Source organism: Alkalihalobacillus bogoriensis ATCC BAA-922, from assembly GCF_000621445.1.
In the GTDB taxonomy this organism is placed as follows: Bacteria; Bacillota; Bacilli; order Bacillales; family Bacillaceae_F; genus Bacillus_AO; species Bacillus_AO bogoriense.
In genome coordinates this window covers 1-41,726 of the sequence record NZ_JHYI01000038.1, presented here as the reverse complement: position 1 = coordinate 41,726, position 41,726 = coordinate 1, and the positions used below count along the sequence as shown (strand labels likewise).

Genomic DNA, 41,726 nt, shown 5'->3' with positions numbered 1-41,726 from the left:
TACTCACCAACATATGTATGTGATCCTTACAAGCAGTTGCCTCTATAATTTCTACTCCTTTTCTTTCGCATAATGTTCTTAATATTTCTCCTATATCCTTTCGTAACTTACCATAAATAACCTGCCTCCTATACTTAGGAGCAAATACGATATGATACTTACAATTCCACTTTGTATGTGCTAAACTGTTAGTGTCTTTAGACATCATAAACTCCTCCATTTGCTATTATATTGGTTGGCGAACCAAATATATTTTAGCACCACGGAGGAGTTTTTTTAATACCTCGCTAGAAGCTTTTTGGAACCCTAGGCCTAGCCTAGGGTTTTCATTTAGAAAACAAATAGCCGGAACAAATCAACTCCAATTTGTCCCGGCTTGCTTCTTTTAGTTTTTTCCTTCTTCAATTTCTTCTAGTAATATCGACAATTCAGTCCATCGTTCAATTGTCTTCTCAAGTTCTTCTTCTACTTCTTTTTGCTCTTTCATCATATCTTGTATTTTTCCGTAATCACTACCTGCATCAATGATTAATCGCTCTAGTTGTTCTTTCTTTTCTTCTAGCTTTTCTATTTTTTCTTCAATTGTATTCCATTCTTGCTGGTCCTTATAGGATAGCTTTTTCCTTTTCGTTTTTGGTTGTTCTTTTTGTACTTTTTCTTTTTCAATTTGTCTTGCCAATAGCTTTTCTTCTTCTTTCATCTTTGCGATTTCACGATAATCCGAATAGCTTCCTTGATACCGAATTACCTCTCCTTCACCCTTGAAAACTAATAGGTGGTCTACAACTTTATCTAAAAAGTAACGATCATGGGAGACCGTTAACACCACTCCTGGAAACTGGTCTAAATAATCTTCCAATACGGTTAATGTTTCTGTATCTAAATCATTTGTCGGCTCGTCTAAAAAGAGTACATTCGGTTCCCCCATGAGAACTTTTAATAAATAAAGCCGTCTCCGCTCACCACCCGATAATCTGCGAATGTACGTCCATTGAGCTGCTCGAGAAAAAAGAAACCGTTCGAGCATTTGTTCTGCTGTGATCACATCCCCAGATGGCGTATATACGACCTCTGCCACTTCTTTAATATATTCAATCACTCGCAAGTCTTCATTTATTTCTTGGTCATCTTGCGTATAATAGCCAATTTTAACTGTTTCACCAATATCAACGGTACCTGAGTCTGGCTGTAATCGCCCTGCTAGTATGTTTAACAACGTCGTTTTCCCGCTACCATTAGGTCCAATAATCCCTAATCGTTCCCCACGGGTAATTAGATAATGCAACTGAGAAATCACACACTTGTGTTCAAAATGTTTCGATACATCATTAATTTCAATTACTTTTTTGCCAAGTCGCACTGAACCAATCGCAAAATCTAATGTTTCTGTATTCTCAAAACCTTTTTCTTCTTGTAGAGCTTCAAACCGTTGAATTCTTGCTTTTTGCTTTGTCGTTCGAGCTTTTGCCCCTTTTCTCATCCACGCTAGCTCACGTTTCAATAAACTTTGACGCTTCGATTCTTTTTGTTCAGCAATGAGTTCCCGTTCTGCCTTTTTCTCCAGGAAAGCTTCATAATTGCCAACATACGGATATAACTGCCCTTTGTCTAGCTCAAAAATATGATTTGTCACACGATTTAAAAAGTAACGGTCATGTGTGACGAGCACGAGAGCACCGCGATACTGAGCAAGGTGACTTTCTAGCCATTCAATTGTATGATTATCTAAATGGTTTGTCGGTTCATCTAATAATAAAACGTCAGCTGGTTGGATTAACGCTTTTGCTATCGCAATCCGTTTTTTTTGCCCACCAGACATATGAGCAATGGACCCCGTGAAATTTGTAATTCCAAGCTTCGTTAATATTGTCTTCGCTTCAGCTATCGCATCCCAAGCTTCACATTCATCCATCTTTTGTTGAGCCTGTAATAATTGTTTTTGTTTAAGCTCATTATCAGGTTCAATTTCTATTTCATGTAATGCGTTTTCGTATTGACGCATTGCCGTCATTTTTTGGGTCGGACCATAATAGATTTGTTCTAACACTGTTAATTGTTCATCTAATTCCGGCTGTTGTGACAAATATTCAAGAGTTAATTGGTTAGAACGAATACATTCTCCCTCTTCAGCGCCTTCTATCCCCGCCATTACTTTTAGTAATGTAGATTTTCCTGTTCCATTTATACCGATTAAACCAATGCGTTGATTTGGCTCAATGGTAAATGAAATGTGATCAAATAACGTTTTTTCCCCATATGTTTTATATAAATTTTCTACTGCAAAAATTGACATGTTGATTCCCTCATTTTTTCTTCATTTCTTCCATTCTATAAAAATGTAAAGAAAAGAGCCAGTCGATTCATTTCATTATTTAAATTTTAAAAAGAAAAAGCCGTCTCATTTAATTTGAGAAACGGCTTTTTCACATTATCCTAAGTATGCTTTAAGCATCCATGTATGCTGCTCTAATGACGTTTTAATTTGAATGAACATATCTCCAGTTGACTCATCGTTTACATCAGTACTTTTTTCAATAACCTCATTAGATTCTTCGATTAGCGTTTCAAAATCTGTCGCTAATGATGCAACCATGTCTCTTGCTCGCTCTGCTCCTGTTGCTTCTTCAATCGTAGATACCTCTAAATATTCTTTTAATGAAGCAAGCGGCTTTCCTTTAATCGTTAAAATCCGTTCTGCAATTGCATCAATATGAGTAGCAGCTTCTGTGTAATATTCTTCAAACTTTGCATGCAACGTAAAGAAGTCAGGTCCTGTTACATTCCAATGGTAATTATGAAGTTTTGTATACAACACATTCCAGTTTGCGAGTTGTCGATTTAATTTCTCTACTAATTGGTTTTCCATTAACAATCACTCCCCTATTTCCTTTTCTAACATTAGAATAACATAGATTATAATTAATATCAAATAATAATAATTACAATCAATTGATTTTATTGTTCTTAGTGTTATTTTAGCAAAGTTATATTAAAAGAAGATATTGAGATATTATGAATGTTTTTCCTGCCAATAGTAATATTTGTATATTTCTTAACACTTTTGGTAATCCTTCCTTTTATGTGTCCAATATGATTGAAATGCACAAGGAGGAATTATGGATAAAAGCTACTTACATGTATTAGTAAACAATATCCGTGGACTGACAAAAATTCTTGAAAACGACCTAGAAAAAGCTGCAGAAAACATTGGACTAACAGCATCTGAGCACCATATCTTATGTATTGTTTTTGTCGAAAAAGAAATTACAATGTCTGAGATCGCTGAAGTCGGTTTACTCGACATTTCAACGGTAATGCAAGTGATAAAACGTCTCATTAAAAAAGGGTTTGTTCAAACAGCTAAAAAAGAAACCGATCGTAGAATTACCTATGTAACTCTTACTGAAAAAGGAAAAACGTTGCATCGGCAATCGTTTTCAGATACATATTTACTTTTTAATTATATTGAAGCTAAATTAGAAAAAAGCAGCGAGCGAGACCATGAACAAACAACTTATTTTTTGGAATTTTTAAAGGAAGTTAATGAAGACTTTCACGGCTCTGACTATATACACTGGATTCACCGTTCCCAAAAAATCATTGATGTCGAATAAGGTATCCACGGCTTACTCGTTTTTCTCGTATTGGACATCTATTCCGCTTTACTACAGAAAAACACTATTATCTGAACGTTAACAGACATTGGATTGGTTATACTGCAAAAAAGAGGCGTTTCTCCTCCTATTTCCGGTCATATAACGGAACAGATGTCCGATAGCCTCTAAAAACCTTAACTATATCTAAAATAGAGGAACGAATGCCAATAGTATTTCTTGAACTAAAAAAGTGCCACAAAGGCACTTAAGACTTTCTCAATGCTCGTCTCTCAGCATATTCAAGACATAAAGTACAGACGTATACACGGACTCCCTTGTCATCTTTATACTTAGAAAAATTACGATTCTTTACTTTACAAAAGTAACACTGTTTCTTAGAAAAAACGTTTAACCACTTTAACATACGAATCCTCCACACACACTTTTATCACCTAATCTTTACCTAATTGAAATTTTTCTCACAGATTGAAGGATGTAAAAATTAATACAAGTCAGAATCGGGATAAAAAAAGGGAATGCTAAAATTCCTAAACTTTCAAATAACCCCAATGCTCGATAATGAAAAAACTGACTATCTAGCTTATAAAAGAAGATAGCTACACTAATAAGCAATAGTGAATTCACTAAAAATCCAATGAGTATCGCCAATCGCTTATTCTCTTTCCTTTTGAATATCCATATGCAAAGACATGTCGAAACGGCCAATGATAACACTACACTAATTAAAAGGGCTATTGTCATATAGGACATACTCCTTTATTCATTTTTTACAAATACATACGGTCTCACAGTGTACAAATTTCACTTTATCATATTCAACCATAGATTCCTTACACTGTAAATATATTGAAAGTTACACTTTTAATAAGAAAAGGTTGTAAAGATTTTACCTTTACAACCTTCTAATTTATTTACCTTGTTCTTGATTTCTCTTATAAAACTCATGAAACAACTTCATTAACGCCCGCTTTTCAATCCGTGAAACATAACTTCGTGAAATGTTTAATTCCTTTGCAATTTCTCGCTGTGTTCTTTCCTTTTTTAAATCAAGGCCAAACCGACCGACAATGACCTCCCGTTCTCGACCATCAAGGACATCAATATAATCATAAATTTGTTTTTTCTCCATTTTTAATTGGATTGTATCAACAATGTCATCTGACTCTTCTTGTAATACATCAATTAATGTAATTTCATTGCCTTCTTTATCTGTCCCGATTGGGTCATGCAGAGAAACATCTTTTTTCACTTTTTTTAGTGCTCTAAGATGCATCAATATTTCGTTTTCTATACACCTTGCTGCATAGGTGGCTAACTTCGTCCCTTTTCCAGCAGAATAACTTTCAATCGCTTTAATTAAACCAATGGTTCCGATTGAAATTAAATCTTCTGTATCTTCCCTTGTATTTTCAAATTTTTTTACAATATGTGCAACCAGACGGAGGTTGTGTTCAATTAATATGTTTCTCGCTTCTGGGTCACCTTCTTCCATAAGCTTTAAGTATTTTTGTTCCTCTTCTTTTTTTAATGGTTGTGGAAATGCGTTATTTTTCACATAAGATACGAACAAAAGAATTTCTTTTACGAAATACGTTAGAGCAGCAAATATACTGGACACAATCTCACCCCCAATTAGACTGTTATCTTATGTCTATGTTTTCTTGGGCTTGGACGTGTCTGTACACTGAAAAAAAATAAAATCGCCTTCGTTTTTTTAAAAAATCATCAAAAAAATTCCAATAAAAGGACTATATTCTTATATAACGAACGACTTTCTCTGTTTTTCTTTGTTTTTCTACTAAATACACATATATTCGCGGTTTGAAATACCTAAATAGTTCTTTATAATGAACATATAGTGTATATTATTTCTTCGTAAGGGGGATTTATTGTGAGTGAGAATATAAAAAGTCATGATAGTCATAATGATGAGTTGGATCAAGAATGGGTTGTTTTAATTAAATTGGCGCTTCAGCAAGGCCATTCACTAGAAGAAGTAAGACAATTTCTCAATGAACACACAACGAAGTGACATCCCCTCTTCTTTAGTCCTATATTAAAGAAGCAATTTATTATTTCTTTTCGTCATCCTTCTTTTTGATGACATTATGATTATTTTATTACTTACCTTAACATTAAACAGGACTTTAGAACCTAATTAAAAACTATGGTCCTACGAGAATTTTGACCCATCGTGTCGAACAAAAACGAAAGATTTAGTTTATCGAATAGATTAAGGAGTGCTTACAACTTAGTCATATAATCTTTGTCTTTTAATTCCCTATAATATAAGGTTCTTTTCCATTTTTCACCTTTTCATCCATTGAAAACGGACATATATGACTAAAAGTATGACTCTAGTAACTAATAGAGTGAGTGTTTTTTATATAGAATGAAAATGTACAAACGGACCGGATATTTTACATAAATTTATAATTTACCCCTTTTAACGGAAACTAAACATGTTTATCCTCTCAGTATTGCATTTTTACAATATGAAAAAGGTTATGTTCGTATTTACTAATTTTTGGAGGGAAGTTTATGATGGAAATGAAAACGTTTGAGGTATTAGACCAGGAATGGATTACATTAATTCATGAGGCAAAACAATTAGGATTAACGATCCGTGATATTAAAGAATATCTCTCTCTTCATTCGACCGAACAAAAATGATCGTTTAGTTCTATTTACAGAACGACCAGCGAACTGTTATAATAACTACATCATATTGTTCAAACAGAGAGGAACCGATAGAAATGATTGGAGAACAAGTAAAAAAATATCGTCAGGAAAAAGGCATGTCACTTTCAGAACTTGCTGAAACAGCTGGTGTTGCCAAATCCTATCTTAGTTCTATTGAACGAAACATTCAATCCAATCCATCGATTCAATTTCTTGAAAAAATTTCAAAAGTATTAGGCGTTTCTGTTGAAACACTTTTACATGGCAACAAAGATACTGACACAAACCAAGAAGACCTTGATACAGCATGGATTGAAATTGTAAAAGAAGCTATGGAATCTGGTGTAAGCAAAGAACAGTTTCGTGAGTATTTAGAATTTAATAAGTGGCGTAGTAAACAATCAAATAATTAATCCAATTATAACAAACACCCCAACATAAGTTGGGGTGTTTGTTATTCATTCGATATATTCATATATTGAATAAGTTGAATCAATTCAATATTTAGTGCCTTTGAGATTTTTTCTAAAACGGTTATGCTTGGGTTCTTTTGTACGCCTCTCTCAATATAACTAATGTAGGACTTTGAAACACCCGAGTTTTCAGCGAGCTCATTGAGAGACATTCCACGTTTTTTTCTTAAATCTCTTAAGTTCCCTCCATTCATATATAGATCTCCTTTTCTTTTAAAATATCTTCTTAAACCTATTTTGATCATACTTGTCTAGGCAGTTTTTTTTATATGATAAATCGTATAGATTAGGAAGTGTGCTATTTTTTCCGAGAATGTAATCAAATTGATAAACATATATATCTTGTTCAATTATATTAACAGACGTTAAAATATACCCATATAAATCCATTTCATTATCAAAAAAAGAAACACTTACTTTATAAACAACACTTTCTGATAATGGAAATTTCAAATCACTTTTAAATTTCAGAGAAGTGGATGATATTTCTTGTACAAAAATGGTTGCTGGTTTGGAATTCGTGATTTCTTCTTCAACTTGATAAATGGACAGTAATGCTTTAATTGGATATTCAAAGGAGATTTTACTACTCATCACTCTCCTCCTTTCGTTATAGTCAAACTATGTTCTTTAATAAGAACATTATATCCTCTCTGTTCTTTATAGTAAACGTGCAAAAGTCGGTTTTTTTCTTTATAAAGAACAACTTTTGTTCATTTTTCGCCTATTTTCTCCATTTTTCTAACTTTTTCTACCAGTTATTTCTTAAATAAGAACGTTCTATCCTTTTGTTTTTACTACTTTATTCAATTCTTGTTCAGTTTATATCTAGTGAATTTTTTTATTTTATTTGAGGTCTAATAAGAAAAACGCGGGAGTGTCTTTTCGTTTCAAGTGAAGTGCGGAGCGCAGCCTTCTCTCTTCTAGAATAAGCTTTTCAAAAGTTCACTGTTTTACGAAAATATTTATGCCTTCTTATATGCGAACAAAAAAAAGAGCTATCCTCTGGGGAAAGGATAGCTAAAGGGGAAGTGGAGAGAACAGTTGGAAGTCAAAGCATACCATTTTGAACTCTTCTTACAATTTCGTGAGCATCGTTACCAGATAGTAAGATTAAATCCTCTAATAACTGGTCTCGAATAGCGTCAAGATTTACAATTTTTTTTGCAATTTCTAACGCATCTTCTTTCACTTTGCTCACCTCCGTTCAAAATGATACTTTGTACTATGAGGTAAGTTTACAATAGAACTCTCAATATAACAGTAAGATTGAAAGATAATCTCTCATAAAAGTTATTTCTGATTTTTAGCAAATAATCCCAGCTTTTTTAAATGCACAATTGCCTGTTCTTTTTCTTCTGAATCAAGTCCACTCATGACACAGTGAATTTTTTCCCAGTGGGCAGGAAATATAGTTTCCATTAACTCTCTACCTTGTTTTGTTAGGTGTGCATATGTTATTCGTCGATCTTCCGGACAATTGATCCGTTGTAATAAGCCTTTATTTTGAAGTTTATCCACAACATAAGTGATACTTCCACTAGTGATTAGTATTTTTTCACCGATTTTTTGCAGTGGTTGCTCACCTTTATGAAACAGTAATTCAAGAACCCCAAACTCAGTTGAATTTAACCCGTAACTTCGAATATCCTTCTCAATATGAGTTATAATTGAATCATACGCTCTTGATAAAACAATAAATAGCTTTAACGATAATTCTTTATCTTCTTTCATATAAACCACCACCTCGATATGGTCGTGCGCTCTCTTGACCGTCTCTTAAATTTAAGATAATTCTTAAGAAAAAGCAAGCTGTGCTATAATTTTAAAGGACACTGTGCATTCTTGGTAAGCGTTCTATTGCCCTTCCGCTATTCGATCTTCCAAGGGGGACATGCCTCTTGTTGTCTTGACTTTCCGTTATTTCCCACAGGCCTTGAGGGTCCTGCGTCATTTTACTAAAGCTAATCAATATTCTAGAGCAACAACCACTACAAAATCAATTCTTTTAAAAAAACATAAAAGGAGGGACAAGACTTTGTTAGAGTATACTGGAGAACGGATCATTCCGAAAATGATGAAAATGACTAACGGAATGTTACTAGAACATGTAGCCCGCTATTATTTCTCAACTTATTATGCAAAAGGGCGAGTTTTAGATATCGCTTGTGGTGTAGGATATGGTGCACATATGCTTGCCACGACAACAACATGTACAGAAATCATTGGAGTTGACCTTTCAGATGAAACGATTCGATACGCAAACGCACACTATGCTCATCCGCTTATTTCGTTCCACCAAGGCGATGGTTTAAATCATCCCTTTCTTCTTTCACTCGGGACTTTTGATACGATTGTCAGTTTTGAAACGATTGAACATATCGCAAAAGATACAACGTTTGTTCAGCATTTACATTCCATTCTTTCTCCTGGTGGAACATTAATTATGTCTACTCCTTTTGGGCAAGGGAGAGGGATGCCAACTTTAGAACCTTTTCATGTTCATCAGTTAACAAAAACTGAATTTAAATCGATGTTTTGGAGTTTTTCAACAACAGAACTTTTTGTACAACGTGGTATGTGTATTGAACCTGAACGAAAAGGTGTACATTATCCAATTGGAGTTATCGTTTGTAAAAAATAAGAGTAGAATTCAAAGCTTCACTGCAATACGAAATTCTTTATTCTTTTTCTTATATGTTATAAAAGAGGATGCCTTTAAGCTTGGGAAAGCTCAAGACACCCTCGGGCATTAGCTGACTTCCTTTATGAAAAAAGGATAATCAAACTTGATGACATCAATCCATTTTTATGGGAAAAATCCATCTTTTTCATTAATCGTAAAGTAATAACGCATTTGTTTCAATGCTTCTTCCACCTGTGCATTGTTTTGTTCCCTTGCAATTTTCTCCATTTCATCATAACAACGATAAAGAATAAATTCTGGGTCATCTTCTTTCATTTCATGGTCATGAGCAGGTGTCGAAAAGACATTATTTGTTGCTATTTCGACTTGTTCCTCCCCTAAATTCTTCAAGTGCTTCTTTGCTGAATTTAGTTGGTTTTGTAGTTCATTTGGAATATGGTTCGCACCCATTTCAAATTGTTCAATCATCGATAGCAAGCGTTCCTTTTTATTCAAGGGTATCACCTTTCCTCAATTAAATTCCTTTACTTACTACTATTATGAACAAACAAATTGAACTTTATGATAGTAACGTTTCAAGGACCGGGATGGAAATTTCAATGATAACGCCTTTTCCTTTCTCTGTTGTTACATGATGTCTACCTTGGAGCTCCTCTACTCTTTCTTTCATCGCCTCTAAACCAAAACCAAATTTTATTTTATCAACACCAACACCGTTATCCTTTATTATGAGTACGATATGGTGGTTCACTTTTTCTAACGTAATGATAAAACGAGTGCTATTTCCATGGCGGATCCCATTAGTGAGTCCTTCTTGCAAGGCATGATACAACACTTTTTTAATTGGTAAAGCCAATTCAGGAAGAGACGGCGAAAAATGCGTTTCGATCTCAACACCCGCATTTAAACTCGTTTGCGTGACTAAGTCTTTCATCTCCTGGAGTAAATCAAAAGAGGATTCATCTTCTTTTAACATCTTAACTGATTTTCTTATATCTTGAAGTCCCTTACGAATCAGCTCTTGAGCCAAATTTAACTTTTCCATTGCTAACTCACTATCTTTAGCAAACAACCGTTTACTTGCCTCCATTTGTACGATTGTTGTTGTTAATGTATGCCCTACAACATCGTGAATTTCTCTGGCAATTCGGTTCCGTTCTTGCAGAACTGACTTTTCAGCAAGTGCTTCCGCCGTTTCCCTTTGAGACTGTTCTAGGAATCTTGTTCGCTTTTCCACCTTTTCCTCTAACTGTTCATTTAACTCTTGCATCGTCGAGTATAACCGAGCATTCTCAATGGAAATAGCGGCTTGAATTGTAAGCAGTTCTAAAATCGTAATATGTTCTTTCGTGAAAGCTGAGCTCGATAAATTGTTTTCTAAATATAAAATACCGATAATGTCACCTTTGTTCATAATAGGCATACATAACGCTGATTTTGGCCGTTTATTTGAAATGTATGAATCATAACTGAACCGCGTATCCTCACTTAAATTTTCATGGATAATCGGTTGTTTTAGTTTGGAAACATAATGAATCACAGACAGTGGTAATGTTTTCGACTGATTAAGTGGAATTGATTCGAGCACTTTAATATCAAAACCATCTCCGTTTCCACTTGCTTCCACATCAATATATAATTCTTCATTTTTCATTAATAAAAGCACACCATATTGAGCAGCGGCTGTTTGAAGTACAATTTCAATTAAGGATGTTAAAACATTCTCGATAACAATTTCTTTTGATAAAACATGTGATGCTTTAATTAAACTAATCGCATCAACTGAAGGAAGGGGTGCTGATATATATTGTGGTGTTGAAACTTGATAGCCATATTCTTGAATAATTTGGTTTGCTAAGGAAAGAGCCCCCCATTTTTGATAGTAAAGATAAGCATCTTTACTATATTTTAACGCAATACTTTCTTTACCCCGTTGTGAAAAAAACTTTCCTAATAAACTTGAAATAAGAGCTTGGTGATGGAAACACTGTTGCTGTTCAGCCAGTTCAAATGCCTGTTCTACTAACGAAATTCCTTTTTCACTTTCATTATTCCAGTGAAACCAAACTCCATCAAGAAGAAGAGAACGGTATTTAAAATTTTCTGGCGATTGTTTTGCCCATTTCTTTAATTTCTTTCGGTATTTTTTCACAGTCGTTGTATTGCTTTCATAATCAGACGATTTACAGAGGCAAATTGAAATACTGTAGTATAACCAAAAATCTGCAGCAACAGGACCATACACGTTATTGTGCTTCATTAAAAAGTCATGAACAAATTCTCCTTCAAGAACGACCCGTTCATAATCTTTGAGGAAAAATAAATAACAAATCATAATAAAACGAACATATAATGAGATACTTCCTTGTTCTTTATACTCTGTAATTAAATAATTATATAATTTATTTATGTCACTTTTCTGTTCTTCAGTTATTTTTTCACTCCGTAAAGCTTGAATGACTTTCTCAACGATTCGGAAATAATCGATAAACTCCTCCAAACGTAAGGCTTTCAAATTATCAACGTTTGCCAAATACGTTTGATACACTTCGTCAAGGTGAACACCACACATCAGTTGAATTTTTGTAATTTGAGCTAATCCTCCGCCTGCTACAACGAAATTTCCACCATCACGGTTTAACTTTACAGCCGTTTTTAAATACTTAATATTTTCGATTAAATTGTGTTCCCAATGATTTAAAAATCCTCCATATACAAAATATACAATCCCTTTAATAAACGGATTATTGTATTTTTGAGTTAATTCAAGTGCTTGTTTTCCAACGTGATATGCTTCTTGATACTGTCCTAGTCCTTCGCTTAAGAGAACCGCATATTCTGCAAAAGAGAGTGCTGAAGATGACGAACCTGGGTGTTTAATATGAAGCTGGAGCATTTTCAAAATATGAATGCCGTACAAATCACTATTAAATTGATATAGGGACATTCCTAGGTTTTGTAAGACCGAAAACAATAGTTCGTTTGTTTCATCAATCGCTGTTGCACTATAATTATTAGCAATATTCACTTTTTTCATTTTACGTTTGACTTTCAGTAATTCAATCGCAATTAATGCTTTGTTTGTTCGTTTCGGAAAATTGTAATCTAATAAAGCCAAGCCTTGATGGGCGGCTTCCACTGCTTTTTCAGAATACTTTAAGTGATTTACAAAGCGAATTTTTAACTGATACGCTTTTACTTTCTCTACTTTCGTTTTGCTTTTCTTCATGATGTTTTCTAACTCAGTTTCAGCTTCCGTTATACGAGAAACTAAATATAAACATTCAATTTTTGCATAAGTAAGTGCATAACATAATTGATGTTCTATCCAAGGGTCTTTTCCTAACCACTGAATTCCCTTTTGAAAATAATCAAGTGCGGAGTGGTAGGCAATAGCAGAAAATGCTTTTTCTCCAACTTTTAAATTGTAATAAGCGATTTCTTTCCGTTCTTTTTCATTTTGAATAATAGACAATCCAAAATTCAATTGTTGTACTGTATCATAGGAAACATCCTCATGTTTTTCCGTTAAAGCTAATTTTGCTTTCCCAATCTTCCAATGGAACTTCGATTTATCTTCCTTCGAGATTTGAGAATAGACTGCTTTCCATATTTCATCATGTGCAAACATATATTGTCGGTTTTCTTCTAGAATCGAAAGACTAAAAATTTCTTTCTCTATAATGAGTCCTTCTTTTAACGCAATACTTAAATATTCCATTAGTTCTTCATTTGAAAAAGGGGCTAGCTTTTCTATAAGTGCCGCTTCAAATATGTTTCCAATACAAGAGGCAATTTGTAAAACAAGTTTACTTCTTTCCGAATAGCCCCCTAATTTTTCAATGAGCAAGTCAATGACATTATCAGCGACGTGAAAAGCGGATAATTTTTCATTGTCCATTTTCCATAATCCTAAATAATGGTCAAAATAAATGATTCTTCGATCGTAAATTGCTCGTAACGTTCGGTGCAAAAATAAAGGGTTTCCTAAAGTTTTCACCATTAGTTCGTGAACTAATAAATCCATTTTTTCTTTAGGTAGAGTTAATAAACTGTTTAACCATTCTTCAATTTGTTCGCGGTCTAATGCTTCTAGCTTTATATTTTGATAGTAGATGTTCTTCTTCGCTAATACAGTTAAAAACTCTTGTAATATCGGACTATTTTCTAGTTCTTCTTCCCGGTATGTTCCAACGACTAAAAAATGAGAATATAACTGTAAAGTAAACACTTCTGTTAACAAACTTAACGTTGCTTTATCCATCCATTGCAAATCATCTAAGAAAAGGACAAGCGGCTCGTTTTCTTTTCGAATACATTGGAAAAAGTCATGAAAAACGATTCTAAACCGGTTTTCTGTTTCTATTGTTGGGAGTGGTTGGACAGGTTCTGTCGGCCCAATGATGAGGCGTAAATCAGGAAGGACATCAGCAATAAGGGCTGCATTTCCACCTAACGCTTTTGTAAATTTCCATTTAGCTTCCTCCATCGCAATAGGACCTGCAGCGATAATTTTATGAATATAATTCGTAAATCCCTCTATTAAAGGACCATATGGGATTTTTTCTTCTACACGTTGAAACTTACCGGAAATCATCACATGTTGACATGTTTCAGTAAAGCAAGCATCGACTAATGAAGTTTTCCCAACACCTGTAGGTCCCGAAATGAGTACGACTTCTGCATCTCCGTAAGAAATTCGCTCTAACGCTTCATTCATTAGCGCTTTCTCTTTTACTCTACCAACAAAATGTACTCGAGAAAAAGCTAAGTCTGTTGAACGATCCTGCTCACCAAGTTCAAAAAGCTCCATCGTTCCATTTTCAAGGAAAGCAATACATTTTTTTATATCTTCAAGTAAACCAAAAATGCTTTGATAACGATCGTCTGCACTTTTTGATAGAAGTTTTACGATAATCCTCGATAACGTTTTAGGAACCATCGATGACACTCTTACAGGTTCTAGAGGTTGTTTTCCAATATGGGCATGTACCCAATCGAGATAATCACTTCCTTGATACGGATTCGTTCCTGTTACCAATTCATATAACGTCACACCGAGCGAATAAAAATCGGTTCGATAATCGACACCCTTCCCCATTCTTCCTGTCTGTTCAGGCGACAAATAAGGAGCAGACTGTTCTAATAATCTTTTCGCTTTTGTTTGTGATAACGTATTTGAAAATAAGGTAGAAAACCGAAAGTCAGAAAGAATGACTTCTTTAGTCTCAGGTACGATAAAAATTGAAGTCGGGTTAATATGATGATGAACGACTCTTTGCTGGTGGATCGTTCCTAGAACTTTTACAATATTATAAATAACAAGAAGAAGTTCATCTACAGCGGGATCCGTTCTTTTCTTATACTCAGCTAACGTAAGAATAGGATAATCATCCGATACTAAATAAGGTTTTTTTATTAAACTATCCTCTGTACAATATGTAAATTTTAGCGTCGGTTGTTGAGATAACGTCAATCCCCAATCTGTTTCACGTTTAAATTCCTCTATTTGTTCAAACGTCGGGTGTTCCAGTAATGACGATTTAATAATGACTTTTTCATTTGTTGTTACAGATTTTGCTCTATATAAAACGATATCATGACCTTTATGGATGGTCTCAATATACTTATAACCTGAAATCACCTTTACCACTCCCACACCCATAAGATATATAGGGTCATATCTAATTCTTTAATTATAACGAATGACAAGTCATAACGTTTAGTGAAGGAAGTCATACGTTTGTCATGAATTAATGCCTAACTTATTTAAGTAAATGATGGCTTTCGCACGGTCTTTTACACCAAGTTTGCTATAAATCTCACTTATGTAGTTTTTTACTGTCCCTTCACTAATAAACAACTCTTCCGCGATTTTTTTGTTGCTTAATCCGTTTGCAATAAGAGAGGCTACTTCTCTTTCTCTTTCAGAAAAATGAACACCGTGTTTTTTTAACTTATCAACACTAATTTCTTGTTCCCACATGGAGTTGAAATTAGATAATCGTTCTGCTAATTTTCTTGCGACAATATTAGGAATCATCAATTGTCCGTTCGCCGCATCTCTAATCGATGCAATTAATTGGTCATAGTTCATATCCTTTAAAAGAAAGCCATCAACCCCATTGGCTAGTCCTTCTACGATATAATCATCTTCTGCAAACGTTGTTAAAATAAGAACACATATATGCGGAAAACGCTTTTTGATTTCTATTAAGCTTTCAATTCCATTCATTTTAGGCATTTGTATATCCATTAAAACTAGTGTTGGTTCATACTGGTCCACTTTTTCAATTGCATCTAATCCATCTTGCGCTGTCGCAACAACTTCCATATCTTCTTCTAAATCAATAATGGTCCGTAATCCTTCCCGCATCAATGTTTGATCATCCGCAATTAATACTCTTATCATATTCATTAGCTACCCCTCTTTCTTCTCATACACCTAACCCCTATAACTTTTGAATACTCTTGATACGATTTTATCACAACTTTTTACAGTATTGAGTTTTTTCTCTATTTTTCATATACTAAACATACTACCTAAATTCCGTCATTTTTTTTGTGATATTGGCAGGTATTAATACAACTTTTCTATAATAATTAACTTAAATAGTCTGTTTTTTGAGAAATCATTACCTAAAATAGGAGGTGAGTCATTGAAAGGGAATATTGATAGCCTTGATAGAGGAATTATCCAACTTCTTTCCCAAGACGGTAGAATGTCATTTACAGAAATCGCTAATCGTCTTGAGGTCACTGAAAAAACTGTCCGTTCTCGCTATAAAAACTTAGTGGAAACTGGCATAATAGATGTTGTTGGAATTGTAAATCCTATATCACTAGGACTGAAAGTAGCTGCCATTATTCAATTAGCAGCTGCATCAAATCAACTTACACATATTGTTGAACAAGTCAAACAATATAAAGAAGTCCGTTATGTTTCATTAATTACAGGTGAATACCAGGTGTTATTACAAGTGAATATGAAAACATACGACGAACTCACGGAGTTTATAAAAAGAATTAATGGAATACTTGGGATTACAAAATCCAATGTCATCATTCAACTTGAAATTAATAAAAATACTTTTGATTTATCCTAGGAGGGTATACATATGGCGAACAAACGTCCAATGACGATTGATGATTTATGTAACATTAAAGTAGTAAGTGAACCACAAATTTCCCCTTGTGGTACAAAACTGGCACAAATTCATCAAGTTATCGATGAAGAAAAAGAATATCAATCGCACTTATATATTCAATGCCTCCATAGCGGAAAACTTACACAATGGACGTTCGGGAAAGTTCGTGACCACTCTCCTCGTTGGTCACCTGATGGAAGTTCCATCGCTTTTATCTCAAACCGTTCAGGAAAACCTCAAGTTTGGCTTATCCAAACATCTGGTGGAGAAGCGCAACAAGTAACCTTTTGTAAAAACGGTGTTTCCAACCCACTATGGTCTCCAGATGGATCACAACTTGCTATCCAAACTTCATTAAAAATTGAGGAAAGCATTGAGGATAAAGAGGAAAAGAACCAAGAAAAGAAAAAAAGTGAACCATTGGTTATTAATCGTCTAAGCTATAAATCAGACGCTGCTGGGTTTGCAAATGAAACATACACACACATAGCAATCGTCCAAGTGAAAACAAAAGAAATCAAACAATTAACATATGGTCCTTTTGATCATCAAGCCTTTTCTTGGTCTCCAAATGGAGAACAATTAGCAATTACCGCCAATCGAACTGAAGATTCCGATTATCAAATCATTTCCGATATTTTTACCCTCACCGTTTCAACAGGTGAACTAACACTACTAACGAATGAAAAAGGTATATTCCAAAAGCCGACATGGTCCCCTGATGGAAAAACAATCGCTTGTTTTGGACATGAGCTTGAGTATTCTGGTGCAACAATTAACCAAATCTATTTAATTAATCTCGAAACAAAGCGAAAAGAATGCATTACAAAAACATGGGATGTTCACATTGGTGATGCAGCAATTTCAGATGCGAGGTCAGGACATCCAAATCCTGGTCCAGTTTGGTCAAAAGACGGAGACCGTATATTTTTTACTGCAAGTGAAAATGGAAATACAGGTCTTTACCAAATTGAATTAAACAATGAGATTACAGCGATTTATCATGAAGTTGGTCATGTATTCGGCTTCGATGTTCATGTCAAATCAAACCTTGCTGTATTGGCGATTAGTGACCCATCAAACCCTGGTGACTTATACTCCTTAACAATTGGAGAAAAAGGAAAGAAGCGCCTCACAAACGTTAATGAAGCTTTTTTACGTGAAGTAGATTTATCTTTGCCTGAACCAATAACGGCCCCTTCAAAAGATGGCTGGGATATTCATGGCTGGTTAATGAAGCCCATTGGATTTGAGGAAGGAAAAAAATATCCGATGATATTAGAAATCCACGGTGGGCCTCATGCGATGTATGCTAATTCATTTTTCCATGAGCTCCAAGTGCTCGCGGCACAAGGGTATGCTGTATTGTTTATGAACCCTCGCGGAAGTCACGGCTATGGCCAAAAATTCGTTGATGCTTGTCGTGGCGATTATGGTGGTATGGATTATGAAGATTTAATGGCCTCTGTTGATTATGTTCTTGAACAATATGATTTTATCGACGAGAGTCGCTTAGGTGTAACAGGAGGAAGTTACGGTGGATTTATGACGAACTGGATTGTCGGACATACAAACCGTTTCAAAGCGGCCGCTACATTACGCTCGATTTCCAACTGGACGAGTTTTTATGGAGTCAGTGATATCGGCTACTTCTTTACAAAATGGGAAATCGGTTCTTGTTTCTTAGAAGACCCTGAAAAACTATGGTACCACTCTCCTCTTCGTTATGTAAAACAAATTGAAACACCACTCCTTATTTTACATGGAGAAAATGATTATCGTTGTCCAATAGAACAGGCAGAACAGCTATACATTGCATTAAAGCATCAAAAGAAAGATACAATGTTTGTTCGATTCCCAGAATCAAACCATGAGCTCTCGCGAAGTGGTCCTCCTCATTTACGCCTTGAACGATTAGAACATCTTGTAAATTGGTTTAATAAGAAAATGTAATAATCAAGCTTTTGCCCAATTGGGCAAAAGCTTTTTCTTTTTTATCCGATTTTGTTATGATAAGAAAAACGCGGAGCGTCTTTTCTTTCAAGCGAAGTGCGGAGCTATTCTATAAGCTTTCAAACTACTGCTATACCAAAATTCTTTCTTATATGATAAAAAAACAACAAGGGGATGAGACTTTGATCGATAAACTTAAGCACCAATTCCAATCTCGTACCGCTACCATCTTAGGTAGCAAAGATGTCATGAAGTCTGCAGTGATGCTTCCCCTTTGTGAACGACATGGTGACGCTCACATTTTGTTTGAAGTGCGTGCATTTACATTACAAAGTCAGCCTGGTGAGATTTGTTTTCCAGGAGGTAAAGTAGACAAAGAAGACATTTCCTATGCCGATACCGCCAAAAGAGAACTATGTGAGGAGTTAGGTATACAAGTCCAAGAGATAGAAGTCATTGCACCATTAGATATCCTTGTCACCCCATTTCGGGGGATTATTTATCCATACTTAGGTGAAATCAATAAAAACGCCACTCTTTCACCTAATCCACAAGAAGTCGACTCTGTCTTTACTGTTCCACTTTCAACACTTTTAGAAATGGAGCCTGAAACATTTGAAACAAACATTCACTTTGAACCTGGTAAACAATTTCCTTTTAATAAAATTCCGAACCAATCAAAGTATAATAAGCGGACACATACCTTTACTGAGCTATTCTATTATTATGATGAGCATGTCATATGGGGTTTAACGGCTCGAATTCTCCATCATTTTCTACAAACGATAAAAGAAGCGGAAACAAAAGGATGATAACAAACAAAAAAACCGAAGGAATGAGAGGGTGGACATCTCATTCCCTTCGGAAACACTTCTTTACTTCCGTTGTTTTATCTCATCCCTCTTTAACGTTCTTCTTTTCCTAACAGCGACAATCTCCTTTCTCTCTGGAATTCGTATACGGTTTATTGCACCATAGTCACAACCCATCTTAACGTCCTTCACTGCTAGACCAAAATTTTTATGCTTTCTTATCTTACAAAAAAAAGTTCCAGTTCATTTCAACAAAATGAACTGGAACTCCTTTATTTTTCTTATTATTCTATTTCGCCATCATTATTTACAAGTTTTTGATAATATATTGCTTTTCGATGAAAGAAAATTGATGCCCCGAGCATAACAAAGACCGCAATAATAAAATGACTTGGTTCAATCGCTGTTCCATTGTTGTCATTTGGAATTAAAATGCCTATAAAAAGGAATATCCCTAATGATAAAAGAATATAGGCAAACCGACGATAATCTTCAACTTTGTCTTTTAATGTTTTTAATTGTTTTTCATCCAATTCTATCATCCTCCTATATCCATTTCCTATTGTAGCATGGCTATACTAGATTAGAAGTATGGAATCAGAGGGAGAAATGGAAAAGAAGGGTAAAGGCTACCCTAATTTTTCCACCATGGATAATACAAGCTTAGCCGAATGAACAGATGCTGTTTCTAAAAATTGTTCGTAGGATACTTTCGCATCAGACCCCGCAATATCAGAAAGAGAACGAATAATGACAAAAGGACAACTGAATTGGTGACAAACTTGCGCAATCGCCCCAGCTTCCATTTCTGCACATTGAGGTTGTTGAAACCTTTGCTTTAACGACTCAACAACCGCATGATCACTCATAAACGAATCTCCAGAAACAATTAACCCTTTAGCAGAATGAATACCGACTGTTTTTGAACTTTCCTCTGCTACTGCTACTAATTTTTCATCTGGTTGATAATAAGCTGGCATTTGCGGAACTTGACCAAATTCATAACCAAACACAGTTGCATCTACGTCGTTATAGCGAACCTCAGTAGAAATGACTAAGTCCCCTACTTTTAATTGTTCATTAAATCCACCTGCAGAGCCCGTATTAATAACAACATCTGGTTTATAAAGTTGAATGAGTAATGTCGTTCCTACTGCAGCATTCACTTTTCCAATACCAGATTTTAACAATACTACTTCTACACCTTCTATTTGTCCACTATGAAATTCACATCCAGCTATCGTGTTGTCTTCTCGATTGTCAATTTTACTTTTTAATAATTCAACTTCTTCTTGCATTGCTCCAATGATACCAATTTTCACAAGACCAACCCTTCCTACCATTCTTATTCTTTATAGGTTGTCAATACCAACTTATAGTATACATTGTTATCGTTTTGTTTTCACTTCTTTTCTTTTTCTGGTATGTTAAGGAAGAAAGGAGAGATTATCATTGCTTAACCTTGAAAGAATTGAAGATAAGATTGAACTTTTTGAAGCTGAATCGATAGCTAAACTGGAACAACAAATAAATGAACAAATCGAAAACAATAAAGTATTGTTGCTTCACGTCCATTCGATTCACCACCACGTCCATATTCATCCCAAAACAGGTTCAACGTTGTACAGTGCTGTAGTTCATTTCAAAGCAAAATGACCGCATCATTTGCGGTCATTTTCTCAATTATTGGCGCGGGTTGCTGTCAAGTTGTTCAACAGACACCGGTTGCCAGCCTTCATTTGTCACCCATTCAAGGCGAACTTCATAAGGTGTATTTTTATTTTCAAACGTACTTACAATTCCAACAGCACTTTGAAGATTGCCACCATTTCCTAGCCACCAAATTTCCATTTCATCGTCTGATAACCCAGTAGCATACTGCAGGGCCTGTGTCATTTCATTCCAGTTCACGCTGCCCTTTGAAAAATCCGCTTCAAATTGACCATTATCTTGTTGTGCTGTTCCTATCGGTTCCCAATCTCCATCGGTCCGTTCTTCTGTTTCTTCAGTGTCCTCATCTTCACTAGCTTCTTCGTCTACAGTAAGGTCTTGGTCATTCCTATCATCGTGCACTTGATTTTCCGTTTCATTTCCTTCTCCTTCACTTTCTTCATAGTCTGCTATCACATCTTGGTTTCGTTCACCCTTAAAGAAGAGTTGATATGAAAATACTATAATAAGGAGAAGAAGAATCGTAATGGAAACGTTAAGAATCCGATTTTTTCGTTTTAGCTTCTGTCTTTGCAAAGAACGAGTTTGAAATTCCATTGTGTGTATTACCTCCTGTTTTCTCTATTATACTATCAGAAAAACTCCTAAATCTACATTTTCCCACCTAAGTCTTCTGACTTATTCGATCGGTATGATTCGTAAAGGTTCGACTCCATGACGATAAAATGTTAATTGCAGGTCAGGAGGTAATTCACTTTCTCGTAATTCCATTTCATTATGTACTCGAATGTCATACGTGAGTATTAGTGTTGAGCCAAAATCATTCACACTTTCCACAGCATCCGTTTGTCGCATCTCTTCATCCCCAATATATAAAGTAATTGGATTAAAATGATTGAAGCCTTTATAAAAACTCCAGCTTGGCGCCTCAAGTTCAATCGTAATTTCAATGACACGCTCTTGCTTCCATTTTAATTCAGTCGATACGACGGATATTGACTCAACGTATTCTTCGACAGAATGAATTTGTTGGCTCGCTGGAACTAGAGAGAAGAAATAAACAAAGAAAAGACAAATCACACCAAAAAGTAAAAATAACAACGTAGCCTTTATGACTCTTTTCATCTCATAAATATGTTCATAACAAAATCTCGAGATTATAAAAGAACCGCAATAAAACAACAGAGAGGCAATAAATAAAAATACACATAAGCGTTCAGGATAAATCTGAGTTTCATGGTTCATATACACAGTAGAAAAGAGAAACGAAACGAGAAGAAACACCGTACTAATACGAATCGACCACGATGCTACAGTTGGTCCATAAGAAAAATAAAAAAACAAATAAAGAGCATGGGCTACAAATATCACACTTAAAATGACAAGTGACATAAAAAAGATTTCACTTGAAACAAAAAATCCCCCTGTTGTCCACCTTCCTATTCCATAACTAAGGAACAAAATACTAGATAATATACTTATGAGCAAAAAAGATGTGATATAACGGGACAATACAATTTTCGTAAATGAAAAAGGCAGTTGCCTAACTCTATGCTGAACACCATTCCACGCTTCGGTTCGGCAAACTTGTGAAAGCATTCCATAACTAAAAAATAACACAAATCCAAATATAAAAAAAATAAGCGTATCTGCTCTAAACTCATTCGCATTTCGAGCTGAAGAAAATAAAAATATCGCAAATAATACTAGCAATGGAATCATAATAATAGCAATTGGTCGTAATGAACGAAAGTCTCGTTTGATTAACGGTGTCATTCCTTCACCTCCGAAGGTGTTTCAACAACAAATTCTAAAAGTTCATCTAGTGTTGGCGAGCGACATTCAGCCTGTGGAAGAAAGTCCTGTTCTGTTGCACAAACAACACCAACCGTACCTGCTTTTGTTCTTTTACATCCTTCTACTTTAGCGTTCAAATGCTGTTCTCTTGTAGAAAAATAGCGGTATCGTTCTATCAGTTCTTCTTTTTGACCCGCTAATGCAACTTGGCCATCTTTCATATAAATAATATAATCAGCAATTTGTTCAAAATCGGTCGTAATATGAGATGAAAAAAGAACCGTTCGAGATTCGTCTAACATAAAATCTTGGACAACAGCTAACATTTCCTTTCGGGAAATTGGATCTAACCCTGCCGTAGGCTCATCTAAAAGAAGTACAGTCGGATGAAAACAAACACCGAGTAAGAAATTTAATTTAATTTCCATTCCTTTTGATAAATCATCTACTTTTTTTTGTAATGGTAATTGAAATCGTTCAATAAGTTTTTTTTCCAATTGCGTATCCCAGTTTTCGTGACAATTAGAAATAAATTCAATCGCTTCCTGGCATGAAAAGCTACCATACATATTGACATGTTCTGATACATAACTTACTTTTCCGTTCAATTCAATCCGGTCCGTTTGATAAGAAAGCCCTTCAATTCGTTGAGTACCTGCATCAAACGGACGTTCATTGACAATTCCGCGGAGGAAAGTTGTTTTTCCTGCACCATTTCTACCAATAATGGCTGTGATAAACCCTTTATGTATATTTACATTGATTGGGCCAAGTTGAAATATAGGGTAATTAATGATCCCACCGCTAACACAAATCGAATATGTCATTTCTTATCTTCCCCTTTCGTCTTTATCGTAGCCTGGATCATTGTGTTCATCTCATCCATTGAAAATCCGAGCCGCTGTCCTTTCAGAAAAAGTTCATCAACTTCTTTTTGAAACTCTTCTTCTGAATTGTGGCGAAGTTCTTCTTTTGGTCGACTCGTAACAAAACAGCCTTTTCCTTGTTTTGTATAGATATATCCTTCTCTTTCAAGTTCAGCATACGCACGTCTTACAGTAATCACACTTGTGTTGCTTTCCTTTGCGAGCATTCGAATGGAAGGCAATTCTTGTTCTTCCACAAGCTCTCCTTGTATGATTTGTTGTTTGACTTGTTGAATGATTTGTTCATACAAAGGTTCCATTCGTTGATTTGATAAGTTAATCCACAACCGCTCCACCTCTACTGTGTATATCGAATATATACAGTGTAACGTAAAAAATAATGGACGGCAAGAAAAAGCAACATTGGGAATTCATCCACCAATGTTGCTCGATTTAGCAATTATCCTTTTATTCCTTCTAACCAGTCTTGGTAGCAATTTGGGCAAAGCGGTTTTTCCACTTGTTCGTCTGCTTGTAAAAATGCGACCATGTGGAATTTATCCTCAATTTCATAATTACAGTAGAAACATTCATTCTCCACCCATAATGACCTCCTTCTCGTTCTTTCCTTACTATCATGCGCACTAGACAACATTTTTACCGTAAGCAATAATGGAAGGACAGGAGAATTAAGGTTTTAAAATGACTTTAATACAATTATCATGTTTTTCATCAAAAATATCATATCCATATTCAGCTTTGTCTAAAGGCAAACGATGCGTAATAATATCAGTTGGGTCAAACACCTCATTTTTAATTTGCTGATATAATTCAGGAAGAAAATGGATGACTGGGGCTTGTCCCATTTTTAATGTAATATTACGTGCAAAAAAATCACCTAAAGGAAACGCATTATAACGTGTACCATAAACACCAACTATACTTACAATTCCACCTTTTCTTACAGCTTGACTTGCTAATTGTATTGCTCCCATTGAGCCGCCTTGGAGCTTTAAAGCCGTTTCGACCATTTCAACCGCGGTTTTCTTACCATCCATGCCAACACAATCGATGACAGCATCTGCCCCTCCACCTGTTATTTCTTTAATATGAGTGCCAAGAGCGTCATATTTCGAAAAATCAAAAACTTCAACATTGTTTGTACGTTTCGCATGCTCTAATCGATATTGTACATAATCAACAGCAATCACACGTTTTGCCCCTTGTAACCAAGCAAATTTTTGCGCTAATAACCCTACAGGTCCACATCCTAATATGACAACCGTATCCCCAGCCTTTACTTCAGCTTGCTTCACACCCCAATACGCTGTTGGGATAATATCAGATAGAAAAAGTAGCTTTTCATCTTCTAATTCACAATTGTCAGGCACTTTAAATGGCGTGAAGTTGCCATACGGTACTCGTAAAAGTTCGGCTTGACCACCAGGATACCCACCAAATGTACCTGAATAGCCAAAATACGCTCCTGCTTCCCCATTTGGGTTAGAATTATCACATTGGCTCTCTAAATCATGTTGACAGAAAAAACATTCGCCACAAGCGATATTAAACGGGACAATGACACGGTCCCCTTTTTTTAACTTTGTCACATCCGGACCAACCTCTTCTACAATGCCCATCGGCTCGTGACCTATAATATAATCTTCTGGAAAGTTCGGAACCATGCCATGAACTAAATGTAAGTCAGAACCACAAATTGCCGTACTTGTGATTTTTACTAAGACGTCATCTCTTTTTTCTAATTTGGCATTTGGGACTTCTTTTACTTTTACATCTTTAATACCTTGATAGGTGACAGCTTTCATCCTCTAACCTCTTTTCGTTTGTTTACGAATAGAATTTACGAAAACAGAAGTTTTTATGAAAGGCCTCGTATACTTTAATTTCACGTTTCCGATTTTGTTTGTTTTAAACAAAAAATAACCTAACAGCCTGTACGACCATTAGGTTACTCTCCTTATTTCACTTCTAAAATTTCAACTTCCATTTCGCCGCCTGGTGTGTTGACGACTACTTTTTCACCAATAGAACGACCTAAAAGGCTTTGTGCCATTGGAGAGTCATTTGATATTTTTCCTTCAAACGGGTCTGATTCCGCACTACCGACGATAGTATATTCTTCTTCATCGCCATCTGGTAACTCAACAAAACGAACTGTTTTCCCCTAGGGATACTACATTTGTGTTATTGCCGTCATCTTCTATAATAACCGCATTACGGAGAATATTTTCTACTTGAGAAATACGTCCTTCAACAAATGCTTGCTCTTCTTTTGCAGAATCATATTCAGAGTTCTCCGATAAGTCACCAAAACTTCTAGCGATTTTAATTCGCTCGACAACTTCTTTTCGGCGCTCTGATTTTAAATATTCTAATTCATCCTCTAACTTTTTCTTCCCTTCTAGGGTCATATAATGCTTTTTCTCTTCTGCCATGACTTTCACTCCTCTTTCCTGCTTATCAATAAAACTATACATAAAGCCGCATATATGTAAGAAGAAAGCAAGGTTAGATAACCTCGCTTTCCTTTATGCTATTATAAACAAAATGCTGCTTTCTGTCATGAAAAAAATACGGACAACAATAATAGTGTATCAATTTTTAGGGTCAGATGGCAATAAACGTTTTCCATCAATTATCGACCTTATTTTTGTTACCATTAAATCGATAGCGACTTGATTTTGTCCACCTTCTGGAACAATGATATCAGCATAACGTTTCGTTGGTTCAATAAACTGAAGATGCATCGGTCGGACGACGGTTGTATATTGATGAATGACGTCTGCTAACGTTCGTCCTCTTTCTTCGGTATCCCTAACAATTCTTCTCATAATTCGGATATCAGCATCTGTATCAACGAATAATTTAATATCCATTAAATTACGTAGACGTTGGTCTTCTAATATAAGAATTCCTTCTAAAATAATGACATCCTTTGGTTCGATCATCACGGTTTCATGTGAACGTGTATGCTCTTTATAGTTGTAAACAGGCATTTCAACCGAATACCCATCACTTAACGCTGTTACATGGTCGATTAATAAATCAGAATCAAAAGCAAGGGGATGATCGTAATTTGTTTGTAACCGTTGTTCAAATGTAAGGTGACTCTGGTCTTTATAATAGGCATCTTGCTCGATTAAAACGATAGATTGACCTTGAATTTGGTTGAAAATTTCTTTGGCAACCGTCGTTTTGCCAGAGCCTGTCCCCCCTGCCACTCCAATAATAATTGGTTTCTCTCGCATTATTTAACCTCTTTACGCATCATGTTATTCGGATATACCGGATAGTCTACTTTAAACTTTATAATTTGAAGCGGATGTCGAGCAGCATCGAGTGTATTTCCATCTTCATCCCAAATTTGCCCAACAACTTGAATAAAGTTATTTATTTCAGGACCAAAAAATTCAACTTCGTCACCTGGTTTAAAGTGGTTACGCTGTTGCAAAGTGACCATTTTTAGTTCCTCATCATAGTCTAGGACAAGTCCAGCAAAATCATACCCTGTTCTTTTCGGATGATTGCCATACATTTGCTCTTCATACGATGGCGTCGCTTCGAAAAATTGCGGTGCAAAGTCACGATTCGCACACTTTTCAAGCTCCTCGACCCATTCTCTTTTTATTTTAAAATTGTCAGGGTCTTCACAATAGGCATCAATCACTTTTCGATAAACAGACGTAACTGTAGCGACATAGTGAATTGATTTCATTCGTCCTTCTACTTTTAAGCTATCAATTCCAGCTTCAATTAATTTCGGAATCGATTGAAGTAAATTTAAATCTTTTGGACTCATCGTGTATTTTGCATCATTTTCGTTAAATAACGCGACTTCTTGAGGTTGTCCATCATTTTCTTGTTCTTCATATAAATCATATTCCCACCTGCAAGATTGACAACAACCACCACGATTGGAGTCCCGGGCCGTCATATGATTACTTAGTACACAGCGACCTGAATAGGAAATACACATCGCGCCATGAACAAATGTTTCGATTTCAATATCTACATGCTTTTTCATTTCTAACATTTCTTCTAAGCCAACTTCTCTGGCTAGAACAACACGATGTAACCCTTCTTCCTTCCAGTATTTAACAGCCAACCAATTGGACAATGATTGTTGTGTACTTAAGTGAACTTCTACTTTCGGTGCAACGCGCCGACAGGTTTCAATAATGAGCGGGTCTGCTACAATAATCCCAGTCACTCCCACTTCTTGTAAGCCACTTAAATATTCTTCAAGCCCATCCATATTTTCGTTATGAGCATAAATATTAGTTGTGACATACACTTTCGCTCTGAACTGATTTGCAAATTCAACTCCTTCACGCATTTGTTCCTTTGAGAAGTTATCTGCATTTGAGCGCAATCCAAACTCTTGTCCACCAATATATACCGCGTCTGCACCGTATTGGATCGCAATTTTTAGTTTTTCTAAGCTACCTGCTGGAGCGAGAAGCTCAGGTTTTTTGACAATAATTCGTTTCCCATCTTTTGTTTTCTCTGATATGGCTTGCATAATTACACCTCCTTTAATAAACGGTTTCTTTAAAGAAGAATCCGGTATCAATATCACGATTCGGCGGTTGAATCGCTTTAATTTTTTCTAAATAAACTTCTTTTTTCTCTTCATACTGTTCTTCATCAGAAAAGTACAAATCAATCGCTTCATTGTACATTTTTACAATTTGAACAATATACTCTGTCGATTTAAATAATCCTTCTATTTTAAAGCTATCTATACCCGCATCAAGCATTTCCTCTAACTCATCAATAATACAGATGTCATTCGGACTCATAATATGTGTCCCATTTTCATCCTCAAAAATTGGATATTTCGCATTCCGCTCTTCATCAAATAAAAACATTTGTCTCTGTTTATCTGTTTTTTCAACTTCAAGGTTTTTACCTTGATATTGAAAATAATTGCCGATTAATGTTCGTTTTGATTGAAACATACAAGTCATCCCATGGACTTGCACTTCCACTTCCACTTCTGCGTTTTCTTTCGTTTCAATAATGGCATCCATATTAATTTCACGAGCAAGAACAACACGTTTTGCTCCTTTTCTTCCCCAATAATTCGCTGTGTACCAATTCGTTGCAGTCGTTTCCGTATTCCAATGTAACTTCATATTTGGTGCCACTTCTCTTGCTGCCATGAGCACAGCTGGGTCTCCAAATACAACAGCATCCACATTCGTTTCTTTTAAAAATGTTAAATATCCAGAAAGTTCATCTATTTTTTCATTATGAAATAAAGCATTCATTGCAACATACACTTTTACACCATGACGATGGGCTATTGCAGTCGCTTTTTTCACATCTTCACGATGAAACTCTCCTGCTAATCTAAGACCATATCGTTGCTCACCAATAAGAATGGCCGTTGCTCCTGCTTTAATGATCGGTTCAATCGAATCAACAGCATTTGGTGTAACTAATAGTTCTGGTTTTCTCATCTTGTCACCTACTTTCTCCTCTTTTTATACTTATCGCAATTCCGTCTCCTATCGGAAGGATCGTTGTATCATATTGCGGATGCTGGATGAGCCATTCATTATAATGAGAAAGTTTCGTTGCAATCCCTTTTTGTCTTTTTTGCTCTGTTTTTTCTAGATTAGCAACAAACCCTTTAAAAAGTACATTATCAGAAATGATGACACCTCTTTCTGTTAGAAGCGGTGTATATAATTCAAAAAAACGTTGATACTGGCCTTTTGCAGCATCAATAAATAATACATCATATTTAAGGTGTTTTTCAAGTTTTTCAACAATTTCAAGTGCATCACCTTCTAAAATGGAAATACGTGCCTCTAAATCCGCTCGTTGAATAAATTGTTTTGCAACTTGAATACGGTTTTGGTCCCTTTCAATCGTAACAATGTCACATTGTGGCACAGCCTCTGCCATTCGGATAGCGGAATACCCGATCGCTGTTCCAATTTCAATAATCCGTTTCGGTTGAGCCAGCTTTACTATTTGCAACATCGACTCGATGCCAATGAGCTCCATAATCGGTACTCGGTGTTCTTTAGCATATTGTTCCATTTCAATAAGCAAAGCATTACGAGTAGGAAGTAGTGTTTCTAAATAAGTTTGTACGTCATTTGAAATCATCATGCAATCTCCTTGTTTTCTTATATATCAGAAGAAAAGGGAATGTGAGACTAGCCACATCCCCTTCCCTATTAGTCTTCCTCTGTTTCGCCTTCAATCATTTCTTCTAGCTCTTTTTCGGCTTGTTCTGCTGCTTCAATCCACTCATCGCGATATTGCTGGTGGACTTGATTATGTTCAGCATATGTTTTCGTGTAAATGACTTCACCATTGTACCGTGCATAGAAGAATAAATAGTCCGTGTCATCTGGCATAAAGGCAGCTTTAATTGAGGCCTCGCCTGGATTTGCAATCGGTCCAATTGGAATTCCTGTGTACTTATACGTATTGTATGGCGAATCTACTTCTAGATGGGCATAACTCGTCATATATTGATGTTCCCCAATGGCATAAGCAACTGTTGGATCGACTTGAAGCATCATATTTTGCTCAAGTCGGTTGTATAATACTCCAGAAATCGTGTAACGATCTTTATCTTCTCTTGCTTCCCTTTCAATTATCGAAGCAAGTGTCAAAAGTTCATGGATCGAATATTCATTTTCTGGGTAGCTTTGAACAAGCGGCATAACAATGCTATCTGTTTGTTTTATCATCGTTTCAATAATCGTTTGAATTGAAACATCCTCTTCAAGGAAATCATACCGCGCTGGGAACAAATACCCTTCTAGTGGATGACGTATTCCTTCTTCCAATATGTCTTCTGTTAACACATCGAATTGACCAATTAGTTGTTGGATATAATCACGATCAGAAATAATCTCTTTTATCTCTTCCACATCGTGATCTGTTTCCCTAGCAATGATTTGAATGACATTTTCTAACCATAATCCTTCCGGTACCGTAAAGACTAACTCTGGTTCTTGTAGTACTTTTCCTTCTTTTAATTCAGTTACAATCTCCTCTAATGTCATAGCAGGCGATAATTCATATTGTCCAGCCTGAAAACCTGATTCACTTTTATATCGAACATAATAGCGAAAAAATGTCCCGCTTTTAATAATACCTTCTTCTTCTAAAATTCGTCCAATTTGTGTACTTGATGAGCCTATCGGTATTTCTACTTGAATCAACTCTTCACTTTCTTCATCGAAAGATCCAATTGCTGAATTCACATAATAATATGCTGATGTTGCGGCTACCGCACCAACGATTAAAAACAACGTTAGGCAAACAAACACAATTTTACGAACTATCCTTGCTTGCGCGACCCTCTCCGCGTATATTCTATCTCGTTCATTCTCTTTATTTTCACTCATGGGCCTCCCCCTTCCATCTTGTCCATTATACTATAAATCGATAGTCATTTCGTAGAATTTTACAATAAATTCTCAGTTATTAGCGAATAATTGGTTTTTTTGTAAGTAGCGGGGGTTATTGTAGTTGTCATCTCAATTGTATGAAGGACACTTTCGCTTCGTTTTCTCCTTATTTTGTCCTTCATTACCTTTATGAAGGACACTTTCGCTTCGTTTTCTCCTCGTTTTGTCCTTCATCGCCTTTATGAAGGACACTTTCGCTTCGTTTTCTCCTCGTTTTGTCCTTCATCGCCTTTATGAAGGACACTTTCGCTTCGTTTTCTCCTTATTTTGTCCTTCATTGCTAGTATTAATGAATATGGCGATATCACCATGTAACATTTTACACATTAACTCCATGCGACAAAAAAAGCATAAAAAAAAGAGCCCAATTCATTTGAATTGAGCCCTTTTCCTCTTTATTCGTCGTCTGCCATTTCGTTTTCAGTAAACGTATTAAGCATTTCTTCTACCATTTCCCATTCCTCGTCTGTTTCGATTGGGTATAAAGCTATATCGCTGTCTTCTTCATCTTTTTCTTCATAACGGAAAGCGACAACTTCAGTTCCTTCTTCGTCGTCATCCTCTTCACTTTCCCCAACAGGAACTAGTAAAATATATGATTTACCTGTTTCATCAACAGAAAAGGTAAATAACTCTTCAAATAAATGCTCGTCTCCATTTTCATCTGGAATAATAATATGATCTTTTTCTTCTTGTCCCATCTTTAGCACCTCTTATTTTTAATATTTCTGATTATCTAAGTACCCTTGCAAAATTAATACTGCAGCCATTTTATCAATGACTTTTTTCCTTTTTTTCCGGCTAACATCTGCTGATATAAGCATCTTTTCTGCTGCCATTGTTGTTAGACGTTCATCCCATAAAATGATAGGGCAAGATAAGAACGTTTTTAATTTCTCAGCAAATTGTTGACAAGCCTCTCCGCTCGGTCCAATCGTCCCATTCATGTTTTTCGGTAACCCGACAACAATTTTTGAAATCGAGTATTCTTCTGCGATAGACACAAGTTTATCGAAGTCCTCTTGCTCATTTTCAGGGTTCCGCATTAGTGTATCCAAACCTTGCGCAGTCCATCCAAGCTCATCACTCATTGCAATTCCTATCGTTTTTGTCCCTACATCTAATCCCAAAATTCTCATTACTTCTCCTTTTGGTGCTGTGACAAATAAGATTTTACCAATTCTTCGATTAGCTCATCTCGTTCTAATTTACGTATTAATGATCTAGCATCATTATGACGTGGAATATAAGCTGGATCCCCAGATAATAAGTAACCTACAATTTGGTTGATTGGATTATACCCTTTTTCTTCAAGAGCTTGATATACAGAAAACAGTACTTCTTGGACATCAACATCGACTGTGTCATCTTGAAAACTAAATTTCATAGTATTATCCATTGAGCCCATCACAAACACCTCTTTCTAAAACTGCCCTATTAACCATGTTGTTCCCAATACATGGTACTTACCCTCATTGTACACTATAAATGGTTAATTAGGAAATTGATTCTACATATTGTCGAACAAAATTCAGTGCGTCATCCAACTTCTCAGGGTTTTTCCCACCTGCTTGGGCCATGTCTGGACGACCACCTCCTCCACCACCACAACGTGTTGCCACTTCTTTCACAAGTTTTCCTGCGTGATACCCTTTATCGATTAAGTCTTTTGAAACAGTCGCAACAATATTAACTTTATCACCATTTGTAGCACCAAGAACAATAATACCTGTCTCAACTTTTGATTTCAATGTATCTACAATGGAACGAAGGTTATCCATATCATTTGCTGCTACTTTTTTAGCAAGTATCGAAACTTCATTTACAGTTTCGAAATCATTAATTAAATTCCCTGCCTCCATATTACCCAATTTAGAAGCTAGAGATTCATTCTCACGCTGTAATTCTTTAATTTGTTGTTGTAAAGCGGTCACACGACTCGGAACGTCTTTCACATTTTTTGCTTTTACACTTTGTGCAACTTCTTGAAGCAGTTCAAGCTGACTACTTATATAATCATAGGCTCCTTTTCCTGTTACAGCTTCGATTCGGCGAATTCCAGCTCCGATCCCTGATTCTGAAATAATTTTAAATAATCCAATTTCAGCTGTGTTTGTAACATGACATCCGCCACATAATTCTAAGCTGTATTCTCCAACTTGAACGACACGGACAACTTCACCATATTTTTCACCAAAGAGGGCCATTGCTCCCATCGCTTTCGCTTCTTCTAAGTTTTTGTTCATAATATCGACCGAAATTCTGTCCCAAATTTTTTCATTCACAATGGTTTCAATCGTTTCAATTTCTTCCTCTGTAATTTGACCAAAATGAGAAAAGTCAAAACGCAAACGTTCTTCTGAAACTAATGAACCAGCTTGATTAACATGTTCCCCTAACGTATCTTTTAATGCTTGGTGAAGCAAATGTGTCGCTGTATGGTTTTTCACAATGCCATGACGATTTGTTTCTTCAACCGTCGCCGTTACTGTCATCCCGGTTCTCAAAGTACCTTGTACGATTTTGACATAATGAAGGTTTTGTCCATTCGGTGCTTTTTGGACATCCGTTACTTTAGCAATGACTCCATCAGCCTGCAATTGACCTGTATCAGCGATTTGCCCACCACTTTCAGCATAAAACGGTGTTTTGTTTAAAATAACCGTTACTTCATCATCAACACCTGCATACTCGGTTCGCTCTTTCTCTTTAATCATTAGTTCAATCACAGATTCAGTTTGGAGCTGTTCGTAGCCAACAAATTGGCTTTCTACTTTTATCTCCCCTAATAGTTGATCTTGAACTTGCATAGAACCTGTATCTTGTCTTGCTGCTCTAGCTCGGTCACGTTGTTGCTCCATTTCTTGTTCAAACTCTTCACGGTTAATCGTAAACCCTTTTTCTTCGACATATTCCTCCGTTAAATCGACCGGAAAGCCGTACGTATCATAAAGACGGAACACATCTTTTCCTGAGATAACGTTTGATTTAGTTTCTGAAATAATTTTAGCTAATATGTTTAATCCCTCATGTAATGTTTCATGGAAACGTTCTTCCTCATTTTTTATTACCTTTTGAATGAACTCTGTTTTCTCTTTCACTTCTGGATAGAAATCAACCATAATATCGCCGACAACAGGAACAAGTTCATGCATAAACGGGCGATCGATATGAATTAACTTCGCATAACGGACAGCTCGTCGTAATAATCTTCGCAACACATAGCCCCGACCTTCATTAGATGGTAAGGCCCCGTCTCCAATCGCAAAGGCTACTGTACGGATATGGTCGGCAATCACTTTAAAAGCAACATCTGTCTCAACATTTGCACCGTATGAAACCGATGTTAATTGTTCCGTTGCTTTAATGGTAGGCATAAACAAATCAGTATCATAGTTCGTTGGTACATCTTGAATAACAGATACCATACGTTCTAATCCCATACCTGTATCAATGTTTTTCTTTGGAAGCGGTGTGTATGTACCATCTGGATTATGATTAAATTGCGAAAAGACTAAATTCCACACTTCTAAATAACGCTCATTTTCTCCTCCAGGATAAAGCTCTGGATCATTTTTATCATTGCCATACTGCTCTCCACGATCATAAAAAATTTCTGTATTAGGACCACTTGGACCTTCTCCAATATCCCAGAAATTCCCTTCCAATCGGATAATTCGCTCTTCTGGAATCCCAATTTTTTGATTCCAAATGTCATATGCTTCACTATCTTCGGGATGAACGGTCACGGAAAGCTTTTCAGGGTCAAAGCCAATCCATTTTTCACTCGTTAAAAACTCCCAAGCCCAAATAATCGATTCTTCTTTAAAATAATCACCGATGGAAAAGTTGCCCAACATTTCAAAAAACGTATGGTGACGTGCTGTTTTTCCGACATTTTCAATATCATTTGTTCGAATTGATTTTTGAGCATTTGTAATGCGTGGATTTTGCGGAATCACACGGCCATCAAAATACTTTTTTAACGTAGCAACCCCACTATTAATCCAAAGTAATGTTGGATCATCGATAGGAACTAAAGATGCACTTGGTTCAATATCATGGCCCTTTTCTTTAAAAAAGTCTAAAAACATTTGCCTCACTTGTGCAGACGATAAATACTTCATTCGATTTCCTCCTTTAATGTTACACATCGTATCCTCATTTTTACCATTTTACACTTACGAAAGAACACAAAAAAACTCTTGTCCCACACATACAGGGACGAGAGTTATCACGCGGTACCACCCTGGTTACAAATGTCGTAAAACATTTATCACCTTAATTGCCATAACGCGGCGTAACGGCAGGGTTTTCCTGCACTTCGGAATAGCTTTTCCGTTACCCTTCGTATGACACTTCTTTCAGCCAAGGAAGTGTCTCTCTTTCATACGGGCTGTAACATACTTTGTTCCATCAACGTGTTCCCTATCATTCTTTTGTCAATCTTATTATAAAAATGCACAGAACTCTTGTCAACGTCTTAGTCATGGAAAGGCTCACTAATATTTGTTCGCAAATGCAAGATAATGACTTTGACGATAGCCAAAGTCGGTACAGCTAATACGAGTCCAAGAATACCACCAATTTCAATTCCAACAATAAGAGCGAACATAATGAGAACCGGATGTAAATGAAGGGTTTTCCCTACAATTACAGGCGATAAAATATTCCCCTCTATTTGTTGTAGAACAAAAATAACTAACACAGTAAACAAAAGCATTTGCCAAGATTGTAATGCAGCGACAATCACAGCAGGAACAGCACCCATAAAAGCACCAAAGTAAGGAATGATGTCCATCATCCCGATAAACATTCCTAACAAAACAGGGTATGGCATACCAATTAACCAAAGCCCAATTGTCGCAAGAATACCAACACATAATGAAACAAGGATTTGTCCACGAATATAATTTCCAAAGGATTGGTCAATATCACGAACAAGTGCCACTCCTTCTTTTCTCCATTGTTTTGGAGTTAAATACCAAGCAACTTTCTCAATTAGTTTAAAGTCCTTTAATAAATAAAAGACAAGGAAAGGAATAATAATAAAGTAAATGAACGAATTAACAAGTCCTTTTAAAACCTCTATGCCACGTTCAACAAGGTCTTCCATTGTTCCTTCAAGCCCTTGAAGCCATTCTTCTAACTGTACTTGAACACCTTCTGGTAATACAGCAATATGTCTTGTAAATAAATCAATCCACCGTTGTAAGCTTTCAATATAATAGGGAAGCTGTTCAATAAACATCCGAAATTGCTCAATGATGTACGGTGTACCCCTTATAATCGCATACGTTATACCACCAAAAAACAAAAAATAAATAATAAGAACAGCAATTGGACGAGGTATCCCCATCCCATGGAAATTTTCAATAATCGGATGTAATAAATACGTAATTAGTGCTGCAATTAAAAAAGGAATCGCAACCCGAACAAGCAATTGTAATATTGGGAGCCAGACGGGGGATAATTTCATGATTAAAAATAAACATAATAGTAAAATAAAAATTGCTGAAAAACGAATTAACCATTGCATACTTGTTGTTTTTTCCATCATAAGCCCTCCATAACGATATTTTGCTCATCAATCCAAATTTTATGAATGGAGAGGCCTATAATGGTCGTCGGTAAAGGGGACGAATCGTTGACAGACAAGGCGTGTTGAATGAATAAAGAAAAACGCGGAGCGTCTTTTCTTTCAAGCGAAGTGCGCAGCCCTGCCCGCTTTTGAAAGTGAACCCCAAGTGCTCTTTTTGGGGTGAACGCGCAGGTACGGAGCCTTCGCTCTTCTAGAATAAGCTTTCAAAGCTTCACTGCTACACCAAAATTTTTATATTTTCTTATCTTACAAAAAAAGTTGTTCTAAGAAAAGAATCCTTTCTTAGAACAACAAGAATTATGATTATGCAACAGCTTTTGTTAATCTTCTTGTTAAACGTTTCACTGTCGATTTTTCAGGCATCATCGCTTGGAAATTCATGTTTCGGATTGGTTCGATTATATCTGTCATTCGGTTGCGGTTTTTCTTGTTTCTCATTGTATAAGCCGCTACACCTAAACCAACAGCTAATAACATTCCGCGCATATCAAACACCCCTTATCAGCTACATTTCGACTCGCATATCGACATCTTCAAATAAATCATCCAATGAGCTGAGGGAACCATCTTCTTCGACTTGATGGAGTGAAAGCTTACCTTTCGTAATCGTCATCTCAACAAAGCAATTCCAACAATAGTATTGGTTTGTACCAATTTTTCCAATGTCTTTGCAATTACAGTTTGGGCATTGCATCGTAGGGCCTCCTTTATTCGAGGTTTATCATTAATATATCTTTGCCATATAATAAAGGCTTTGATGTCTTGACGACTTTTTTGCCTTCTTTTATATCAGCAAGTAAACCTTCCGTAACTTCATACCCTACGATGTTGCCCATTTCTTCCATAAAGTATACATCTTCTACCAATCCTAATTTCTCTCCCTCTGTAGTAAGGAGTGGCATTCCGGCAAGCCGCTTTTTGCCTTGCTTTAATGTATATTCATGGATATGGTCTGCTCGTGTAAGATGACTTTTCCCTTTTATGATAATCCCATCTGGCCCAAACCCTGTAATTGCATCAAGTGGAACAAATTGGTCTTTATGCAGCCATGCTTTAATATCTAAGACAAAGCCAATTACTTGTCCTTGCTTATTGATAAACAGATCTTCGATTTTGCCAAGCTCTTCTCCATTATTTTCGTCGAATACAGATTTCCCACAAATCGTTTGAAATGTCCGCAAAGAGCATCGCCACCTTTTGTCGAACATTTATAGGATGTGATTCTATTGCCTTGTTCATGCTAGTTTGCTTTTTCCATAACTGTTTGTTTTAGTTTATCCACTAACATCGAATGACGTTCTCCATCTCCTTGTTGTTTTGCCGCCATTTCCCAAGCTTCAATTTCACCACATAAAATAAGAAATTGCTTTGCTCTTGTTACCCCTGTATAAATCAGATTTCTCCTTAGCATTCGATGGTACCCTTTTACAACAGGCATAATGACAATCGGAAATTCACTTCCTTGCGCCTTATGAATCGATGTACAATACGCATGGGTAAGTTGAATTAAATCTTTTCTCGTATATAAAATCTCAATCCCATCAAAGGAGACGAGAACTTGGTCCTGCTTTTCCGTATTTTCTTTCGCATAAAAAATCGCAACAATTTCACCCCGGTCACCATTATACACTTGCTCTTCAGGGTTATTCACTAGCTGCAATACAATATCACCAGTTCGATAAATAAGATCTCCAAACTGAATTTCACGTCTGCCCTCTTTTTTTGGGTTAAATAATTGTTGCAGCTTTCGATTTAGTTCTTCAATTCCAGCAACTCCCCGATACATCGGAGCTAACACTTGGATTTCTTTGGCACTATAGCCTTTTTTCATTGCATTTGAACACACTTTTTCAATGACTTGGTGAACTTGAGGGATACTACATGGAAAAAAACTTCGATCTTTTTGTTGGACATGAAAATTATCAGGGATTTTTCCGCTTTTTATTTCATGTGCTAAATCAATAATGGACGATCCCTCTGCTTGACGGTAAATTTCTGTTAAAGCAACAATAGGAATGACATTTGCATCAATGAAGTCCCGTAATACTTGTCCAGGACCAACAGAAGGGAGCTGATCTTGGTCTCCAACAAGAACAACTTGCATCGTATCAGGAATCGATTTAAACAATTGATTGGCTAACCAAATATCAACCATCGAAACTTCATCAACGATAAGTAGTCGGCCTTCTAGCGGACTTTCCTCATCCCGTTCAAATCCACCATGACCACCTTTCCATCCTAACAGGCGATGAATCGTAAGCGCCGGCAATCCGGTTGCTTCCCCCATACGTTTTGCCGCTCTTCCTGTAGGGGCAACAAGCAAAATCGGAAAAGGCTCGTCCTTTTTATAATCTTTCGGTTCAAGTGAATAACCATGGATCTTCGCAAATACTTCAACGATCCCTTTTATGACAGTTGTTTTCCCTGTCCCGGGTCCACCTGTTAAAATCATCGCTGGAGACGTAATCGCCATTTTGATCGCTTCTCTTTGTGTCGGTGCGTATTCCATTTTTTCTTGTTCTTCAAGTTCCCCTAACGCCTTAAAAAACTCTGATTCAGGATATTCATTATCTTTTTCGGTGCTTAGTAATCGTTTTACGTTTGTGACGATCCCTTTTTCAGCAAAGTATAACGAAGATAAGTAGACACGTTCTTCTTCCATCACTATTTTATCTTCTTCATGTAACACAAGTAATTGAGTGGAAACCTCTTCCTCTTTAATCACGACAGTCTCAGACGATAACATGGCGCTTACTTCTTTACATAAATTATATTTGTATAAAAACACATGACCTTCCTGCATGCATAACTCATGAAGAAAATAGACACAACCTGCTTTGATTCGATCAGGGTGATTTCCCGTTAAACCAATTGCTTCCCCTAATAAATCAGCTCGTTTAAATCCAATCCCTTCCACATCATGGATAAGCTTATATGGACTCGAGCGAATAATCGTAAGCGCCTCTTCTTTATAGGTTTGAAATATTTTCATCGTCAATTCTAAACCAAAGCCAAACTGCGATAATTCAGTAATTAATTGTTCAACCCCTTGAAACTCAACAAGTTGATTATATAACACAGCCGCCTTATCTGCTGGCAATTTAGGGACGTCCTGCAATACATTACGATCAGCTAAAATTTTCGATAACGCTTTTTCTCCAAGTGCTTCCACTACACTTTCAGCTGTTTTTTTTCCGATTCCAGGAAAGCGATCACTTGATAAAAATTGAATAACACCAGCCGCGGTTCTTGGAACATCCCGAGAAAAAGCATTCACTTTAAACTGAAGCCCAAACCTTGGATGTTCTGCAAAATCTCCACTAAAAATATACACTCCATTAGGCTCCACCGTTGGTAATATTCCAACGACTGGAACCGTTTTTTCTTTCAGCTTTTCGGAGGACTGCAAAACAAACACTTGAGCAACCGTATAATAATTATCTGGGTTATGAAAAATAATATGGCTTACTTCACCTTTTATATAAGATGTCTCTTCCTCTTGCATAGGAACTTGTTGTGACATAACACTTCGCCGCCCCTTATTGTTTTAAACGTTCCATCATTTGTTTTTTTCCATGCCCTGCAAGTACATGGTCGGGTTGAATTTGAACCGCTTTATTAAATAACTGCAATGCTTTATCAAATTCTTCTTTATAAGCATACGCAACACCGAGGTTAAAATAAGCATCTGCATGTGTATCATCTTTATCAATCACCTGTTCAAACTGACGCATCGCTTCGTCGATTTGATCTAGTTGGGCAAGGCATAACCCGTATTGAAAGATGGCTGTCATATCGTCTTTATTGAGTTCAACTGCTCGTTGTAAATGAGCAAGTGCATAGGCAAAATGGTTTTGATGGTATAATGACATCCCAAGCATAAAATGTGTATCCGCAGTATCTAAATGATGCTCTAGTGCAAGCTTAAACATTTTAGCTGCTTCATTATACTTTTCCGATTTATAAAATCCATTCCCTGCCCCATAATAAGCTGTTGCGGTCTTATCATCTAATTCAATCGCTTTATCGAAAAACACCATCGCTTTTTCTATATCGTTGACGATCACTAATAAATTTCCAAAGTTTACATAACCAATCGGATCTAGAGGGTTTTCTTCAATCGCGTCATGTAACCATTTAGAAGCATCCTCATAACTTCCTTGTTCCATCGCTTGGATACCAAGCTGGAGATTTGATTCCATTTCTCTCTTCCTTTCACGCTTATCTTGTTAAATTAAGTATATCAAACCTTATTATAAAAATCGTTACTAACATAAGAAAAACCCGGAGCGTCTTTTCTTTCAAGCGAAGTGCGGAACCCTGCCCGCTTTTAACAGTGAATCCCAAGTGCTCTTCTTGGGGTGAAACGCGCAGGTGCGCAGCCTTCGCTCTTCGAGAATAAGCTTTCAGAGCTTCACTGTTATACTAAAATTTATAAACTTTCTTATATCTTAACAAAAAACAAGTTTTCTCATGGATTTATCTTTCCGCACTTCACATAACGGACATACGTTCCGCTATTTCATCAAAAACAAGCATTTCTCCACTTTATCGGACATATGTTCCGTTATGTAACTAAAACAGCAATGATAATCATCGTTTCTGCTCATATAACGGAACGTATGTCCTTTAGGATGTAACAAACGCTATTTTTTCTTAAAATAACCATCCATGATGTACCCATCACCCCCATGAATGAAAATTAATTTTGGACTAGAAATCGTTACGCAAACTTTGTATTCTATTGTTGAACAGATCAAAAGACGGTTCCGTATTGGTAACACGTTTCCGAAAAATAACCCGTCTTACTGCAGGCTCGAGCACCGCCCATTGTCATATGATGACGTGTATAAGCATTCCTTTTGCCTCACCTGCACGGTCTGTTTATTACGTTAATACAAAGGAAGGGATTACGTTGGACGCTATTCGAAAAACTTGTGCAGGTCTGGATGTTCACCAGGCATCAATCGTTGCTTGTATTTTAACGGGAGAGCT

At 36.2% G+C, this 41,726-nt stretch carries 44 protein-coding genes, 2 pseudogenes and 1 other annotated feature; of the genes and pseudogenes, 10 read left to right on the top strand and 36 right to left on the bottom strand.

Annotated features, from left to right (window positions below):
- The 3 genes from tnpA to T323_RS0114250 form a co-directional block, all read right to left on the bottom strand.
- A partial coding sequence (gene tnpA, locus T323_RS0114260; protein ID WP_026673898.1) for an IS200/IS605 family transposase occupies positions 1 to 205 on the bottom strand: 205 nt, incomplete at its 3' end.
- A 180-nt stretch (positions 206 to 385) separates the two neighbouring features.
- Positions 386 to 2,293, bottom strand: a complete 1,908-nt coding sequence (locus T323_RS0114255; protein ID WP_026673897.1) for an ABC-F family ATP-binding cassette domain-containing protein — start codon at positions 2,291 to 2,293, stop codon at positions 386 to 388.
- Positions 2,294 to 2,428: 135 nt separating this feature from the next.
- Positions 2,429 to 2,866: a Dps family protein gene (locus T323_RS0114250; RefSeq protein ID WP_026673896.1), complete on the bottom strand. Its 438-nt coding sequence runs from the start codon at positions 2,864 to 2,866 to the stop codon at positions 2,429 to 2,431.
- Positions 2,867 to 3,116: 250 nt separating this feature from the next.
- On the opposite strand from T323_RS0114250, the gene T323_RS28035 reads away from it, so the two are divergent.
- Entirely contained in the window at positions 3,117 to 3,614 is a 498-nt protein-coding gene (locus T323_RS28035) for a MarR family winged helix-turn-helix transcriptional regulator (protein WP_051556541.1), read from the top strand.
- Positions 3,615 to 4,055: 441 nt separating this feature from the next.
- On the opposite strand, the gene T323_RS0114240 is transcribed toward T323_RS28035, so the two are convergent.
- Positions 4,056 to 4,358 (bottom strand): hypothetical protein, encoded by a 303-nt coding sequence (locus T323_RS0114240; RefSeq protein ID WP_026673895.1) that lies wholly within the window; start codon positions 4,356 to 4,358, stop codon positions 4,056 to 4,058.
- A gap of 166 nt (positions 4,359 to 4,524) precedes the next feature.
- Positions 4,525 to 5,235, bottom strand: a complete 711-nt coding sequence (gene sigK, locus T323_RS0114235; protein WP_026673894.1) for an RNA polymerase sporulation sigma factor SigK — start codon at positions 5,233 to 5,235, stop codon at positions 4,525 to 4,527.
- A 273-nt stretch (positions 5,236 to 5,508) separates the two neighbouring features.
- Between sigK and T323_RS28450 the strand changes: the two genes are divergently transcribed.
- From T323_RS28450 to T323_RS0114220, 3 genes are all read left to right on the top strand, one after another.
- Positions 5,509 to 5,649 carry an anti-repressor SinI family protein gene (locus T323_RS28450; protein ID WP_245613731.1) on the top strand — a complete coding sequence of 47 codons (141 nt, stop codon included), beginning with the start codon at positions 5,509 to 5,511 and terminating at the stop codon, positions 5,647 to 5,649.
- A gap of 509 nt (positions 5,650 to 6,158) precedes the next feature.
- Entirely contained in the window at positions 6,159 to 6,290 is a 132-nt protein-coding gene (locus tag T323_RS28445) for an anti-repressor SinI family protein (protein WP_084309285.1), read from the top strand.
- An 83-nt stretch (positions 6,291 to 6,373) separates the two neighbouring features.
- Entirely contained in the window at positions 6,374 to 6,712 is a 339-nt protein-coding gene (locus T323_RS0114220; protein ID WP_026673893.1) for a helix-turn-helix domain-containing protein, read from the top strand.
- 41 nt (positions 6,713 to 6,753) lie between these two features.
- Here T323_RS0114220 and T323_RS26775 read toward each other — a convergent pair whose 3' ends face one another.
- The 4 genes from T323_RS26775 to T323_RS0114200 all read right to left on the bottom strand — a co-directional run bounded on the left by T323_RS26775 (position 6,754) and on the right by T323_RS0114200 (position 8,506).
- Positions 6,754 to 6,966 carry a helix-turn-helix domain-containing protein gene (locus tag T323_RS26775; RefSeq protein WP_035178791.1) on the bottom strand — a complete coding sequence of 71 codons (213 nt, stop codon included), beginning with the start codon at positions 6,964 to 6,966 and terminating at the stop codon, positions 6,754 to 6,756.
- Positions 6,967 to 6,985: 19 nt separating this feature from the next.
- Positions 6,986 to 7,366, bottom strand: coding sequence for a hypothetical protein (locus T323_RS0114210; RefSeq protein ID WP_026673892.1), 381 nt, complete (start codon positions 7,364 to 7,366; stop codon positions 6,986 to 6,988).
- A 457-nt stretch (positions 7,367 to 7,823) separates the two neighbouring features.
- On the bottom strand, positions 7,824 to 7,964 hold the full coding sequence (ykzB, locus tag T323_RS29200) for a protein YkzB (protein ID WP_169737905.1): 141 nt from the start codon (positions 7,962 to 7,964) through the stop codon (positions 7,824 to 7,826).
- Positions 7,965 to 8,065: 101 nt separating this feature from the next.
- Positions 8,066 to 8,506, bottom strand: coding sequence for a MarR family winged helix-turn-helix transcriptional regulator (locus tag T323_RS0114200; RefSeq protein WP_035178788.1), 441 nt, complete (start codon positions 8,504 to 8,506; stop codon positions 8,066 to 8,068).
- Between the two features lie 304 nt (positions 8,507 to 8,810).
- Between T323_RS0114200 and T323_RS0114195 the strand changes: the two genes are divergently transcribed.
- Positions 8,811 to 9,416, top strand: coding sequence for a class I SAM-dependent methyltransferase (locus T323_RS0114195; protein WP_026673890.1), 606 nt, complete (start codon positions 8,811 to 8,813; stop codon positions 9,414 to 9,416).
- Between the two features lie 165 nt (positions 9,417 to 9,581).
- Here the strand turns inward: T323_RS0114195 and T323_RS0114190 are convergent, their stop codons facing one another.
- The 3 genes from T323_RS0114190 to T323_RS0114180 all read right to left on the bottom strand — a co-directional run bounded on the left by T323_RS0114190 (position 9,582) and on the right by T323_RS0114180 (position 15,837).
- Complete coding sequence (locus T323_RS0114190; protein ID WP_026673889.1) at positions 9,582 to 9,914, bottom strand: hypothetical protein; 333 nt, start codon at positions 9,912 to 9,914, stop codon at positions 9,582 to 9,584.
- Between the two features lie 64 nt (positions 9,915 to 9,978).
- Positions 9,979 to 15,063, bottom strand: coding sequence for an AAA family ATPase (locus T323_RS0114185; protein ID WP_026673888.1), 5,085 nt, complete (start codon positions 15,061 to 15,063; stop codon positions 9,979 to 9,981).
- Between the two features lie 102 nt (positions 15,064 to 15,165).
- A complete protein-coding gene (locus T323_RS0114180) occupies positions 15,166 to 15,837 on the bottom strand; it encodes a response regulator transcription factor (RefSeq protein ID WP_026673887.1) in 672 nt (223 codons plus the stop codon).
- A gap of 241 nt (positions 15,838 to 16,078) precedes the next feature.
- On the opposite strand from T323_RS0114180, the gene T323_RS0114175 reads away from it, so the two are divergent.
- The 3 genes from T323_RS0114175 (at position 16,079) to T323_RS0114165 (ending at position 19,332) form a co-directional block, all read left to right on the top strand.
- Complete coding sequence (locus T323_RS0114175) at positions 16,079 to 16,525, top strand: Lrp/AsnC family transcriptional regulator (RefSeq protein WP_026673886.1); 447 nt, start codon at positions 16,079 to 16,081, stop codon at positions 16,523 to 16,525.
- 12 nt (positions 16,526 to 16,537) lie between these two features.
- Positions 16,538 to 18,520 carry a S9 family peptidase gene (locus T323_RS0114170; RefSeq protein WP_026673885.1) on the top strand — a complete coding sequence of 661 codons (1,983 nt, stop codon included), beginning with the start codon at positions 16,538 to 16,540 and terminating at the stop codon, positions 18,518 to 18,520.
- Between the two features lie 182 nt (positions 18,521 to 18,702).
- Complete coding sequence (locus tag T323_RS0114165; protein ID WP_051556540.1) at positions 18,703 to 19,332, top strand: NUDIX hydrolase; 630 nt, start codon at positions 18,703 to 18,705, stop codon at positions 19,330 to 19,332.
- 284 nt (positions 19,333 to 19,616) lie between these two features.
- Here the strand turns inward: T323_RS0114165 and T323_RS0114160 are convergent, their stop codons facing one another.
- Together T323_RS0114160 and mtnN are read right to left on the bottom strand one after the other, a co-directional pair.
- Complete coding sequence (locus T323_RS0114160) at positions 19,617 to 19,865, bottom strand: YrhC family protein (RefSeq protein WP_026673883.1); 249 nt, start codon at positions 19,863 to 19,865, stop codon at positions 19,617 to 19,619.
- 96 nt (positions 19,866 to 19,961) lie between these two features.
- A complete protein-coding gene (mtnN, locus tag T323_RS0114155; protein ID WP_026673882.1) occupies positions 19,962 to 20,654 on the bottom strand; it encodes a 5'-methylthioadenosine/S-adenosylhomocysteine nucleosidase in 693 nt (230 codons plus the stop codon).
- Positions 20,655 to 20,784: 130 nt separating this feature from the next.
- On the opposite strand from mtnN, the gene T323_RS0114150 reads away from it, so the two are divergent.
- On the top strand, positions 20,785 to 20,988 hold the full coding sequence (locus T323_RS0114150) for a DUF2536 family protein (RefSeq protein WP_026673881.1): 204 nt from the start codon (positions 20,785 to 20,787) through the stop codon (positions 20,986 to 20,988).
- Between the two features lie 27 nt (positions 20,989 to 21,015).
- Here the strand turns inward: T323_RS0114150 and T323_RS0114145 are convergent, their stop codons facing one another.
- The 22 genes and pseudogenes from T323_RS0114145 to T323_RS0114040 form a co-directional block, all read right to left on the bottom strand.
- Positions 21,016 to 21,600 (bottom strand): YrrS family protein, encoded by a 585-nt coding sequence (locus T323_RS0114145; protein ID WP_035178780.1) that lies wholly within the window; start codon positions 21,598 to 21,600, stop codon positions 21,016 to 21,018.
- Between the two features lie 81 nt (positions 21,601 to 21,681).
- Positions 21,682 to 22,779 (bottom strand): ABC-2 transporter permease, encoded by a 1,098-nt coding sequence (locus tag T323_RS0114140; protein ID WP_026673879.1) that lies wholly within the window; start codon positions 22,777 to 22,779, stop codon positions 21,682 to 21,684.
- Entirely contained in the window at positions 22,776 to 23,627 is an 852-nt protein-coding gene (locus tag T323_RS26770; protein WP_051556539.1) for an ATP-binding cassette domain-containing protein, read from the bottom strand. The genes T323_RS0114140 and T323_RS26770 overlap by 4 nt, the downstream gene beginning before the upstream one ends.
- Entirely contained in the window at positions 23,624 to 24,013 is a 390-nt protein-coding gene (locus T323_RS0114130) for a GntR family transcriptional regulator (RefSeq protein WP_026673878.1), read from the bottom strand. The genes T323_RS26770 and T323_RS0114130 overlap by 4 nt, the downstream gene beginning before the upstream one ends.
- Positions 24,014 to 24,126: 113 nt before the next feature.
- On the bottom strand, positions 24,127 to 24,267 hold the full coding sequence (locus T323_RS29195) for a hypothetical protein (protein ID WP_169737906.1): 141 nt from the start codon (positions 24,265 to 24,267) through the stop codon (positions 24,127 to 24,129).
- 88 nt (positions 24,268 to 24,355) lie between these two features.
- Positions 24,356 to 25,492, bottom strand: coding sequence for a zinc-dependent alcohol dehydrogenase (locus T323_RS0114120; protein ID WP_026673877.1), 1,137 nt, complete (start codon positions 25,490 to 25,492; stop codon positions 24,356 to 24,358).
- 152 nt (positions 25,493 to 25,644) lie between these two features.
- Positions 25,645 to 26,122: pseudogene (gene greA, locus T323_RS26765) on the bottom strand (transcription elongation factor GreA).
- Between the two features lie 159 nt (positions 26,123 to 26,281).
- Positions 26,282 to 26,935 carry a uridine kinase gene (gene udk, locus T323_RS0114110; RefSeq protein WP_026673876.1) on the bottom strand — a complete coding sequence of 218 codons (654 nt, stop codon included), beginning with the start codon at positions 26,933 to 26,935 and terminating at the stop codon, positions 26,282 to 26,284.
- Entirely contained in the window at positions 26,935 to 28,209 is a 1,275-nt protein-coding gene (locus T323_RS0114105; RefSeq protein WP_026673875.1) for a peptidase U32 family protein, read from the bottom strand. Before T323_RS0114105 ends, udk begins: the two co-directional genes overlap by 1 nt.
- Positions 28,210 to 28,222: 13 nt before the next feature.
- On the bottom strand, positions 28,223 to 29,152 hold the full coding sequence (locus T323_RS0114100; protein ID WP_026673874.1) for a peptidase U32 family protein: 930 nt from the start codon (positions 29,150 to 29,152) through the stop codon (positions 28,223 to 28,225).
- A 4-nt stretch (positions 29,153 to 29,156) separates the two neighbouring features.
- Entirely contained in the window at positions 29,157 to 29,810 is a 654-nt protein-coding gene (locus T323_RS0114095) for an O-methyltransferase (RefSeq protein ID WP_026673873.1), read from the bottom strand.
- 71 nt (positions 29,811 to 29,881) lie between these two features.
- Complete coding sequence (mltG, locus tag T323_RS0114090) at positions 29,882 to 31,066, bottom strand: endolytic transglycosylase MltG (protein ID WP_026673872.1); 1,185 nt, start codon at positions 31,064 to 31,066, stop codon at positions 29,882 to 29,884.
- A gap of 458 nt (positions 31,067 to 31,524) precedes the next feature.
- Positions 31,525 to 31,830, bottom strand: a complete 306-nt coding sequence (locus T323_RS0114085) for a DUF1292 domain-containing protein (RefSeq protein ID WP_026673871.1) — start codon at positions 31,828 to 31,830, stop codon at positions 31,525 to 31,527.
- A gap of 18 nt (positions 31,831 to 31,848) precedes the next feature.
- The gene (gene ruvX, locus T323_RS0114080) at positions 31,849 to 32,268 is read right to left on the bottom strand and encodes a Holliday junction resolvase RuvX (protein WP_026673870.1); all 420 of its coding nucleotides are present in this window, start codon (positions 32,266 to 32,268) and stop codon (positions 31,849 to 31,851) included.
- The gene (locus T323_RS0114075; protein WP_026673869.1) at positions 32,268 to 32,537 is read right to left on the bottom strand and encodes an IreB family regulatory phosphoprotein; all 270 of its coding nucleotides are present in this window, start codon (positions 32,535 to 32,537) and stop codon (positions 32,268 to 32,270) included. Before T323_RS0114075 ends, ruvX begins: the two co-directional genes overlap by 1 nt.
- Before the next feature lie 88 nt (positions 32,538 to 32,625).
- Entirely contained in the window at positions 32,626 to 35,256 is a 2,631-nt protein-coding gene (gene alaS, locus T323_RS0114070; protein ID WP_026673868.1) for an alanine--tRNA ligase, read from the bottom strand.
- A gap of 90 nt (positions 35,257 to 35,346) precedes the next feature.
- Positions 35,347 to 35,558: a binding site (T-box leader), on the bottom strand.
- A gap of 54 nt (positions 35,559 to 35,612) precedes the next feature.
- Positions 35,613 to 36,686, bottom strand: a complete 1,074-nt coding sequence (locus T323_RS0114065; protein ID WP_026673867.1) for an AI-2E family transporter — start codon at positions 36,684 to 36,686, stop codon at positions 35,613 to 35,615.
- A 348-nt stretch (positions 36,687 to 37,034) separates the two neighbouring features.
- Complete coding sequence (locus tag T323_RS0114060; RefSeq protein ID WP_026673866.1) at positions 37,035 to 37,217, bottom strand: hypothetical protein; 183 nt, start codon at positions 37,215 to 37,217, stop codon at positions 37,035 to 37,037.
- A gap of 19 nt (positions 37,218 to 37,236) precedes the next feature.
- Complete coding sequence (locus T323_RS0114055) at positions 37,237 to 37,425, bottom strand: YrzR-like zinc ribbon domain (protein WP_026673865.1); 189 nt, start codon at positions 37,423 to 37,425, stop codon at positions 37,237 to 37,239.
- A gap of 13 nt (positions 37,426 to 37,438) precedes the next feature.
- Entirely contained in the window at positions 37,439 to 37,912 is a 474-nt protein-coding gene (locus tag T323_RS0114050; protein ID WP_026673864.1) for a PRC-barrel domain-containing protein, read from the bottom strand.
- 59 nt (positions 37,913 to 37,971) lie between these two features.
- Positions 37,972 to 40,254: an SF1B family DNA helicase RecD2 gene (gene recD2, locus T323_RS0114045; RefSeq protein WP_026673863.1), complete on the bottom strand. Its 2,283-nt coding sequence runs from the start codon at positions 40,252 to 40,254 to the stop codon at positions 37,972 to 37,974.
- A 16-nt stretch (positions 40,255 to 40,270) separates the two neighbouring features.
- Positions 40,271 to 40,933: a tetratricopeptide repeat protein gene (locus T323_RS0114040; RefSeq protein WP_026673862.1), complete on the bottom strand. Its 663-nt coding sequence runs from the start codon at positions 40,931 to 40,933 to the stop codon at positions 40,271 to 40,273.
- Positions 40,934 to 41,505: 572 nt separating this feature from the next.
- Here T323_RS0114040 and T323_RS29310 point away from each other — a divergent pair.
- Positions 41,506 to 41,726: pseudogene (locus tag T323_RS29310) on the top strand (hypothetical protein); the annotation flags it as partial.

Excerpts from the sequence above, each read along its gene's own strand:
- T323_RS0114255 (WP_026673897.1), bottom strand. The coding sequence starts at position 2,293 with ATGTCAATTTTTGCAGTAGAAAATTTATATAAAACATATGGGGAAAAA.
- T323_RS0114250 (WP_026673896.1), bottom strand. The coding sequence starts at position 2,866 with ATGGAAAACCAATTAGTAGAGAAATTAAATCGACAACTCGCAAACTGG.
- T323_RS28035 (WP_051556541.1), top strand. The coding sequence starts at position 3,117 with ATGGATAAAAGCTACTTACATGTATTAGTAAACAATATCCGTGGACTG.
- T323_RS0114240 (WP_026673895.1), bottom strand. The coding sequence starts at position 4,358 with ATGACAATAGCCCTTTTAATTAGTGTAGTGTTATCATTGGCCGTTTCG.
- T323_RS28445 (WP_084309285.1), top strand. The coding sequence starts at position 6,159 with ATGATGGAAATGAAAACGTTTGAGGTATTAGACCAGGAATGGATTACA.
- T323_RS0114220 (WP_026673893.1), top strand. The coding sequence starts at position 6,374 with ATGATTGGAGAACAAGTAAAAAAATATCGTCAGGAAAAAGGCATGTCA.
- T323_RS26775 (WP_035178791.1), bottom strand. The coding sequence starts at position 6,966 with ATGAATGGAGGGAACTTAAGAGATTTAAGAAAAAAACGTGGAATGTCT.
- T323_RS0114210 (WP_026673892.1), bottom strand. The coding sequence starts at position 7,366 with ATGAGTAGTAAAATCTCCTTTGAATATCCAATTAAAGCATTACTGTCC.
- T323_RS0114200 (WP_035178788.1), bottom strand. The coding sequence starts at position 8,506 with ATGAAAGAAGATAAAGAATTATCGTTAAAGCTATTTATTGTTTTATCA.
- T323_RS0114180 (WP_026673887.1), bottom strand. The coding sequence starts at position 15,837 with ATGAATATGATAAGAGTATTAATTGCGGATGATCAAACATTGATGCGG.
- T323_RS0114170 (WP_026673885.1), top strand. The coding sequence starts at position 16,538 with ATGGCGAACAAACGTCCAATGACGATTGATGATTTATGTAACATTAAA.
- T323_RS0114145 (WP_035178780.1), bottom strand. The coding sequence starts at position 21,600 with ATGGAATTTCAAACTCGTTCTTTGCAAAGACAGAAGCTAAAACGAAAA.
- T323_RS0114140 (WP_026673879.1), bottom strand. The coding sequence starts at position 22,779 with ATGACACCGTTAATCAAACGAGACTTTCGTTCATTACGACCAATTGCT.
- T323_RS26770 (WP_051556539.1), bottom strand. The coding sequence starts at position 23,627 with ATGACATATTCGATTTGTGTTAGCGGTGGGATCATTAATTACCCTATA.
- T323_RS0114120 (WP_026673877.1), bottom strand. The coding sequence starts at position 25,492 with ATGAAAGCTGTCACCTATCAAGGTATTAAAGATGTAAAAGTAAAAGAA.
- udk (WP_026673876.1), bottom strand. The coding sequence starts at position 26,935 with ATGCGAGAGAAACCAATTATTATTGGAGTGGCAGGGGGGACAGGCTCT.
- T323_RS0114105 (WP_026673875.1), bottom strand. The coding sequence starts at position 28,209 with ATGCAAGCCATATCAGAGAAAACAAAAGATGGGAAACGAATTATTGTC.
- T323_RS0114100 (WP_026673874.1), bottom strand. The coding sequence starts at position 29,152 with ATGAGAAAACCAGAACTATTAGTTACACCAAATGCTGTTGATTCGATT.
- T323_RS0114095 (WP_026673873.1), bottom strand. The coding sequence starts at position 29,810 with ATGATTTCAAATGACGTACAAACTTATTTAGAAACACTACTTCCTACT.
- mltG (WP_026673872.1), bottom strand. The coding sequence starts at position 31,066 with ATGAGTGAAAATAAAGAGAATGAACGAGATAGAATATACGCGGAGAGG.
- T323_RS0114085 (WP_026673871.1), bottom strand. The coding sequence starts at position 31,830 with ATGGGACAAGAAGAAAAAGATCATATTATTATTCCAGATGAAAATGGA.
- ruvX (WP_026673870.1), bottom strand. The coding sequence starts at position 32,268 with ATGAGAATTTTGGGATTAGATGTAGGGACAAAAACGATAGGAATTGCA.
- T323_RS0114075 (WP_026673869.1), bottom strand. The coding sequence starts at position 32,537 with ATGGGCTCAATGGATAATACTATGAAATTTAGTTTTCAAGATGACACA.
- alaS (WP_026673868.1), bottom strand. The coding sequence starts at position 35,256 with ATGAAGTATTTATCGTCTGCACAAGTGAGGCAAATGTTTTTAGACTTT.
- T323_RS0114065 (WP_026673867.1), bottom strand. The coding sequence starts at position 36,686 with ATGGAAAAAACAACAAGTATGCAATGGTTAATTCGTTTTTCAGCAATT.
- T323_RS0114060 (WP_026673866.1), bottom strand. The coding sequence starts at position 37,217 with ATGCGCGGAATGTTATTAGCTGTTGGTTTAGGTGTAGCGGCTTATACA.
- T323_RS0114055 (WP_026673865.1), bottom strand. The coding sequence starts at position 37,425 with ATGCAATGCCCAAACTGTAATTGCAAAGACATTGGAAAAATTGGTACA.
- recD2 (WP_026673863.1), bottom strand. The coding sequence starts at position 40,254 with ATGTCACAACAAGTTCCTATGCAAGAGGAAGAGACATCTTATATAAAA.
- T323_RS0114040 (WP_026673862.1), bottom strand. The coding sequence starts at position 40,933 with ATGGAATCAAATCTCCAGCTTGGTATCCAAGCGATGGAACAAGGAAGT.